Origin of the sequence: Streptomyces sp. SS1-1, assembly GCF_008973465.1 — a bacterium.
Lineage (GTDB): Bacteria > Actinomycetota > Actinomycetes > Streptomycetales > Streptomycetaceae > Streptomyces.
This window is the reverse complement of record NZ_WBXN01000004.1, coordinates 4,132,204-4,187,879: the sequence shown is the minus strand read 5'-3', so window position 1 is coordinate 4,187,879 and position 55,676 is coordinate 4,132,204. Positions and strand designations below refer to the sequence as shown.

57 protein-coding genes (2 of these 57 only partly in view) are annotated in these 55,676 nt (G+C 71.8%); 16 read left to right on the top strand and 41 right to left on the bottom strand.

The features are described from left to right. Window positions 1-237, top strand: the final stretch of a protein-coding gene (locus F8R89_RS20630) for a transglycosylase SLT domain-containing protein (RefSeq protein ID WP_151785350.1). The gene continues 504 nt to the left of window position 1, outside the view; 237 of the gene's 741 nt are visible here — the last part of the coding sequence; the start codon falls outside the window, past its left edge; it ends in the stop codon at window positions 235-237. A 44-nt stretch (window positions 238-281) separates the two neighbouring features. Here F8R89_RS20630 and F8R89_RS20625 read toward each other — a convergent pair whose 3' ends face one another. Next, window positions 282-1,109, bottom strand: coding sequence for an HAD family hydrolase (locus F8R89_RS20625; RefSeq protein ID WP_151785349.1), 828 nt, complete (start codon window positions 1,107-1,109; stop codon window positions 282-284). 357 nt (window positions 1,110-1,466) lie between these two features. Here F8R89_RS20625 and fahA point away from each other — a divergent pair, with 357 nt between their 5' ends. Together fahA and F8R89_RS20615 are read left to right on the top strand one after the other, a co-directional pair. Continuing rightward, window positions 1,467-2,687 (top strand): fumarylacetoacetase, encoded by a 1,221-nt coding sequence (fahA, locus tag F8R89_RS20620; protein WP_151785348.1) that lies wholly within the window; start codon window positions 1,467-1,469, stop codon window positions 2,685-2,687. Between the two features lie 181 nt (window positions 2,688-2,868). Further along, window positions 2,869-3,807 (top strand): M56 family metallopeptidase, encoded by a 939-nt coding sequence (locus F8R89_RS20615; protein WP_151785347.1) that lies wholly within the window; start codon window positions 2,869-2,871, stop codon window positions 3,805-3,807. Between the two features lie 34 nt (window positions 3,808-3,841). Here the strand turns inward: F8R89_RS20615 and recQ are convergent, their stop codons facing one another. The 15 genes from recQ to F8R89_RS20540 all read right to left on the bottom strand — a co-directional run bounded on the left by recQ (window position 3,842) and on the right by F8R89_RS20540 (window position 22,111). Beyond that, window positions 3,842-5,863 (bottom strand): DNA helicase RecQ, encoded by a 2,022-nt coding sequence (recQ, locus tag F8R89_RS20610; RefSeq protein WP_151788220.1) that lies wholly within the window; start codon window positions 5,861-5,863, stop codon window positions 3,842-3,844. A 151-nt stretch (window positions 5,864-6,014) separates the two neighbouring features. Further along, window positions 6,015-7,664: an NADH-quinone oxidoreductase subunit NuoN gene (nuoN, locus tag F8R89_RS20605; RefSeq protein ID WP_151785346.1), complete on the bottom strand. Its 1,650-nt coding sequence runs from the start codon at window positions 7,662-7,664 to the stop codon at window positions 6,015-6,017. Continuing rightward, a complete protein-coding gene (locus F8R89_RS20600) occupies window positions 7,661-9,232 on the bottom strand; it encodes an NADH-quinone oxidoreductase subunit M (RefSeq protein WP_151785345.1) in 1,572 nt (523 codons plus the stop codon). The genes nuoN and F8R89_RS20600 overlap by 4 nt, the downstream gene beginning before the upstream one ends. Window positions 9,233-9,237: 5 nt before the next feature. Beyond that, window positions 9,238-11,202 (bottom strand): NADH-quinone oxidoreductase subunit L, encoded by a 1,965-nt coding sequence (gene nuoL, locus F8R89_RS20595; RefSeq protein WP_151785344.1) that lies wholly within the window; start codon window positions 11,200-11,202, stop codon window positions 9,238-9,240. Window positions 11,203-11,218: 16 nt separating this feature from the next. Beyond that, window positions 11,219-11,518, bottom strand: coding sequence for an NADH-quinone oxidoreductase subunit NuoK (nuoK, locus tag F8R89_RS20590; RefSeq protein ID WP_062664186.1), 300 nt, complete (start codon window positions 11,516-11,518; stop codon window positions 11,219-11,221). Further along, window positions 11,515-12,360: an NADH-quinone oxidoreductase subunit J gene (locus F8R89_RS20585; protein ID WP_151785343.1), complete on the bottom strand. Its 846-nt coding sequence runs from the start codon at window positions 12,358-12,360 to the stop codon at window positions 11,515-11,517. The genes nuoK and F8R89_RS20585 overlap by 4 nt, the downstream gene beginning before the upstream one ends. Then, the gene (nuoI, locus tag F8R89_RS20580; protein WP_151785342.1) at window positions 12,357-12,998 is read right to left on the bottom strand and encodes an NADH-quinone oxidoreductase subunit NuoI; all 642 of its coding nucleotides are present in this window, start codon (window positions 12,996-12,998) and stop codon (window positions 12,357-12,359) included. Before nuoI ends, F8R89_RS20585 begins: the two co-directional genes overlap by 4 nt. After that, window positions 12,991-14,358, bottom strand: a complete 1,368-nt coding sequence (gene nuoH, locus F8R89_RS20575; protein ID WP_151785341.1) for an NADH-quinone oxidoreductase subunit NuoH — start codon at window positions 14,356-14,358, stop codon at window positions 12,991-12,993. Before nuoH ends, nuoI begins: the two co-directional genes overlap by 8 nt. Beyond that, the gene (locus F8R89_RS20570) at window positions 14,355-16,883 is read right to left on the bottom strand and encodes an NADH-quinone oxidoreductase subunit G (protein ID WP_151785340.1); all 2,529 of its coding nucleotides are present in this window, start codon (window positions 16,881-16,883) and stop codon (window positions 14,355-14,357) included. Before F8R89_RS20570 ends, nuoH begins: the two co-directional genes overlap by 4 nt. Beyond that, window positions 16,880-18,229, bottom strand: a complete 1,350-nt coding sequence (nuoF, locus tag F8R89_RS20565; RefSeq protein ID WP_151785339.1) for an NADH-quinone oxidoreductase subunit NuoF — start codon at window positions 18,227-18,229, stop codon at window positions 16,880-16,882. The genes F8R89_RS20570 and nuoF overlap by 4 nt, the downstream gene beginning before the upstream one ends. Beyond that, entirely contained in the window at window positions 18,229-19,101 is an 873-nt protein-coding gene (nuoE, locus tag F8R89_RS20560; protein WP_151785338.1) for an NADH-quinone oxidoreductase subunit NuoE, read from the bottom strand. The genes nuoF and nuoE overlap by 1 nt, the downstream gene beginning before the upstream one ends. Beyond that, complete coding sequence (locus F8R89_RS20555) at window positions 19,098-20,429, bottom strand: NADH-quinone oxidoreductase subunit D (protein ID WP_151785337.1); 1,332 nt, start codon at window positions 20,427-20,429, stop codon at window positions 19,098-19,100. The genes nuoE and F8R89_RS20555 overlap by 4 nt, the downstream gene beginning before the upstream one ends. After that, on the bottom strand, window positions 20,426-21,187 hold the full coding sequence (locus F8R89_RS20550) for an NADH-quinone oxidoreductase subunit C (RefSeq protein WP_151785336.1): 762 nt from the start codon (window positions 21,185-21,187) through the stop codon (window positions 20,426-20,428). The genes F8R89_RS20555 and F8R89_RS20550 overlap by 4 nt, the downstream gene beginning before the upstream one ends. Further along, window positions 21,184-21,738, bottom strand: coding sequence for a NuoB/complex I 20 kDa subunit family protein (locus F8R89_RS20545; protein ID WP_030494814.1), 555 nt, complete (start codon window positions 21,736-21,738; stop codon window positions 21,184-21,186). The genes F8R89_RS20550 and F8R89_RS20545 overlap by 4 nt, the downstream gene beginning before the upstream one ends. 13 nt (window positions 21,739-21,751) lie before the next feature. Then, window positions 21,752-22,111 carry an NADH-quinone oxidoreductase subunit A gene (locus tag F8R89_RS20540; protein WP_030950624.1) on the bottom strand — a complete coding sequence of 120 codons (360 nt, stop codon included), beginning with the start codon at window positions 22,109-22,111 and terminating at the stop codon, window positions 21,752-21,754. Between the two features lie 713 nt (window positions 22,112-22,824). Between F8R89_RS20540 and F8R89_RS20535 the strand changes: the two genes are divergently transcribed. Continuing rightward, window positions 22,825-23,646: a C40 family peptidase gene (locus F8R89_RS20535; protein ID WP_151785335.1), complete on the top strand. Its 822-nt coding sequence runs from the start codon at window positions 22,825-22,827 to the stop codon at window positions 23,644-23,646. Window positions 23,647-23,730: 84 nt separating this feature from the next. Here F8R89_RS20535 and F8R89_RS20530 read toward each other — a convergent pair whose 3' ends face one another. After that, a complete protein-coding gene (locus F8R89_RS20530) occupies window positions 23,731-25,065 on the bottom strand; it encodes a geranylgeranyl reductase family protein (protein WP_151785334.1) in 1,335 nt (444 codons plus the stop codon). 20 nt (window positions 25,066-25,085) lie between these two features. On the opposite strand from F8R89_RS20530, the gene F8R89_RS20525 reads away from it, so the two are divergent. Both F8R89_RS20525 and F8R89_RS20520 read left to right on the top strand, forming a co-directional pair. Continuing rightward, on the top strand, window positions 25,086-25,640 hold the full coding sequence (locus F8R89_RS20525; protein WP_192806178.1) for a GNAT family N-acetyltransferase: 555 nt from the start codon (window positions 25,086-25,088) through the stop codon (window positions 25,638-25,640). A gap of 83 nt (window positions 25,641-25,723) precedes the next feature. Further along, window positions 25,724-26,062 (top strand): PASTA domain-containing protein, encoded by a 339-nt coding sequence (locus tag F8R89_RS20520; protein WP_225994447.1) that lies wholly within the window; start codon window positions 25,724-25,726, stop codon window positions 26,060-26,062. On the opposite strand, the gene F8R89_RS20515 is transcribed toward F8R89_RS20520, so the two are convergent. The 6 genes from F8R89_RS20515 to F8R89_RS20490 form a co-directional block, all read right to left on the bottom strand. After that, the gene (locus F8R89_RS20515; RefSeq protein ID WP_151785333.1) at window positions 26,049-26,744 is read right to left on the bottom strand and encodes a demethylmenaquinone methyltransferase; all 696 of its coding nucleotides are present in this window, start codon (window positions 26,742-26,744) and stop codon (window positions 26,049-26,051) included. The two genes, F8R89_RS20520 and F8R89_RS20515, sit on opposite strands and share 14 nt — an antisense overlap. An 83-nt stretch (window positions 26,745-26,827) precedes the next feature. Continuing rightward, the gene (locus F8R89_RS20510; RefSeq protein ID WP_151785332.1) at window positions 26,828-27,427 is read right to left on the bottom strand and encodes an imidazolonepropionase-like domain-containing protein; all 600 of its coding nucleotides are present in this window, start codon (window positions 27,425-27,427) and stop codon (window positions 26,828-26,830) included. Between the two features lie 7 nt (window positions 27,428-27,434). Continuing rightward, window positions 27,435-28,634 (bottom strand): cyclic dehypoxanthinyl futalosine synthase, encoded by a 1,200-nt coding sequence (mqnC, locus tag F8R89_RS20505; protein WP_151785331.1) that lies wholly within the window; start codon window positions 28,632-28,634, stop codon window positions 27,435-27,437. Window positions 28,635-28,704: 70 nt separating this feature from the next. After that, window positions 28,705-29,442, bottom strand: coding sequence for a prepilin peptidase (locus F8R89_RS20500; protein WP_192806177.1), 738 nt, complete (start codon window positions 29,440-29,442; stop codon window positions 28,705-28,707). After that, window positions 29,442-31,046, bottom strand: a complete 1,605-nt coding sequence (locus F8R89_RS20495) for a serine/threonine-protein kinase (RefSeq protein WP_151785330.1) — start codon at window positions 31,044-31,046, stop codon at window positions 29,442-29,444. The genes F8R89_RS20500 and F8R89_RS20495 overlap by 1 nt, the downstream gene beginning before the upstream one ends. Window positions 31,047-31,295: 249 nt before the next feature. Next, window positions 31,296-32,144 (bottom strand): menaquinone biosynthetic enzyme MqnA/MqnD family protein, encoded by an 849-nt coding sequence (locus F8R89_RS20490; RefSeq protein ID WP_151785329.1) that lies wholly within the window; start codon window positions 32,142-32,144, stop codon window positions 31,296-31,298. A gap of 310 nt (window positions 32,145-32,454) precedes the next feature. Here F8R89_RS20490 and F8R89_RS20485 point away from each other — a divergent pair, with 310 nt between their 5' ends. Further along, window positions 32,455-32,658, top strand: coding sequence for a cold-shock protein (locus tag F8R89_RS20485; RefSeq protein ID WP_003992177.1), 204 nt, complete (start codon window positions 32,455-32,457; stop codon window positions 32,656-32,658). 106 nt (window positions 32,659-32,764) lie between these two features. Here F8R89_RS20485 and F8R89_RS20480 read toward each other — a convergent pair whose 3' ends face one another. Next, the gene (locus F8R89_RS20480; RefSeq protein WP_151785328.1) at window positions 32,765-33,313 is read right to left on the bottom strand and encodes a helix-turn-helix domain-containing protein; all 549 of its coding nucleotides are present in this window, start codon (window positions 33,311-33,313) and stop codon (window positions 32,765-32,767) included. A gap of 81 nt (window positions 33,314-33,394) precedes the next feature. On the opposite strand from F8R89_RS20480, the gene F8R89_RS20475 reads away from it, so the two are divergent. From F8R89_RS20475 to F8R89_RS20460, 4 genes are read left to right on the top strand one after another with little or no spacing between them, the layout of a single operon-like run. After that, window positions 33,395-34,078, top strand: a complete 684-nt coding sequence (locus F8R89_RS20475) for an AzlC family ABC transporter permease (protein ID WP_151785327.1) — start codon at window positions 33,395-33,397, stop codon at window positions 34,076-34,078. Beyond that, window positions 34,075-34,398 (top strand): AzlD domain-containing protein, encoded by a 324-nt coding sequence (locus F8R89_RS20470; RefSeq protein ID WP_151785326.1) that lies wholly within the window; start codon window positions 34,075-34,077, stop codon window positions 34,396-34,398. Before F8R89_RS20475 ends, F8R89_RS20470 begins: the two co-directional genes overlap by 4 nt. Before the next feature lie 26 nt (window positions 34,399-34,424). Beyond that, complete coding sequence (locus F8R89_RS20465) at window positions 34,425-34,664, top strand: hypothetical protein (RefSeq protein ID WP_151785325.1); 240 nt, start codon at window positions 34,425-34,427, stop codon at window positions 34,662-34,664. A 39-nt stretch (window positions 34,665-34,703) separates the two neighbouring features. After that, a complete protein-coding gene (locus F8R89_RS20460; protein ID WP_151785324.1) occupies window positions 34,704-35,354 on the top strand; it encodes a class I SAM-dependent methyltransferase in 651 nt (216 codons plus the stop codon). A gap of 19 nt (window positions 35,355-35,373) precedes the next feature. Here the strand turns inward: F8R89_RS20460 and F8R89_RS20455 are convergent, their stop codons facing one another. The 3 genes from F8R89_RS20455 to F8R89_RS20445 form a co-directional block, all read right to left on the bottom strand. After that, window positions 35,374-36,513: a sugar ABC transporter substrate-binding protein gene (locus F8R89_RS20455; protein ID WP_151785323.1), complete on the bottom strand. Its 1,140-nt coding sequence runs from the start codon at window positions 36,511-36,513 to the stop codon at window positions 35,374-35,376. 98 nt (window positions 36,514-36,611) lie between these two features. Beyond that, window positions 36,612-38,540, bottom strand: a complete 1,929-nt coding sequence (locus F8R89_RS20450) for an AMP-dependent synthetase/ligase (protein ID WP_151785322.1) — start codon at window positions 38,538-38,540, stop codon at window positions 36,612-36,614. Window positions 38,541-38,749: 209 nt separating this feature from the next. Next, complete coding sequence (locus F8R89_RS20445) at window positions 38,750-40,036, bottom strand: acetyl-CoA C-acetyltransferase (RefSeq protein ID WP_151785321.1); 1,287 nt, start codon at window positions 40,034-40,036, stop codon at window positions 38,750-38,752. 84 nt (window positions 40,037-40,120) lie between these two features. Between F8R89_RS20445 and F8R89_RS20440 the strand changes: the two genes are divergently transcribed. Continuing rightward, entirely contained in the window at window positions 40,121-41,419 is a 1,299-nt protein-coding gene (locus tag F8R89_RS20440) for a 3-oxoacyl-ACP reductase (protein ID WP_151785320.1), read from the top strand. Next, on the top strand, window positions 41,419-42,258 hold the full coding sequence (locus F8R89_RS20435; protein WP_151785319.1) for a MaoC family dehydratase: 840 nt from the start codon (window positions 41,419-41,421) through the stop codon (window positions 42,256-42,258). Before F8R89_RS20440 ends, F8R89_RS20435 begins: the two co-directional genes overlap by 1 nt. Here the strand turns inward: F8R89_RS20435 and F8R89_RS20430 are convergent. From F8R89_RS20430 to F8R89_RS20390, 9 genes are all read right to left on the bottom strand, one after another. Then, window positions 42,240-42,902: a TetR/AcrR family transcriptional regulator gene (locus tag F8R89_RS20430; RefSeq protein WP_151785318.1), complete on the bottom strand. Its 663-nt coding sequence runs from the start codon at window positions 42,900-42,902 to the stop codon at window positions 42,240-42,242. The two genes, F8R89_RS20435 and F8R89_RS20430, sit on opposite strands and share 19 nt — an antisense overlap. Window positions 42,903-42,961: 59 nt before the next feature. Further along, the gene (locus F8R89_RS20425) at window positions 42,962-44,305 is read right to left on the bottom strand and encodes an SPFH domain-containing protein (RefSeq protein WP_151785317.1); all 1,344 of its coding nucleotides are present in this window, start codon (window positions 44,303-44,305) and stop codon (window positions 42,962-42,964) included. Further along, window positions 44,302-45,945: an SPFH domain-containing protein gene (locus F8R89_RS20420; protein ID WP_151785316.1), complete on the bottom strand. Its 1,644-nt coding sequence runs from the start codon at window positions 45,943-45,945 to the stop codon at window positions 44,302-44,304. Before F8R89_RS20420 ends, F8R89_RS20425 begins: the two co-directional genes overlap by 4 nt. A gap of 171 nt (window positions 45,946-46,116) precedes the next feature. Then, a complete protein-coding gene (locus F8R89_RS20415) occupies window positions 46,117-46,407 on the bottom strand; it encodes a DUF4229 domain-containing protein (RefSeq protein WP_151785315.1) in 291 nt (96 codons plus the stop codon). A gap of 90 nt (window positions 46,408-46,497) precedes the next feature. Further along, the gene (locus tag F8R89_RS20410; protein WP_151785314.1) at window positions 46,498-47,022 is read right to left on the bottom strand and encodes a GNAT family N-acetyltransferase; all 525 of its coding nucleotides are present in this window, start codon (window positions 47,020-47,022) and stop codon (window positions 46,498-46,500) included. Between the two features lie 16 nt (window positions 47,023-47,038). After that, entirely contained in the window at window positions 47,039-47,686 is a 648-nt protein-coding gene (locus tag F8R89_RS20405) for a UdgX family uracil-DNA binding protein (RefSeq protein WP_151785313.1), read from the bottom strand. Between the two features lie 32 nt (window positions 47,687-47,718). Beyond that, window positions 47,719-48,882, bottom strand: a complete 1,164-nt coding sequence (gene mqnE, locus F8R89_RS20400) for an aminofutalosine synthase MqnE (RefSeq protein ID WP_086872510.1) — start codon at window positions 48,880-48,882, stop codon at window positions 47,719-47,721. A gap of 46 nt (window positions 48,883-48,928) precedes the next feature. After that, window positions 48,929-49,384 carry an Lrp/AsnC family transcriptional regulator gene (locus F8R89_RS20395; RefSeq protein ID WP_151785312.1) on the bottom strand — a complete coding sequence of 152 codons (456 nt, stop codon included), beginning with the start codon at window positions 49,382-49,384 and terminating at the stop codon, window positions 48,929-48,931. A 73-nt stretch (window positions 49,385-49,457) separates the two neighbouring features. Further along, window positions 49,458-50,141, bottom strand: coding sequence for a UbiX family flavin prenyltransferase (locus F8R89_RS20390; RefSeq protein WP_151785311.1), 684 nt, complete (start codon window positions 50,139-50,141; stop codon window positions 49,458-49,460). Window positions 50,142-50,232: 91 nt separating this feature from the next. Here F8R89_RS20390 and F8R89_RS20385 point away from each other — a divergent pair, with 91 nt between their 5' ends. Next, window positions 50,233-50,847, top strand: coding sequence for a rhomboid family intramembrane serine protease (locus F8R89_RS20385; RefSeq protein WP_151785310.1), 615 nt, complete (start codon window positions 50,233-50,235; stop codon window positions 50,845-50,847). Between the two features lie 10 nt (window positions 50,848-50,857). Here F8R89_RS20385 and mqnP read toward each other — a convergent pair whose 3' ends face one another. Further along, a complete protein-coding gene (gene mqnP, locus F8R89_RS20380) occupies window positions 50,858-51,760 on the bottom strand; it encodes a menaquinone biosynthesis prenyltransferase MqnP (protein WP_151785309.1) in 903 nt (300 codons plus the stop codon). Next, a complete protein-coding gene (locus F8R89_RS20375) occupies window positions 51,757-53,208 on the bottom strand; it encodes a menaquinone biosynthesis decarboxylase (protein WP_151785308.1) in 1,452 nt (483 codons plus the stop codon). Before F8R89_RS20375 ends, mqnP begins: the two co-directional genes overlap by 4 nt. Before the next feature lie 87 nt (window positions 53,209-53,295). On the opposite strand from F8R89_RS20375, the gene F8R89_RS20370 reads away from it, so the two are divergent. After that, on the top strand, window positions 53,296-53,625 hold the full coding sequence (locus tag F8R89_RS20370) for a PLD nuclease N-terminal domain-containing protein (protein ID WP_108708149.1): 330 nt from the start codon (window positions 53,296-53,298) through the stop codon (window positions 53,623-53,625). Window positions 53,626-53,643: 18 nt separating this feature from the next. On the opposite strand, the gene F8R89_RS20365 is transcribed toward F8R89_RS20370, so the two are convergent. Together F8R89_RS20365 and F8R89_RS20360 are read right to left on the bottom strand one after the other, a co-directional pair. Beyond that, window positions 53,644-54,162 (bottom strand): hypothetical protein, encoded by a 519-nt coding sequence (locus F8R89_RS20365; protein WP_151785307.1) that lies wholly within the window; start codon window positions 54,160-54,162, stop codon window positions 53,644-53,646. Between the two features lie 79 nt (window positions 54,163-54,241). Beyond that, complete coding sequence (locus F8R89_RS20360; RefSeq protein WP_151785306.1) at window positions 54,242-54,787, bottom strand: hypothetical protein; 546 nt, start codon at window positions 54,785-54,787, stop codon at window positions 54,242-54,244. Window positions 54,788-54,902: 115 nt separating this feature from the next. Here F8R89_RS20360 and F8R89_RS20355 point away from each other — a divergent pair, with 115 nt between their 5' ends. Next, a complete protein-coding gene (locus tag F8R89_RS20355; RefSeq protein ID WP_151785305.1) occupies window positions 54,903-55,352 on the top strand; it encodes a nucleoside deaminase in 450 nt (149 codons plus the stop codon). A gap of 36 nt (window positions 55,353-55,388) precedes the next feature. Here the strand turns inward: F8R89_RS20355 and F8R89_RS20350 are convergent, their stop codons facing one another. Next, on the bottom strand, window positions 55,389-55,676 hold the 3' portion of the coding sequence (locus tag F8R89_RS20350; RefSeq protein WP_151785304.1) for an SRPBCC family protein. The gene runs 111 nt beyond the window's last position; 288 of the gene's 399 nt are visible here — the last part of the coding sequence; its start codon lies beyond the right edge, outside the window; it ends in the stop codon at window positions 55,389-55,391.

Here is a 55,676-nt window from a genome sequence, read left to right as displayed (position 1 = left end):
CGCAACGTCATGCGCGAGTCGTCGGGCAACCCGGCCGCCATCAACAACTGGGACTCCAACGCCGTGGCGGGCACCCCGTCCAAGGGCCTCCTCCAGGTCATCGACCCGACCTTCGCGACGTACCACGTGCCGGGCACCGCGTACGACCCGTTCGACCCGGTCGCGAACATCACGGCCGCCTGCAACTACGCGGCCGCGCGCTACGGCTCGATCGACAACGTGAACGGCCCCTACTGAGCCCTCCGAGCACCCTCGGCCCTCTGGGCCTTCCGAGTCCCCTACTAGGGGAACTCGGCCAGGCTGCGGGCGAACAGTCTCTCGAGGACGACGGCGATGCCGTCGTCCTCGTTGGACAAGGTGACCTCGTCCGCGACCGCCTTGAGTTCGGGGTGCGCGTTGGCCATCGCCACCCCGTGCGCGGCCCAGTCGAACATGGGGATGTCGTTGGGCATGTCCCCGAACGCGATGGTCTCGTGCGGGCCCAGGCCGAGATGCTCGGCGGCGAGCGCGAGGCCCGTCGCCTTCGTGATGCCGCATGGCTGGAGTTCGACGGTCCCCGGCCCCGACATGGTGACCGTCGCCAGCGAACCCACCACCGCGCGGGCCGTCGCCGCCAACTCGTCGTCCGACAGCGTCGGATGGCGCAGCAGCACCTTGCTGATCGGCTCGCACCACAGGTCGTCGCGGTGCCGCACCCGCACGGCCGGCAGGGTCGGGTGGGGCATCAGATAGCCCGGTTCGATGAGCGTGAGCCCGTCGACCCCGTCCTGGTCGACCGCCGCGTACACCTGCCCCACCTCGGCCTCGATCTTGCCGAGGGCGGTCTCCGCCAGGTCCCGCTCCAGGGTGATGGACCACAGCAGCCGGTCCCGCCCGGCGTCGTACAACTGCGCGCCCTGCCCGCACACCGCCAGCCCCCGGCTGCCCATGACGTCCAGGAGGGGCCGCACCCGGGGTGCCGGCCGTCCCGTCACCACGAGGTGCTGGGCACCGGCCACCGCCGCCTGCGCGAGTGCCGCGAGGGACCGGTCGGAGAGCGTGTCGTCACCTCGGAGGAGGGTCCCGTCCAGGTCAGTGGCGATGAGTGAATATGCGATCGGTGCGGCCATGATCAGAGAATACGGACAGGAAGCCCCCTCGACTCGACCTGAACCGGACGGCTGCTCTGTTCACATGAGTTGACACCCGTTCCGGTCCCACTTGTGTCCGAGCCCGCACAACTCGCGCCCGTTTATGGCGGTTTCGCCCTTGGGGGATCCTCGGAGGCTGTACGGACGCCGAGTTGGCACCGTCCGACCGGTGACGGGGACGCGGTGAACGGGCGGCAGGGGGACGGCCCACCGCGGCGACCTGGGGGAAGCCGATCGCCTGCCCGGAGGATTCACCCTGCCCAAGACCACCACCTCACCCGTAACGTGGGCCCGACCACATGGCTTACGGAGCGTATGAGAGTGAGGCAGTACCCCATGCCCCCCTTCGATCTCCCCGAGGGCGACCCCTTCGGCGCGCACAACCTTCCGTACGGCGTCTTCTCCCTCCCGGGCCCGGACTCCGCGCGCCGGGTGGGCGTCCGGCTCGGCGACCACGTCCTCGACGCGGGCAGGGCCGCCCAGGCGCTCGACTCGCCGTACGCCCCGCTGCTCGCCCAGGAGTCGCTGAACCCGCTGCTCGCCGCGGGCCGCACCACCTGGTCCGACGTACGGCGGGCGCTGACCGCCTGGGTGACGGTGCCGGCGCACCAGGAGGCCATCGCGGACCTGTTCCACCCGCTCTCCTCCGTGACGCTGCACCTCCCGTTCGACGTCGCGGACTACGTCGACTTCTACGCCTCCGAGAACCACGCGCGGAACGTCGGCCGGATCTTCCGCCCGGACGCCGAGGACTCCCTCACCCCCAACTGGAAGCACCTGCCGATCGGCTACCACGGCCGCTCCGGCACGGTCGTCGTCTCCGGCACGGACGTCGTACGGCCCTCGGGCCAGCGCAAGGCGCCGACCGACCCGGCCCCCGTCTTCGGCCCGTCCGTCCGCCTGGACATCGAGGCCGAGGTCGGCTTCGTCGTCGGCAAGCCGTCCGCGATGGGCGCGCCGGTCCCGCTGGCCGACTTCCGGGAGCACGTCTTCGGCCTGTGCCTGCTCAACGACTGGTCGGCGCGTGACATCCAGGCGTGGGAGTACGTCCCCCTCGGCCCGTTCCTCGGCAAGTCCTTCGCCACGTCGGTGTCGGCCTGGATCACCCCGCTGGACGCCCTGGACGAGGCCAGGACGGCGCCGCCCGAGCGCACCCACCCGCTGCTGCCGTACCTCGACGACTCCGGCGACGGGACCGAACCCGGCGGCTACGACCTGCGCATCTCCGTGGCGATCAACGGCCACGTGGTCTCCGAGCCGCCCTTCTCCACCATGTACTGGACGGCCGCCCAGCAGCTCGCCCATATGACGGTGAACGGCGCCTCCCTGCGCACCGGCGACCTCTACGGCTCCGGCACCGTCAGCGGCCCGACCGAGCGGGAGCGCGGCTCCCTCCTGGAGCTGACCTGGAACGGCCGCGACCCGCTCGAACTCCCCGACGGCAAGCGCACGTTCCTGGAGGACGGCGACGTCGTCACCCTGTCGGCGTGGGCTCCCGGCCCAGGCGGGGTGCGGGTGGGCCTGGGCGAGGTCACCGGACGGATCGTGGCCGGCTGAGGCGCGACCGCCGGATGGGCGGAGCACGCCCGCGGATCCGTCGGCTCTTTCCCGCTGACTCCCGCGGGCCGCACCGTCATACTGGCTGGCGGTGGGAAGCACGCCCCTCGGGGTGCCCGCGGCCCACCGCCCCGCACCGACGTCCGCGCACTGTCCCTGACCAGGATCCGGAGCCCCTGGCATGACCGTCTGCCTGCTCCTGCTGAGCATCGTCGGCCTGACGGCCGCCATCCCCGTCCCGCGCGTCCTGACCCGGGCCGCCTGGCCGGAACGGGACCCCGTGGTCGCGCTGTGGGTGTGGCAGTGCCTCGTCGCCACCGTGCTGCTGTGCTGCCTGACGGCGCTCGCGCTGGGCACCGCCGCCGTCTTCGGCACCGCCCGCGCCCAGCTGTTCGCCCCGGCGCCGCCGTCCGTGACGGAGGCGTACGACCTCTCAGCCGCCCCGGCCTGGGCCGCGCTCCTCACCCTGCTGCTGGCCTGCGGGGCGGCATGGACGACCGCGATGCTCGGGCGGGAACTGGTCGAGGCGCGCAGGCGGCGCGGCCGTGCGCGGGCCCAGCTGCGCGAGCGCGCCCCCGATCTGCCGGCCGGCCTCGGCTCCACGCGCGGCCCGCTGCTGGTCCTTGAGGACGAGTACCCGGACGCCTGGTGGATGCCGGGCAGCCCGCCGCAGCTGATCGTGACGACCGGTGCCCTGCACCGCCTCACCGACCACCAGCTCGACGCCGTCCTCACCCATGAGCGGGGCCACGCCCGCGCCCACCACGACTGGCTGCTGCACCTGTCCACCGCGCTCGCCACCGGCTTCCCCCGTGTCCCGCTGTTCGCGCACTTCTGCGACCAGACCCACCGCCTGGTCGAACTGGCCGCCGACGACACGGCCTCCCGCCGCTGCGGCCATCTGACGACGGCCCTGGCCCTGATCGAGCTCAACCAGCACCGGGGCGTGCTGTCCTGCGCCTCCACCCACCGGCTGCTGGGCGAACGCGTCGACCGTCTCCTCCAGCCGCCCCCGCGCCTGGGCCGCCGCGACCGCGCCCTCACCACGACCCTGGCGGCCCTGGTCCCGCTGGTCCCCCTGCTGATCACCTTCGCGCCGGGACTCCTGACGCTGTCCTAGGACGCGCCCAGGGACGCGCCCAGGGCGTCGGCCCTCACTCCCAGCCGTCGGGCTCCGGCTCCTCCATGGGCCAGTCGTCGGCGGCGTCCGGGGCCGATGCCGAGGCGGACTGCGGGGCGGGTTGCGAGGCGTTCTGCGGGGCGGCCCCGGGTGCCGGTGCGGTGAGGCCCGCCAGGACCTCGACCACCCCTTCCCCGTACGTCGCCCGCTTCTTCTCGCCTACGCCGCTGATCCCGCCCAGCTCGGCCACCGACGTGGGCCACACCGTGGCGATCTCGCGGAGCGTGGCGTCGTGGAAGATGACGTAGGCCGGGACGCCCTGCTCCCGGGCCTGCTCGGCCCGCCAGGCGCGCAGGGCCTCGAAGGCCGGGACCAGTTCCTCCGGGAGCTCGGCGACGGCGGCCTTCGCCTTGCGCTCGCCGCGGCCGGATCCCGACGCGGACCGCGAGGACGCCGGCCGCTTCGGCTCCTTGCGCAGCGGCACCTCCCGCTCCCTCCGCAGCACCGAGCCGCTGTCCTCGGTCAGCACCAGCGTGCCGTACTCGCCCTCGACGGCGAGCAGGCCCTGCGCCAGCAACTGCCGGATGACGCCCCGCCACTCGCCCTCGGTCAGCTCCTCGCCGATGCCGAACACGGAGAGCTGGTCGTGGTCGAACTGGATCACCTTGGCGGTGCGCCGCCCCAGCAGGATGTCGACGATCTGCAGCGCGCCGAACTTCTGCCCCCGCTCCCGCTGCAGCCGGACGACCGTCGACAGCACCTTCTGCGCGGCAACGGTGCCGTCCCAGGTTTCGGGCGGCGTCAGGCAGGTGTCGCAGTTGCCGCAGGCGCCCGCCTCGGGGTCCTGGCCGAAGTAGGCGAGCAGCTGGGCACGCCGGCACTGGACGGTCTCGCACAGCGCCAGCATCGAGTCCAGGTGCGCTCCCGCACGGCGACGGAACGCCTCGTCGCCCTCGCCGAGCTGGATCATCTTGCGCTGCTGGATGACGTCGTTGAGGCCGTAGGCCATCCAGGCCGTGGAGGGCAGGCCGTCCCGCCCGGCCCGGCCGGTCTCCTGGTAGTAGCCCTCGACGGACTTGGGCAGGTCGAGGTGGGCGACGAACCGCACGTCCGGCTTGTCGATGCCCATGCCGAAGGCGATCGTCGCCACCACGACCAGGCCCTCCTCGCGCAGGAACCGGGACTGGTGCGCCGCGCGGGTGCCCGCGTCGAGACCCGCGTGGTACGGGATCGCCTCGATGCCGTTGCGGGAGAGGAACTCGGCGGTCGCCTCGACCGACTTGCGGGACAGGCAGTACACGATGCCCGCGTCGCCCGCGTGCTCCTCGCGCAGGAAGCTCAGCAGCTGCTTCTTCGGGTCGGCCTTCGGCACGATCCGGTACTGGATGTTGGGCCGGTCGAAGCTGGCCACGAAGTGCCGGGCGTCCGGCATGCCGAGCCGCTGGGTGATCTCCTGGTGGGTGGCGTGGGTGGCCGTCGCCGTCAGCGCGATCCGTGGCACGTCCGGCCAGCGCTCGCCCAGCAGGGACAGGGAGAGGTAGTCGGGGCGGAAGTCGTGGCCCCACTGGGACACGCAGTGCGCCTCGTCGATGGCGAACACCGAGATCTTGCCGCGGGACAGCAGCTCCAGCGTCGCGTCGAGCCGCAGCCGCTCGGGGGCGAGGTAGAGCAGGTCGAGCTCGCCGGCGACGTACTGCGCCTCCATCACGCGGCGCTCGTCGAAGTCCTGCGTGGAGTTGATGAACCCGGCGCGCACGCCGAGCGCCCGCAGGGCGTCCACCTGGTCCTGCATGAGGGCGATCAGCGGGGAGACGACCACGCCCGTGCCCGGTCTGACCAGGGACGGGATCTGGTAGCAGAGCGACTTGCCGCCGCCGGTCGGCATGAGCACGACCGCGTCGCCGCCGGCCACGACATGCTCGATGACGGCTTCCTGCTCGCCCCGGAAGGCCTCGTATCCGAAGACGCGGTGGAGCGCCGCCAGCGCCTCGCTGTCGCCTGTCCGGTCCGCCTCGGTCACCGCTGGCATCTCGCTGATCACGCCCGTCGCACCCATCGCCGTGTCCCCCGCCCGTCGTCCCTCGACCACTGCCTCCACGATAGGGGTCCGCACCGACAGCCCCCCGAGTTATCCACAGGCTCACCCCCTCGGCACGGGAACGGCCCGGCTCCCCCGAAGGGGGCCGGGCCGTCCACGCGGGGCTCGGTCAGCGCACGAAGACGCCCGCCTGGCTCGCCAGGTCCAGGAAGTACTGGGGCGCCACGCCCAGCACCAGGGTCACGGCCACGCCGACGCCGATCGCCGTCATCGTCAGCGGGGACGGCACCGCGACCGTCGGTCCCTCGGGTGTCGGCTCGCTGAAGAACATCAGCACGATGACGCGGATGTAGAAGAACGCGGCGATCGCGGACGAGATCACACCGATCACGACCAGCGGGGCCGCCCCGCCCTCGGCCGCCGCCTTGAACACGGCGAACTTACCCGCGAAGCCGGAGGTCAGCGGGATGCCCGCGAAGGCCAGCAGGAACACCGCGAAGACCGCCGCGACCAGCGGCGAGCGGCGGCCCAGACCGGCCCACTTCGACAGGTGCGTCGCCTCGCCGCCGGCGTCGCGCACCAGCGTCACCACGGCGAACGCGCCGATCGTCACGAACGAGTACGCGCCCAGGTAGAAGAGGACGGACGACACCCCGTCCGGCGTGGTCGCGATGACACCGGCGAGGATGAACCCGGCGTGCGCGATCGACGAGTACGCCAGCAGCCGCTTGATGTCGGTCTGGGTGATCGCGATGATCGCGCCGCCCAGCATGGTGACGATCGCCACGGCCCACATGACCGGCCGCCAGTCCCAGCGCAGGCCGGGCAGCACGACGTACAGGAGGCGCAGCAGGGCGCCGAACGCGGCCACCTTCGTCGCCGCGGCCATGAAGCCGGTCACCGGCGTCGGGGCGCCCTGGTAGACGTCCGGCGTCCACATGTGGAACGGGACCGCGCCCACCTTGAACAGCAGCCCCATGACGATGAGCGCCGAGCCGATGAGCAGCAGCGCGTCGTTGCCCGTGGTGTCCGCCAGCGCCGGGGTGACGTCGGTGGCGGTGCCGTCGACGACCCGCGCGATCGTGCCGTAGGACACGGAGCCCGCGTAGCCGTACAGCAGGGCGATGCCGAACAGGGTGAACGCGGACGCGAAGGCTCCCAGCAGGAAGTACTTGACCGCGGCCTCCTGCGACATGAGCCGCTTGCGGCGGGCCAGCGCGCACATCAGGTACAGCGGGAGGGAGAAGACCTCCAGCGCGATGAACAGGGTCAGCAGGTCGTTGGCCGACGGGAAGATCAGCATGCCCGCGACGGCGAAAAGCAGCAGGGGGAACACCTCGGTGGTGGTGAACCCCGCCTTCACGGCGGCCTTCTCGCTCTCGCTGCCCGGCACGGCCGCGGCCTGGGCGGCGAAGGAGTCGACGCGGTTGCCGTGCGCCGCCGGGTCGAGCCGGCGCTCGGCGAAGGTGAACAGGCCCACGAGGGCCGTCAGCAGGATCGTGCCCTGCAGGAACAGGGCCGGTCCGTCGACGGCGATCGCGCCCATGGCGGCGATGCCCGACTTGGTCGTGGCGTACCCGCCGGCGGCCAGTGCCACGACCGCCGCGAAGGAGGCGACGAGCGCCACGACGGCGGTGAACACCTGCGCGTAGTACCGGGACCTGCGCGGGACGACGGCCTCGATCAGTACCCCGACGAGCGCCGCGCCGACGACGATCAGGGTGGGCGAGAGCTGTCCGTACTCGATCTTCGGCGTGTCGATCTTCGAGATCGGGTCGGCCGCGGTTGTCCACAGGCTGTGGACGGCTGATGCGCTCACTTGGCCGCCTCCACCTCGGGCTGGGGGTCCTTCTTCTGTACGTCGGACAAGGTCTGCTTGACCGCCGGGTTCACGATGTCCGTGACGGGCTTCGGGTAGACGCCCAGGAAGACCAGCAGGACGACCAGCGGGGCGACGACCGCGATCTCCCGCACCCGCAGGTCCGGCATCGCGGAGACCTCCGGCTTCACCGGGCCCGTCATCGTCCGCTGGTAGAGGACGAGTGTGTAGAGCGCCGCGAGCACGATGCCGAAGGTGGCGATGATGCCGATCACCGGATAGCGCGTGAACGTGCCGACGAGGACCAGGAACTCGCTGACGAACGGCGCGAGACCCGGCAGTGACAGGGTCGCGAGGCCGCCGATCAGGAAGGTGCCGGCGAGCACCGGGGCGACCTTCTGCACCCCGCCGTAGTCGGCGATGAGCCGCGAGCCGCGCCGCGAGATCAGGAATCCGGCGACCAGCATCAGCGCGGCCGTCGAGATGCCGTGGTTGACCATGTAGAGCGTCGCCCCGGACTGGCCCTGGCTGGTCATCGCGAAGATGCCCATGATGATGAAGCCGAAGTGCGAGATCGACGCGTACGCGATCAGGCGCTTGATGTCCCGCTGGCCGACCGCGAGCAGCGCCCCGTAGACGATGCTGATCAGCGCCAGCACCAGGATCGCGGGCGTGGCCCACTTGCTGGCCTCCGGGAAGAGCTGGAGGCAGAAGCGGAGCATCGCGAAGGTGCCCACCTTGTCGACGACCGCCGTGATGAGGACGGCGACCGGGGCGGTGGCCTCCTGCATCGCGTTCGGCAGCCAGGTGTGCAGCGGCCACAGCGGCGCCTTCACCGCGAAGGCGAAGAAGAAGCCGAGGAACAGCCAGCGTTCGGTGTTCGTCGCCATGTCCAGCGAGCCGTTGGCGCGGGCCTCGGCGATCTCCTGGAGGCTGAAGTTCCCGGCGACGACGTACAGGCCGATCACCGCGGCCAGCATGATCAGTCCGCCGACCAGGTTGTAGAGGAGGAACTTCACCGCGGCGTAGGACCGCTGCGTCGACGCCACCTTCTCCCCGTGCTCGTGAGCACGGTCCCCGAAGCCGCCGATGAGGAAGTACATCGGGATGAGCATGGCTTCGAAGAAGATGTAGAAGAGGAAGACGTCGGTGGCCTCGAAGGAGAGGATCACCATCGCCTCGACGGCCAGGATCAGGGCGAAGAAGCCCTGCGTCGGCCGCCACCTCCGGCTGCCCGTCTCCAGCGGGTCGGCGTCGTGCCAGCCCGCGAGGACGATGAACGGGATCAGCAGCGCCGTCAGCGCGACGAGCGCCACCCCGATGCCGTCCACGCCGAGTTCGTAGCGGACCCCGAAGTCGGCGATCCAGGAGTGCGATTCGGTGAGCTGGTAGCGGTCGCCGTCCGGGTCGAAGCGGACCAGGACGGCGATCGCGAGGGCGAGTGTGCCGAGGGAGAAGAACAGCGCCAGCCATTTGGCGGCGGTGCGCCGGGCGGCCGGCACGGCGGCGGTGGCGATCGCCCCGATCGCCGGGAGCGCCGCCGTGGCTGTCAGCAGGGGAAAGGACATCGGTATCAGACCGCCCTCATCAGCAGGGTCGCGGCGACGAGGATCGCCGCACCGCCGAACATCGAGACCGCGTACGAGCGCGCGAAGCCGTTCTGGAGCCTGCGCATCCGTCCGGACAGGCCGCCGACCGAGGCCGCCGTGCCGTTGACGACACCGTCGACCAGGGTGTGGTCGACGTAGACCAGGGAGCGGGTGAGGTGCTCGCCGCCGCGGACCAGGACGACGTGGTTGAAGTCGTCCTGGTACAGGTCGCGCCGGGCGGCCCGGGTGAGCAGCGACCCGCGCGGGGCGACCGCCGGGACCGGGCGCCTGCCGTACTGGGCCCAGGCGAGGGCGACGCCGATGACCATGCACGCGACGGTCGCGCCGGTGACGGTGCCCGCGCTGATCGGCGGATTGCCGTGCGCGTGGCCGGTGATGGGCTCGAGCCAGTGCACGAAACCGCTCTGCCAGTTGAACACGAAGCCGGCTCCCACCGACCCGATCGCCAGCACGATCATGGGGATCGTCATGACCTTGGGCGACTCGTGCGGGTGCGGTTCCGCGTGCTCGCCGTGGGTCTCGGCGGCGGGCTCGGCGCTGGGCTCGGCCGGCGAGGCGGTCTTCGTGTGCCGCCAGCGCTCCTCGCCGAAGAACGTCATCAGCATCACGCGCGTCATGTAGTACGCGGTGATGGCCGCGCCGAGCAGGGCGCAGCCGCCGAGGATCCAGCCCTCGGTGCCGCCCTTGGCGAACGCCGCCTCGATGATCTTGTCCTTGGAGAAGAAGCCGGACAGGCCCGGGAAGCCGATGATGGCGAGGTAGCCGAGGCCGAAGGTGATGAACGTGACCGGCATGTACTTGCGCAGGCCGCCGTACTTGCGCATGTCGACCTCGTCGTTCATGCCGTGCATGACGGAGCCGGCGCCGAGGAACAGCCCGGCCTTGAAGAAGCCGTGCGTCACCAGGTGCATGATCGCGAAGACGTAGCCGATGGGGCCGAGGCCCGCGGCGAGGACCATGTAGCCGATCTGCGACATGGTCGAGCCGGCCAGCGCCTTCTTGATGTCGTCCTTCGCGCAACCGACGATCGCACCGAAGAGGAGCGTGACGGCTCCGACGATCGTGACGACCAGCTGCGCGTCGGGCGCCGCGTCGAAGATGGCGCCGGAGCGGACGATCAGGTAGACGCCCGCGGTCACCATCGTCGCGGCGTGGATGAGGGCCGAGACCGGGGTCGGGCCCTCCATCGCGTCCCCGAGCCAGGACTGCAGCGGCACCTGGGCGGACTTGCCGCACGCGGCGAGCAGCAGCATCAGGCCGATCGCGGTGAGCTTGCCCTCGCTCGCGTTCCCGGCGAGACCGGCCTCGCCCTCGCCGCCGAGCAGCGGCCCGAAGGCGAAGGTGCCGAACCAGAGGAACATCAGCATGATCGCGATGGACAGGCCCATGTCGCCGACGCGGTTGACCAGGAAGGCCTTCTTCGCGGCGGTGGCGGCGCTGGGCTTGTGCTGCCAGAAGCCGATCAGCAGGTACGAGGCGAGACCGACGCCCTCCCAGCCGACGTACAGCAGCAGGTAGTTGTCGGCGAGGACGAGCAGCAGCATCGCCGCGAGGAACAGGTTCAGATAGCCGAAGAAGCGGCGGCGGCGCTCGTCGTGCTCCATGTACCCGATCGAGTACACGTGGATCAGCGAGCCGACGCCGGTGATCAGCAGGACGAACGTCATCGACAACTGGTCGAGGCGGAACGCGACGTCCGCCTGGAAGCCCTCGACCTGGATCCAGCTGAACAGATGGCTCGTCAGGGTCCGTTCCTCGGCGCCCCTGCCGAGCAGATCGGCGAAGAGGACCACACCGAAGGCGAAGGAGACGAACGACAGGAGCGTGCCGATCCAGTGGCCGACGGCGTCCAGCCGCCGGCCACCGCACAGCAGGACGGCCGCTCCGAGCAAGGGCGCCGCGATCAGCAGCGCAATCAGGTTCTCCACGATTTCTTCCGACCCCTCAGAGCTTCATCAGGCTGGCGTCGTCGACCGAGGCCGAGTGGCGGGAACGGAACAGCGACACGATGATCGCGAGCCCGACGACGACCTCCGCGGCGGCCACGACCATCGTGAAGAAGGCGATGATCTGGCCGTCCAGATTGCCGTGCATCCGCGAGAACGCCACCAGCGTGAGGTTGCAGGCGTTGAGCATCAGCTCGACGCACATGAAGAGGACGATCGCGTTGCGCCTGATCAGCACGCCGGTGGCGCCGATCGTGAACAACAGGGCCGCGAGGTAGACGTAGTTGACCGGGTTCACTTGGACGCCTCCTCCGGACGCTTGAAGGTGGACGGCTCGATCGCGGTCCGCTCCAGGCGCTCCGCCGCACGCTGCTCCAGGGCCCGCAGGTCATTGAGCGCCTCGGTGGACACGTCCCGGATCTGGCCGCGCTCACGCAGCGTCTTGCTGACGGTGAGGTCGGACGGGGTCCCGTCGGGCAGCAGACCGGCGATGTCCACGGCGTTGTGCCGGGCGTAGACGCCGGGGGCCGGGAGCGGCGGGACGTGCTTGCCGGCGCGCACGCGCTCCTCGGCCAGCTCCCGCTGGGTCTTGGCGCGCTCGGTGCGCTCGCGGTGCGTGAGCACCATGGCGCCGACCGCGGCGGTGATCAGCAGGGCGCCCGTGATCTCGAACGCGAAGACGTACTTCGTGAAGATGAGGGTGGCCAGGCCCTCCACGTTGCCGTTCGCGTTGGCCTGCGTGAGGCCGTCGAACTGGCTCAGCGAGGCGTTCCCGATGCCGGCGAACAGCAGGATGCCGAAGCCGAGGCCGCAGAGAAGGGCCAGCCAGCGCTGGCCCTTGATGGTCTCCTTCAGGGAGTCCGCGGCCGTCACGCCGACCAGCATCACCACGAAGAGGAACAGCATCATGATCGCGCCGGTGTAGACGACGATCTGTACGACGCCCAGGAAGTAGGCGCCGTTGGCCAGGTAGAACACCGCGAGGACGATCATCGTGCCGGCGAGGCAGAGCGCGCTGTGCACGGCCCGCTTGAGGAAGACGGTGCACAGGGCGCCGAGCACGGCGACGGTGCCGAGGATCCAGAACTGCACGGCCTCGCCGGTGGAGGTGGAGTAGGCGGCGGCGATCTGCGCGCTCATCGGCCGACCACCTTCCCCGACGCCGGCTCGTCCTCGCCGAAGGTCGAGGCGCCCTCCTGCGGGACCTCTCCCTTGGAGACCGCGACCTGCCGGGTCGTGCCCGGCGCGGCCTCCGTCACCAGACCCCGGTAGTAGTCCTGCTCGTCGGTGCCGGGGTAGATGGCGTGGGGCGAGTCGACCATGCCCTCCTCCAGACCGGCGAGCAGCTGCTCCTTGGTGTAGATGAGGTTGGCGCGGCTGGAGTCCGCCAGCTCGAACTCGTTGGTCATCGTGAGCGCGCGCGTGGGGCACGCCTCGATGCACAGGCCGCACAGGATGCAGCGGGCGTAGTTGATCTGGTAGACGCGGCCGTACCGCTCACCGGGCGAGTAGCGCTCCTCGTCGGTGTTGTCGGCGCCCTCCACGTAGATGGCGTCGGCGGGGCAGGCCCAGGCGCACAGCTCGCAGCCGACGCACTTCTCCAGGCCGTCCGGATGGCGGTTGAGCTGGTGCCGTCCGTGGAAACGCGGAGCGGTGGTCTTCTCCTGCTCCGGGTACTGCTCGGTCAGCCGCTTCTTGAACATGGCCTTGAAGGTCACGCCGAAGCCGGCCACGGGATTCTGGAAACCCGGCTTGGTCTCCTTGGGCTCCTCAGCCATCGGACGCCTCCTTTCCATCCAGAGATCCGTCACTGTGAGTATCGGACCCGCCACTGACAATCAGCTCCCGCTCCCGGCGCGGCCGGCGCCTCGGGACGGGCGGCAGCTCCTGTCCGGGCAGCGGCGGTACGGGGAAGCCACCGGCCATCGGGTCGAACCCGGCGGGCTCCTCGGCGGGTTGCGCCGCGCCCTTCGCCTTCTCGCGGAAGAGGTCCGCGATGACGGAGAGCAGCAGCAGCGCGATGACTCCGCCGCCGATGTACAGGGCGATGTCCGCGAAGTCGTAGTTCTCGTTGCGCAGGGTCCGCACGGTCGCGACCAGCATCAGCCAGACGACGGAGACCGGGATGAGGACCTTCCAGCCGAGCTTCATCAGCTGGTCGTAGCGGACGCGGGGCAGCGTGCCGCGCAGCCAGATGAAGAAGAACAGCAGCAGCTGCACCTTGATGACGAACCAGAGCATCGGCCACCAGCCGTGGTTCGCGCCCTCCCAGAAGGAGCTGATCGGGTACGGCGCGCGCCAGCCGCCCAGGAAGAGCGTCACGGACACCGCCGAGACCGTCACCATGTTCACGTACTCGGCGAGCATGAACATCGCGAACTTGATGGACGAGTACTCGGTGTTGAAGCCGCCGACCAGGTCGCCCTCGGACTCCGGCATGTCGAAGGGGGCGCGGTTGGTCTCGCCGACCATCGTCACGATGTAGATCAGGAACGACACCGGCAGCAGGACGATGTACCAGCGGTCGTGCTGCGCCTCGACGATCGCCGAGGTGGACATCGACCCGGAGTAGAGGAACACCGAGGCGAACGCGGCGCCCATGGCGATCTCGTAGGAGATCATCTGCGCGCAGGAGCGCAGACCGCCGAGCAGCGGGTACGTCGAGCCGGAGCTCCAGCCCGCGAGCACGATGCCGTAGATGCCGACCGAGGCGACCGCGAGGATGTAGAGCATCGCGATCGGCAGGTCGGTGAGCTGCATCGTGGTGCGCTGGCCGAAGATCGAGATCTCGTTGCCGGCCGGGCCGAAGGGGATCACCGCGATCGCCATGAAGGCCGGGATGGCCGCGACGATCGGCGCGAGGACGTACACCACCTTGTCGGCGCGCTTGACGATGACGTCTTCCTTGAGCATCAGCTTGATGCCGTCGGCGAGCGACTGGAGCATGCCCCAGGGGCCGTGCCGGTTGGGGCCGATGCGCAGCTGCATCCAGGCGACGACCTTGCGCTCCCACACGATGGAGAACAGCACGGTCACCATCAGGAAGGCGAAGCAGAACACCGCCTTGACGACGACCAGCCACCAGGGGTCGCGGCCGAACATCGAGAGGTCCTCAGCGGCGAGGGAGTACGCGCTCATGCCTCCACCTCCTCGGGGGCCTCGGACGCGAGGGTCGCCGGGCCGATGCGGACGAGTGAGCCGGGCAGCGCCCCGGTGTCGGAGGCGACGCCCGCGCCCACGGAGTTCAGCGGCAGCCACACCACCCGGTCGGGCATCTCCGTGACCAGCAGCGGCAGTTCGACGACTCCGGCGGGCCCGGTGACGGCGAGCACGTCGCCGTCCTTCACGCCCGCCTCGGCGGCCGTGGCGGCCGACACGCGCGCGTGGGCGGCGTGCCGGGTGCCGGCGAGCGCCTCGTCGCCCTGCTGGAGCAGACCCTGGTCGAGCAGGAGCCGGTGCCCGGCGAGGACGGCCTCACCGGCCGCCGGACGCGGCAGCTGGGCGGCGATCTCCAGCGGCTGGTCGGCCCGCGGGCCGTCCCAGGCGCCGAGCCGGTCGATCTCCGCGCGCGTGGTGCGCAGATCGGGCAGCCCCAGGTGCACGTCCATGGCGTCGGCCAGCATCTGCAGGACGCGGGCGTCGGTCGGGGCCGGGCGGCGGGTCATCTGGTCGGGCTTCAGCGCGGCCTCGAAGAAGCGCACCCGGCCCTCCCAGTTGAGGAAGGTGCCGGCCTTCTCGGCGACGGCGGCGACCGGAAGCACCACGTCGGCGAGCCTCGTCACCTCGCTGGGCCGCAGCTCCAGCGACACCACGAAACCGACCTCCGCGAGCGCCTCACGCGCGCGTGCCGGGTCCGGCAGGTCGGCGACCTCGACACCCGCGACCAGCAGGGCCTGGAGCTCGCCGCGCGCGGCGGCCTCCACGATCTGGCCGGTGTCGCGGCCGTAGCGCGACGGGAGTTCGGCGACGCCCCACAGGGCGGCGACCTCGTCCCGCGCGCGCGGGTCGGTCGCGGGACGCCCGCCGGGCAGCAGCGACGGCAGCGCGCCCGCCTCGACGGCGGCCCGCTCACCGGCCCGGCGCGGGATCCACACCAGCTGGGCGCCGGTGGCGGCCGCGGCCCGTACGGCGGCGGTGAGCCCGCCCGGGACGGCGGCCAGCCGCTCGCCGACGGCGATCACGGCTCCCTCGGTGCGCAGCGCCCCGGCCGCCTCGGCGCCCGGACCCTCGAGCCCGGTGCCGGCGGCCAGCGCGTCCAGCCACTTGGTCTCGGTGCCGGGAGCGGCGGGCAGCAGGGTGCCGCCGGCCTTCTCCAGGCCCCGGGTCGTGTGCGTGGCCAGGGAGAAGACCCGCTGGCCGTGCTTGCGCCACGCCTTGCGCAGCCGCAGGAAGACGCCGGGTGCCTCCTCCTCGGCCTCGAACCCGGCCAGCAGGACGGCGGGCGCCTTCTCCAGGGAGGTGTAGGTGACTCCGCTGCCGTCGAGGTCGCGTCCGCGGCCGGCGATCTGCGCGGCGAGGAAGTCGGCCTCCTCGCCGCTGTGCGCCCGCGCGCGGAAGTCGATGTCGTTGGTGTCGAGGGCCACGCGCGCGAACTTGCTGTACGCGTAGGCGTCCTCGACGGTGAGCCGGCCGCCGGTCAGCACACCGGTCCGGCCGCGCGAGGCGAGCAGACCCTGGGCGGCGATCTGGAGCGCCTCCGGCCAGGACGCCGGTTCCAGGTCGCCCTCGGCGTTGCGGACCAGCGGGGTGTCCAGCCGGTCGCGCTGCTGGGCGTAGCGGAAGCCGAAGCGCCCCTTGTCGCAGATCCACTCCTCGTTGACCTCGGGGTCGTTCGCCGCGAGGCGCCGCATGACCTTGCCGCGCCGGTGGTCGGTGCGGGTGGCGCAGCCGCCCGAGCAGTGCTCGCACACCGACGGCGAGGAGACCAGGTCGAACGGCCGGGAGCGGAATCGGTACGCCGCCGAGGTGAGCGCGCCGACCGGGCAGATCTGGATGGTGTTGCCGGAGAAGTACGACTCGAACGGGTCGCCCTCGCCGGTGCCGACCTGCTGGAGGGCGCCGCGCTCGACCAGCTCGATCATGGGGTCGCCCGCGACCTGGTTGGAGAACCGGGTGCAGCGGGCGCACAGCACGCACCGCTCACGGTCGAGCAGCACCTGCGTGGAGATCGGGACGGGCTTCTCGTACGTGCGCTTGCGGCCCTCGAAGCGGGACTCGGCGGCGCCGTGCGACATGGCCTGGTTCTGCAGCGGGCACTCGCCGCCCTTGTCGCAGACGGGGCAGTCCAGCGGGTGGTTGATGAGCAGGAGCTCCATCACACCCTTCTGCGCCTTCTCCGCGACCGGCGAGGTGAGGTGCGTCTTGACGACCATGCCGTCGGTGCACGTGATCGTGCAGGACGCCATCGGCTTGCGCTGGCCCTCGACCTCGACGATGCACTGGCGGCAGGCGCCGGCCGGGTCGAGGAGCGGGTGGTCGCAGAAGCGCGGGATCTCGATGCCGAGCTCCTCGGCGGCCCGGATGACCAGGGTGCCCTTGGGCACGCTGATCTCGGCGCCGTCGATCGTCAGCGTCACGAGGTCCTCCGGCGGGACCGCCGCCTCTCCCCCTCCGGAGGAGCGCTGGCCCGCGGCGGAGCCGCTGTCGGATTGCTGTACGGTCATGCGTTCACCTCCGTGCGGTGGTCGGCCCAGGCCGTCGACCTGGCCGGGTCGAAGGGGCAGCCACGGCCCGTGATGTGCTCCTCGTACTCCTCGCGGAAGTACTTCAGCGAGGAGAAGATCGGCGAGGCGGCGCCGTCGCCGAGGGCGCAGAAGGACTTGCCGTTGATGTTGTCGGCGATGTCGTTCAGCTTGTCGAGGTCGCTCATCACGCCCTTGCCGGCCTCGATGTCGCGCAGCAACTGCACGAGCCAGTACGTGCCTTCGCGGCAGGGCGTGCACTTGCCGCAGGACTCGTGGGCGTAGAACTCGGTCCAGCGGGTGACGGCGCGGACCACGCAGGTCGTCTCGTCGAAGCACTGGAGCGCCTTGGTGCCGAGCATGGAGCCGGCGGCGCCCACCCCTTCGTAGTCGAGGGGCACGTCGAGGTGCTCGTCGGTGAACATCGGCGTGGACGAGCCGCCCGGCGTCCAGAACTTCAGCCGGTGCCCGGGCCGCATGCCGCCGCTCATGTCGAGCAGCTGGCGCAGGGTGATGCCGAGCGGGGCCTCGTACTGGCCGGGGCTGGCGACGTGGCCGCTGAGCGAGTACAGCGTGAAGCCCGGGGACTTCTCGCTGCCCATCGAGCGGAACCACTCCTTGCCCCGGTGCAGGATGGCGGGAACCGACGCGATCGACTCGACGTTGTTCACCACAGTGGGGCAGGCGTAGAGACCTGCCACGGCCGGGAAGGGGGGACGCAGCCGCGGTTGGCCACGGCGGCCTTCGAGCGAGTCGAGCAGCGCGGTCTCCTCACCGCAGATGTACGCGCCGGCGCCGGCGTGCACGGTGAGTTCGAGGTCGAGTCCGCTGCCCAGGATGTCCTTGCCGAGGTAGCCCGCCGCGTAGGCCTCGCGCACGGCCTCGTGCAACCGCCGCAGGACGGGGACGACTTCACCCCGGAGATAGATGAAGGCGTGCGACGACCGGATGGCGTAGCACGCGATCACGATGCCCTCGATGAGGCTGTGCGGGTTCGCGAAGAGGAGCGGGATGTCCTTGCAGGTCCCCGGCTCCGACTCGTCGGCGTTGACAACGAGATAGTGCGGCTTTCCGTCTCCCTGCGGGATGAACTGCCACTTCATCCCGGTGGGGAATCCCGCGCCGCCGCGCCCGCGCAGACCGGAGTCCTTGACGTAGGCGATCAGGTCGTCCGGCGACATGGCGAGCGCCTTGCGGAGCCCCTCGTACCCGTCGTGCCTGCGGTAGACGTCGAGCGTCCAGGACCGGTCCTCGTCCCAGAAGGCCGACAGCACGGGTGCGAGCAGCTTCTCGGGACTGTTCTCCTTCAGCTCCGGTGCCAATGTCATCACTCCCCCTCCTCGGCGACAGGCCCTGCCGGGTGGGCCGGGTCGGACGCGGACGAATCCTGCGGCGCGTCGTGCGAGCTGAGGTGTTCAGCCGGCGACGGGTGGTGCGCGGCCCTGTCCTGCTGCTCGTCGTGCGGTCCGCCGTCGCGCGGGTGGACCACGCGCGCGGGCGCGGTCTCCCCCTTGGCGAGGCGCAGGCCCACCAGTGACGCCGGTCCGGCGCTGCCGCCCTCCTCGACGGCACCGGGCCGCTCGTCGGGGAAGCCGGCGAGGATCCGGGCGGTCTCCTTGAAGGTGCACAGGCGGGCCCCGCGCGTGGGCTCCACGTCACGGCCGGCGCGCAGGTCGTCGACGAGCCGCTTGGCGCTGTCGGGCGTCTGGTTGTCGAAGAACTCCCAGTTGACCATCACGACCGGGGCGTAGTCGCAGGCCGCGTTGCACTCGATGTGCTCCAGGGTGACCTTGCCGTCGCCGGTGGTCTCGCCGTTGCCGACGCCGAGGTGCTCCTGGAGTTCCTCGAAGATGGCGTCGCCGCCCATGACCGCGCACAGCGTGTTGGTGCACACGCCGACCTGGTAGTCGCCGGAGGGCTTGCGGCGGTACATGGTGTAGAAGGTCGCGACCGCGGTGACCTCGGCCGTGGTCAGGCCGAGCATGTCCGCGCAGAACCGCATCCCGGTGCGCGTGACGTGCCCCTCCTCCGACTGCACGAGGTGCAGCATCGGCAGGAGGGCGGACCGGGAGTCCGGGTAGCGGGCGACGATCGCCCGCGCGTCGGTCTCCAGCCGGGCCCGGACGTCGTCCGGGTAGGCCGGCGCGGGCAGTTCGGGCATGCCCAGGCTGACGCCCCGCTCGGAAGATGAGGTGGTCACCGGTCGACGCCTCCCATCACGGGGTCGATGGACGCTACGGCGACGATGACGTCGGCGACCTGGCCGCCCTCGCACATCGCCGCCATGGCCTGCAGGTTGGTGAAGGACGGGTCGCGGAAGTGGACCCGGAAGGGGCGGGTGCCTCCGTCGGAGACGGCGTGCACCCCGAGTTCGCCCTTGGGCGACTCGACGGCCGCGTAGGCCTGTCCCGGCGGGACGCGGAAGCCCTCGGTGACCAGCTTGAAGTGGTGGATCAGGGCCTCCATGGAGGTGCCCATGATCTTCTTGATGTGGTCGAGGGAGTTGCCGAGCCCGTCGGGGCCCAGGGCGAGCTGGGCGGGCCAGGCGATCTTCTTGTCGCCGACCATGACCGGGCCCGGCTCGAGCCGGTCCAGGCACTGCTCGACGATCCGGAGCGACTGGCGCATCTCCTCCAGGCGGATCAGGAAGCGCCCGTAGGAGTCGCAGGTGTCGGCGGTGGGGACCTCGAAGTCGTAGGTCTCGTAGCCGCTGTACGGCTGCGTCTTGCGCAGGTCGTGCGGGAGGCCGGTGGAGCGCAGGATCGGGCCGGTGGCGCCGAGGGCCATGCAGCCGGCCAGGTCGAGGTAGCCGACGTCCTGCATACGGGCCTTGAAGATGGGGTTCCCGGTGGCGAGCTTGTCGTACTCCGGAAGGTTCTTCTTCATCTTCTTCACGAACTCGCGGATGTGGTCCACCGCGCCGGGCGGCAGGTCCTGCGCGAGTCCGCCGGGGCGGATGTACGCGTGGTTCATCCGCAGGCCCGTGATGAGCTCGTAGATGTCGAGAATCATTTCACGATCACGGAATCCGTAGATCATGATCGTGGTGGCGCCGAGCTCCATGCCGCCGGTGGCGATGCACACCAGGTGGGAGGAGAGCCGGTTCAGCTCCATCAGGAGCACCCGGATGATCTTGGCGCGCTCGGTGATCTGGTCCTCGATGCCGAGGAGCTTCTCGACGGCGAGACAGTAGGCGGTCTCGTTGAAGAAGGACGTCAGGTAGTCCATGCGCGTCACGAACGTGGTGCCCTGCGTCCAGGTCCGGTACTCGAGGTTCTTCTCGATGCCGGTGTGGAGGTAGCCGATGCCGCAGCGGGCCTCGGTGACCGTCTCGCCCTCGATCTCCAGGATCAGGCGCAGCACTCCGTGGGTGGACGGGTGCTGGGGGCCCATGTTGACGACGATGCGCTCGTCGTCGGCCTTGGCCGCGGACTCGACGACCTCGTCCCAGTCGCCACCGGTGACGGTGTAGACCGTGCCCTCTGTGGTTTCGCGGGCCGAGGCGGCGGATGCTGACTGTGTGCTCACGAGTACGACCTCCGCTGGTCCGGAGCCGGGATCTGGGCGCCCTTGTACTCGACGGCGATGCCGCCGAGGGGGTAGTCCTTGCGCTGCGGGTGGCCCTGCCAGTCGTCCGGCATCATGATCCGCGTCAGGGCGGGGTGACCGTCGAAGACGATGCCGTAGAAGTCGTACGTCTCGCGCTCGTGCCAGTCGTTCGTCGGGTACACGGAGACGAGCGACGGGACGTGCGGGTCGCTGTCGGGGACGCTGACCTCGAGGCGGATCAGCCGGTTGTGGGTGATCGAGCGCAGGTGGTAGACGGCGTGCAGCTCGCGGCCCTTGTCGTGCGGGTAGTGGACGCCGCTGACGCCGGTGCACAGCTCGAAGCGCAGGGCCGGGTCGTCGCGCAGGGTGCGGGCGACGCGCAACAGGTGCTCGCGCTCGATGTGGAAGGTGATCTCGTCGCGGTCGACGACCGTCTTCTCGATGGCGTTGCCGGGCAGCAGGCCCTGCTCCTCCAGCGCGCCCTCGAGTTCGTCGGCGACCTCGTCGAACCAGCCGCCGTAGGGGCGGCTCGCCGGTCCCGGGAGGCGGACCGAGCGGACCAGGCCGCCGTAACCGGAGGTGTCCCCGCCGTTGTTGGCGCCGAACATGCCGCGCTGGACGCGGATCTCCTCGCCGCCCTGGCCGCGCTGGCCGGGGAGGTTGGAGGCGGACAGGTCCTTCTCGGGGTTCGCCCCGTTCGACCCGTTCGCCCCGTTGGTGCCGTTGGCGTCGCTCACCGCAGCAGCCCCTTCATCTCGATCGTGGGCAGGGCCTTGAGCGCCGCTTCCTCCGCCTCACGGGCCGCTTCCTCGGCGTTGACCCCGAGCTTGGAGCCCTGGATCTTCTGGTGCAGCTTGAGGATGGCGTCCATCAACATCTCGGGCCGTGGCGGGCAGCCCGGGAGATAGATGTCGACCGGGACGATGTGGTCGACGCCCTGGACGATCGCGTAGTTGTTGAACATGCCGCCCGAGGAGGCGCAGACCCCCATGGAGATCACCCACTTGGGGTTCGGCATCTGGTCGTAGACCTGCCGGAGCACCGGTGCCATCTTCTGGCTGACCCGGCCGGCGACGATCATCAGGTCGGCCTGGCGCGGTGATCCGCGGAAGACCTCCATGCCGAAGCGCGCCAGGTCGTAGCGGCCGGCGCCGGTCGTCATCATCTCGATGGCGCAGCACGCGAGGCCGAAGGTGGCCGGGAAGACGGACGCCTTGCGCACCCAGCCCGCGGCCTGTTCGACGGTGGTCAGCAGGAATCCGCTCGGCAGCTTTTCTTCGAGTCCCATGTCTAAAGGCCCCTCAGTCCCATTCCAGGCCGCCGCGCCGCCATACGTACGCGTACGCGACGAAGACGGTGAGCACGAAGAGCAGCATCTCCACGAGCCCGAAGATCCCCAGGGAGTCGAAGGTGACGGCCCAGGGGTAGAGGAAGACGATCTCGATATCGAAGATGATGAAGAGCATCGCCGTCAGGTAGTACTTGATGGGGAAGCGCCCGCCGCCGGCCGGCGTGGGGGTCGGCTCGATTCCGCACTCATAAGCCTCGAGCTTGGCCCGGTTGTACCGCTTCGGACCGATCAGCGTGGCCATGACCACGGAGAAGATCGCAAAGCCTGCCCCGAGGGCTCCCAGTACGAGGATGGGCGCATACGCGTTCACCGCTCCTCGCTCCTCTCAGTCGGCACTGACTGCTGGCGGTTGCACTGGGCTCACGGCCGCCCCACCAGTCCCACGAACACCGCTCGTTCCGGCGAAGATCGAGAACATGTGAAGCAGGTCACAAGCCCAACTGCCTCGCATCTTATGCCTGCCGGTCTGTGATCTGCGACACGGGGTATTGCACAAGCTTTGTGATCTCCACCACCTGACGAACGATCATGAACACGGATGAGCGGTGATCTTCGCACGTGAAGCGTCCGAGTGATCACCAGAGGTGACATTTTCGCTCGTCGGCGCAGCTCAGAGGGGTCGTCTCCATATCAAGAGGCTTCCCGTGCATGCAAATTGGAGTTGGACCGGAAGACTTGATAGAGGACCGCGTTCACACATCAGAGGGAGCGAAGGGGACCGATGTGGACGCGTGCACGCGTTCACGAACTCCGGTGGCGCGATCCGGGCACCGGACGCACACGAGGCCGTGACCGTTGCGTGACCTCTGCCACACCCGTCAGGGGTCCGTGAGAACCGGGCTTGGCCACCGGTCCCAACCAGTGGTAGGCGCGGGGCAATTCGGACTTAATGATGAAAGACCGTGATCACGGGCAGGACGAGGGCCGTCCGCTATGTCCGTTACGGCGTCAATAAAGGGCGCTCCGCCGGGAATTTGGGGCGTCCGTTGAACAACTGTGGCGCAGCCCACGTTTCTTGAAGGTATGGAGGAGCCCCTGATACCGGTTGTACCCATGTCCCACACCGCTCACATACGCAGCCACCGGAAGCCCCGCCGCACCGCGTCGACCACGATCGCGATGCGCGCCGGTGTTGCCGGTGGCGTCCTCAGCATGGCAGCGGCTGGTGCTGCGGCCACGGCGAACGCCGCCGAGCCGGTCACGCAGACCATCGAACTGCCCACCCTCTCGGGGGACCTGGCGGACCAGCTCGCCCAGTCCGCGGACGCCACGCAGCTGGCGGCGGCGAACTACGAGCTCGAGGCCGAGCGTGACGCGGCCGCCGCCGCCGCGGCCGAGCAGGCCAAGAAGGACCTCGCTCAGGCCAAGAAGAAGGCCGAGGCGAAGAAGAAGGCCGAGGAGGCCCGTAAGGCCGCCGCAGAGGCCGCGGCGTCGCGCAGCACGGAGCGGGCCACCCTGTCCGCCTCCGCGAGCGTCTCCGCCCCGGCGAGCGGCAGCGTCGCGACGGTCATCTCGTTCCTCAAGGCCCAGGTCGGCGACGCGTACGTCATGGGTGCCACCGGCCCCAACGCGTGGGACTGCTCCAGCCTGGTGCAGGCCGCCTTCAAGCAGGTCGGCGTCGACCTGCCGCGGGTCTCCCAGGACCAGTCGATGGCCGGCACCGACATCCCGCTGTCGCAGATCCAGGTCGGCGACATCCTCTACTGGGGCGGCAAGGGTTCCGCCTACCATGTGGGCGTCTACATCGGTAACGGCCAGTACCTGGACGCGGCCAACCCCTCCAAGGGCGTCGTCATCCAGGACCTGTCGGGTTACCCGGCGTCGGGCGCGGTCCGCGTGCTCTGAGCCGTACGGATCGACGTAAGGGCCGCAGCCGCTCGGGGGCAGCGGCCCTTACGCGTGCCCGGGGTCTCCCCCGGGCGGGGCCGGTCAGGCCTTCGGGGCCACCTTGCTCAGGCCGTTGATGATGCGGTCCATCGCGTCGCCGCCGGTCGGGTCGGTGAGGTTCGCCAGGAGCTTCAGCGTGAACTTCATCAGCATCGGGTGGGTCAGGCCGCGCTGGGTGGCGATCTTCATGACCTTCGGGTTGCCGATGAGCTTCACGAAGGCGCGGCCCAGCGTGTAGTAGCCGCCGTAGGTGTCCTTGAGGACCCGCGGGTAGCGCTGGAGGGCCATCTCCCGGCCCGCGGGGGTCGAGCGGGCGTGCGCCTGGACGATGACCTCGGCGGCGATCTGCCCGGACTCCATGGCGTAGGCGATGCCCTCGCCGTTGAAGGGGTTCACCAGGCCGCCGGCGTCGCCGACGAGCAGCAGGCCCTTGGTGTAGTGCGGCTGGCGGTTGAAGGCCATGGGCAGGGCGGCGCCGCGGATCGGGCCGGTCATGTTCTCCGGGGTGTAGCCCCAGTCCTCCGGCATCGAGGCGCACCACGCCTTCAGGACCTCGCGCCAGTCCAGTTCCTTGAAGGACTCGGAGGTGTTGAGCACGCCGAGTCCGACGTTGGACGTGCCGTCGCCCATGCCGAAGATCCAGCCGTAGCCCGGCAGCAGACGGTCCTCGGGGCCCCGGCGGTCCCACAGCTCCAGCCAGGACTCCAGGTAGTCGTCGTCGTGGCGGGGGCTCTCGAAGTACGTCCGCACGGCGACGCCCATCGGGCGGTCCTCGCGGCGGTGCAGGCCCATCGCGAGGGACAGCCGGGAGGAGTTGCCGTCGGCGGCGACGACGAGCGGGGCCCGGAAGGTCACCTCGCGCTTCTCCTCGCCGAGCTTGGCGTGCACGCCGATGACCCGGCCCGTGCGGTCGTCGAGGACCGGGGCGCCGACGTTGCAGCGCTCGTAGAGGCGGGCGCCGGCCTTCTGGGCCTGGCGGGCGAGCTGCTCGTCGAAGTCGTCGCGCTTGCGGACGAGTCCGTAGTCGGGGAAGGAGGCGAGATCCGGCCAGTCCAGCTGGAGGCGCACGCCGCCGCCGATGATCCGCAGGCCCTTGTTGCGCAGCCAGCCGGCCTCCTCGGAGATGTCGATGCCCATGGCGACGAGCTGCTTGGTGGCGCGCGGGGTCAGGCCGTCGCCGCAGACCTTCTCCCGCGGGAACTCGGTCTTCTCCAGGAGCAGTACGTCGAGTCCGGCCTTGGCGAGGTGGTATGCGGTGGTGGAGCCGGCAGGGCCCGCTCCGACGACGATGACATCGGCGGTGTTTTCGGAGAGGGGCTCGGTCACGGCGGGAACTCCCCAAGGTTCGGAATCTGCGTGCCGACGGGCACTGGACATGGGCAGTCTATGCAGCAGAATTGATCACCCGGCTGAAGGGCTGCCCTGTGAACCGAGCTCTGCCCGTAGTACGGCTGCGTGTGCCCACCGACGAGGACGCGGTGGCCTGGCACCGGGCCTTCGCCCACCCCGACGTCATGGAGTTCCACGGCGGCCGGGCCGCCGAACTCTCCGTCTACGAGGAGCTCACCGCCCGCCAGCGCCGGCACGACGCCGAGCGCGGCTTCTGCCTGTGGACGATGCTCGACGAGGACGACCGCGTCATCGGCTTCACCGGCGCCCAGCCCTGGGAACGGGAGTGGGGCCCCACCGGGGAGATCGAGATCGGCTGGCGGCTGGCCCGGGAGCACTGGGGCAAGGGGTATGTCACGGCGGCCGCGCGGGAGACGCTGGAGCGGGTGCGGGCCGCCGGGGTGCCGGGGGTCGTCGCGATGGTCGACGCCCGCAACGAGCGGTCGATAGCGGTGACACGGCGCCTCGGCATGCGGCTCGCGGAGGTCTTCGCCACGCCGGACGACCGGCGGGGGCACTGCTACCGGCTCAGCCTGAACTCCCCTGCCGGGCACGGAGAGTAAGCGACTGTCACAGAAAGACACCTGACGCTTCCGGACGGCACCCCCGGCGGTCTACCCTTCAAGTACCGCTGGGGGTGACATCCGTGCACACAACACCCACGACACCCGAGGTGCCGGTCCCGCGACTCGTCGGCCTGATGGCCATGGACGCCCGCGAGGCGGCCACGTCCCACGGCCTGTCCCTGACCGCACCCGACCGGCCGGACTTCGCGCGCGTCGTCGTCGACTACGTCGTCCGCCAGTATCCGCAGCCCGGCACCCCGGTGCCGCGGGACTCGACGGTCGCCGTCTGGTTCGACTTCGGTGAGGGAGAGGGCGGCGGAGGCGTGCGCGAGCCGCGCATACCGCGCCCTCCGTCGGGCGGCAGGCCCCGCGCGCTCGACGAGCCCGGCGACCCCTACCCCGTGGTCAGCTCTGCTTGAACCCGCGGTGCAGGGCGACGACCCCGCCCGTCAGGTTCCGCCAGGCCACCTTGGACCAGCCCGCCTTGCCCAGCCGCTCGGCGAGGGCCGGCTGGTCGGGCCAGGCGCGGATGGACTCGGCGAGGTAGACGTACGCGTCCGGGTTCGAGGAGACCGCGCGGGCGACCGGCGGCAGCGCGCGCATCAGGTACTCGGTGTAGACGGTGCGGAAGGGCGCCCACGTCGGGTGCGAGAACTCGCAGATGACGACGCGGCCGCCGGGCCGGGTCACCCGGTACATCTCGCGCAGCGCGCTGTCGAAGTCCTGCACGTTGCGCAGCCCGAAGGAGATCGTCACGGCGTCGAACGTGTCGTCCTTGAACGGCAGTCGTGTCGCGTCGCCCGCCGTGTAGGGCAGCCAGGCGTTGTTCCGCTTGCCGACCCGGAGCATGCCCTGCGAGAAGTCGCAGGGGACGACGTAGGCGCCGGTGCGGGCGAAGGGCAGGGACGACGTGCCGGTGCCGGCCGCCAGGTCCAGGACCTTCTGCGCGGGGCGCGCGTCGACCGCCTTCGCGACCTCCTTGCGCCAGCGCCGGTCCTGCCCGAGGGAGAGCACGTCGTTGGTCAGGTCGTACCGTTCCGCGACGCCGTCGAACATCGAGGCGACTTCATGCGGCTGCTTGTCCAGGGATGCGCGCGTCACGGGCCCATTCTTGCAGCCGCTCCCCGCCCCGCCCCCAGCGGCTTCCCGGTCCGCCCGCGGCGGCTGCCCGGACGGCCGCGCGGTCAGCGCCGGCGGTGCACCAGGCGGCCGGCCACGACGGTGGCCACGCAGGTGGACGCGCCCTGCCGGACGAGGGCCGCGCGGTCGGGCACGTCGAACACCGCGAACCGCGCGGGCTTCCCGGCGGCGAGGGCGGGCAGCAGGACGAGCGGCACCGGGGAGAGCGCCGGGGGGCCGGGCAGTGCGGCGGGGCGTCCCGCCAGGGCGAGACCGGCCCTGCGGACGGCGTCCAGGGCCGCACGGCCGCGCAGTTCACCGGCGACGGCGACGGTGCCGTGCGCCAGCAGGCGCTGGACTCCGCGCCGGGCGCTGGCCCCCCGCACGGGCGGTCCCGCGCCGAGGAGGTCCCGCGCGCGCTCGCCGAAGATCGGCTCGGTGCCGAGCCGGTCCGCCTCGCGCGGGTCGGGGTGGTAGGCCTGCTCCAGCAGTTCCGGGCCGTACGGGTTGAGCAGCCCGGGGGTCAGGATGCCGGGCCACCTCCGCAGCCGGGCGTCCGGGTGGGCGGCGGCCAGTTCCTCGTACGGGCCGACGGCGGCGAGGTGCGCGCCGTCGACCAGGACGGCGTTCTCCGGCGAGGCGTCGGCGACGTGAAGGGTCAGCACGGGCGGGTCAGTTGGAGGCGAGGATCTTCAGCTCGGGGTGGGCCGTGCCGCCCTCGATCGCCGTCGAGGAGATGTGGGACATGACGCGGCTGTCGACGGGGTCGTTCGCCGGGTCGTCGTGCACGACGAGGTGCTCGTACGTCGTCGCGCGCTGGGCCGGGACCCGTCCCGCGGAGCGGATCATGTCGATCATCTCCTGGAGGTTGGAGCGGTGCTTCGCACCGGCCGCCGAGACGACGTTCTCCTCCAGCATGACCGAGCCGAGGTCGTCGGCGCCGTAGTGCAGCGTCAGCTGCCCCGCGTCCTGGCCGGTGGTCAGCCAGGAGCCCTGGATGTGGGCGATGTTGTCCATGAACAGCCGGGAGATCGCGATCATCCGCAGGTACTCGAAGATCGTGGCCTGCGTGCGGCCCTTCAGGTGGTTGTTCATGGGCTGGTACAGGTACGGGATGAAGGCCCGGAAGCCGCCCGTGCGGTCCTGCACGTCACGGATCATGCGCAGGTGCTCGATCCGTTCGGCGTTGGTCTCGCCGGTGCCCATCAGCATGGTGGAGGTGGACTCCACGCCCAGGTTGTGGGCGGTCTCCATGATCTCCAGCCAGCGCTCGCCGGACTCCTTCAGCGGCGCGATGGCCTTGCGGGGCCGCTCCGGGAGCAGCTCGGCGCCCGCGCCCGCGAAGGAGTCGAGGCCGGCCGCGTGGATGCGCTGGATGGCCTCCTCCACGCTCACCTTGGAGATCCGGGCCATGTGCTCGACCTCGCTCGCCCCCAGGCTGTGGATGACGAGCTGCGGGAACTCCTTCTTGATGGCCGCGAAGTGCTTCTCGTAGTACTCGACGCCGTAGTCCGGGTGGTGGCCGCCCTGGAACATGATCTGGGTGCCGCCGAGTTCGACGGTCTCGGCGCAGCGGCGCAGGATGTCGTCGAGGTCGCGGGTCCAGCCCTTGGCGGTGTCCTTAGGCGGGGCGTAGAAGGCGCAGAACTTGCACGCCGTGACGCACACGTTCGTGTAGTTGATGTTCCGCTCGATGATGTACGTCGCGATGTGCTCGGTACCCGCGTAGCGGCGGCGGCGCACGGCGTCGGCGGCGGAGCCGAGCGCGTGCAGCGGGGCGTCGCGGTAGAGGTCGAGCGCTTCCTCTGGGGTGATCCGCCCGCCCGCTGCGGCACGGTCGAGGACGGACTGAAGGTCGGCCTTCTCGGTCACCGGGGGCGTCCCTTTCGTCAAGGTCGGGCGGACTGATCCAGCGTACGCCAGGGCCCTGACAGCGCCGACGTCAGGCCGCGTACGCCCCGATCAGCACCCCCGCCAGCGCCCCGCCGAGCAGGAACGGGCCGAAGGGGATCGCCGAGGTGCGGCCGGCCCGGCGCAGGGCGACCAGGCCCCAGCCGTACAGCGCTCCGGACAGGAACCCGGCGAACGTGCCGAGCATGACGGTCGGCCAGCCGTACCAGCCGAGGACCGCGCCCGCGCCGAGCGCCAGTTTCACGTCGCCGAAGCCCATGCCGTCGGGGTTGAGCAGATGCAGGCCGTAGTAGAAGGCGCCGAGCGCGAGGGAGGCGGCCACGGCGGTCGGCCAGTGCCCGGCGTGCTCGGGGAGGGCGGCGGCCAGGCCGAGGAGGGCGAGCGCGCCGCCCGCGAGGGGGAGGGTGAGCGGGTCGGGGAGGCGGCGCACCCGCAGGTCGACGAGCGTGAGCAGGACGCCGGCGGGCGCCAGCAGCAGCCAGGCGCCCAGCTCGGGCCGGGTGCCGGTGGCGGCGGCGAGGGCGGCGCAGACGGCGGCGGTGACGAGGACGGGGACGGTGGCGCCGGGGCCGTACGGGGCGCGGGGTCCGCAACTCCGGCAGCCGGCCGGGCCGAGCCATCCCGGCACCGGGTGGCCGTCCGGGCAGTGCGCCCGCCACGGCTCCTCGTCGGGCGCGGAGAAGCGGTAGGCGGCGCGGGGCAGCAGGGCCCCGGCGAGCGCTCCCCACAGCGCGGCGACGGCGACGACGACCGGGGTGCCCACCTCCATCAGCCGCTCCCCTCCCCGGTCTTCGACAGGCGGGCCTCGGGCTCGCCCTCCGCCGAGCTCTCCGAGCGGTACACGAGGTCGTCGCCGGCCGGGGTGATGCGTACGGTGTGCGGTTCGGGGTTGCAGCCGGCGTGGTTGCCCTTCGCGCCCACGGACGTGACGACGAGCTGCTTCGCCGTCACCTCCTTCAGGGTGAGGACGTCGTCGCAGACCCCGCCGAGCAGGTCGGTCTGGCGCAGTGTGCCCAACTCCTCGCCGACCCCGGCCCTGTGCACGGTGAGCCGGAAGGTGCCGGCGGGCAGCGAGCCGCCCACGGCCGTCGCCTTCCCCTCCCAGGTGCCGAGGTACCGGGCGGGGACGGAGCCCTCCGTCCTGTCCGGCGCCGGGGACGAGGCGGCGTCGGAGCCCGCGCTCGTGTCCGGGTCGTCCGTGCCCCGGCCCGGCATCCCGTCGAGGAGGACGACGGCGCCGAGCGTGACGGCGGCGAGGGCGCCGGCGACGGCAAGGGTCACCGTGCAGCTCACCCGGCGCCCGCGCGCGGCGACGGTCACCCCCGGCCTGCCGGACGGGGACGTCTCGGCTGAGTCACCGGGCGGGGGCACCGCGTCCCGGGGCGCGGGCACGGAGGCGGGCATCACCGGGGCCGGCCCGAACTCGCCGACGGTGACGGGCCGGCTGAACTCCACGGGCCCGGACGGGGCGTCGTCCCCGGCCTCCAGGTTCAGCAGCCGTACGGCGCCCCGGCTGACCTGCTCGACCAGCGGGCCGGGCAGCCAGCCGCCCGCCACCAGCCGGGCCGCGCCCTCGGGCGCCAGCCGCGCGGCCAGCTCACCGGGGGTGGGCCGCGCCCCGGGCTCCTTGGCGAGGCACTGGGCGACCAGCTCGCGCAACGGGTCGTCCAGGGCGTCGAGTTCGGGTTCCTCGTGGACCACCTTGTAGAGCAGGGCCGCCGAGGTGTCCCCGGAGAACGGCGGCTCGCCGGCCGCCGCGTAGGCGAGCACGGCGCCCAGCGAGAAGACGTCGGCCGCGCCCGTGACGCCCTTGCCCAGGATCTGCTCGGGCGCCATGTAGCCGGGCGAGCCGATGGAGACGCCGCTGGAGGTGAGGGAGGCGGTGCCGTCCAGCGCCCGCGCGATGCCGAAGTCGATCAGCAGGGGGCCGTCCAGGGTGAGCAGGACGTTCGACGGTTTCACGTCCCGGTGCACCAGGCCCAGCTCGTGCACGGCGGCCAGCGCCTCCGCGAGTCCGGCGCCCAGGGCCCGTACGGACGGCGCGGGCAGGGCGCCCGCGTCGGCGACGGCGCCGGACAGCGACGGACCGGCCGCGTACCCGGTGGCCACCCAGGGCACCGGGGCCTCCGGGTCGGCGTCCAGCACGGGCGCCGTCCACGCGCCGCCCACCCGCCGGGCCGCCTCGACCTCGCGCCGGAAGCGGGTGCGGAACTCCTCGTCGAGCGCGAGATGCGGGTGCACGATCTTGACGGCGACCGTGCGGCCCCCGGAACTGCGGCCCAGGTAGACCCGGCCCATCCCGCCGGACCCCAGCCGGCCGAGGAGCCGGTACGGCCCCACGGTCGTGGGCTCGTCCATGCCGAGTGGCTGCATCGGCGTCCACCTCTCCCCCGTACGGCCCAGCGCCCCCGCGGACTTCGCAGCAGATTAGTGCGGATCGGGTCCGTGTCACCCGGCGCGGACCGGAACCGCCGCCACCCATGGATCAGTCCGATGGGCGCGCGCCCGATGGGTGAACGCGGGAGCCCGGAAACGCCCTCCGCGGCCCTCCGGGCGTGCGGAGGACCGCGGACAAGCGGTCACCGTGACGCATTCCCGGTGCCGGCGTCGGCGGCCGGGTGTTCACGGATGGAGCAGATCGACCTTCACGTCCGCGGGAAATCCCGTGGTCGGTCCGACGCGGCGCGCGAACTCCGCGACCGCCTCCAGCTGCGGGCCGCCGAAGCGGAAGTCGAGGGTCGTGAAATACCGCTCCAGGACCTTCTCGTCGAAGGCCTCCCAGCGGGCCGCCTGTTCCGCGACCTTGCCGACCTCCTCCAGGGAGAGGTTGCGCGAGGCGAGGAAGGCCTCGTGGACCTTGCGGGTGATGTCCGGTTCCCGCTCCAGATAGTCGCGGCGCGCCGCCCACACGGCGAAGACGAAGGGCAGGCCGGTCCACTCCTTCCAGAGCGCGCCCAGGTCGTGCACCTGGAGCCCGTAGCGGGGGCCGTCGAGCAGGTTGGCCCGCAGCGCGGCGTCGCCGATGAGGACCGCCGCCTCCGCCTCCTGCATCATCACGCTGAGGTCGGGCGGGCAGGTGTAGTAGGCGGGACGCACGCCGTACCGCTCGGCGAGCAGCAGCTGGGCGAGCCGGACCGAGGTGCGGGAGGTCGAGCCGAGGGCGACGCGGGCGCCGTCCAGCTGGTCGAGGGGCACCTGCGAGACGATCACGCACGACATGACCGGTCCGTCGCAGCCGACGGCGATGTCGGGGAAGGCGACCAGGTCGTCGGCGTTGCGAAGGAACTCGACGAGCGTGATCGGGCCGATGTCGAGATCGCCGCGCACGAGCTGCTCGCTGAGCTTCTCCGGGGTGTCCTTCGTCAGCTCGAAGTCGAGGAGCGTGCCGGTTCTCGCGAGCCCCCAGTACAGGGGCAGGCAGTTGAGGAACTGGATGTGGCCCACGCGGGGCCGGGTGCGAGAATTGTCCACATCGCGAGACTAGACCCCATGGGATACCGTTCAGCCTTCAGGGTCGTGACATACAGGTCATCGGCTTAGGTCAACCACTGACACGGATCTTCAAACGTCCGAGTGAAGTGATCTTGACCTCTATTGCTTTCGGCTGCCTGCGTGCTAGGCTCGCCGCAAGTTGCAGTTTGGTTTCCCTTGCAGTACAGAGCCTGCGGAGCATGTAACCGCGGGCTCTCGTCGTTTTCAGACGTATGCAGTTGTGCGGCACTTTGTTTTCACACTTGCAGGGTTCTGGAGCAGGGCAACCCTTTGGGCCCAAGGAGGGCTTATGGCTACCGGAACCGTGAAGTGGTTCAACGCCGAAAAGGGCTTTGGCTTCATCGCCCAGGAAGGCGGCGGCCCCGACGTCTTCGTTCACTACTCCGCGATCAACGCGAGCGGCTTCCGCTCGCTGGAGGAGAACCAGCAGGTCTCCTTCGACGTGACCCAGGGCCCGAAGGGCCCGCAGGCGGAGAACGTCACCCCCGTCTGATTCGGTCCTCGGAGCCTGGTGCTTTGATCCGGAACTGAGTGCAGTACCCAAGGAGCCCCGCGCCGCAAGGCGGCGGGGCTCCTGCCTTTTCTTCTTCCGGGCGTCCCTACACGTGCTGCATGACGAGGACGAAGAACGTCCCCGGCTCCAGCGCCTCGTACGCGTGCGGCACGTCCCCCCGGTACGTCATGTAGTCCCCGGGGCCCAGCTCGGCCTCCTCGCCGCGCGGTCCCGCCTTCACCCGGCCCGCCCCGACGATCAGATGCTCCACGGTGCCCGGGATGTGCGGCTCGGACTCACGGGCCGCGCCCGGCTCCGCGCGCAGGTGGTAGATGTCCCGCCGCGCGCCCGGCGGACTCGCGGAGAGCAGGGTGGCCACGTAGTCGGCGCGCTCGGACGCCACCGCGGGCCCCTCCCCCGCCCGGATCACCTGGACCGCGGGGGCCGGCGGCTCCACGAGCGAGCTGAACGGCACCCCGAGCGCCACGCCCAGCGCCCACAGCGTCTCGACGCTCGGGTTCCCTCCGCCGCTCTCCAGCTGGGAGAGCGTGGACTTCGCGATGCCCGCCCGTTTGGCCAGCTCGGACAGGGACAGTCCGGCGCGGGCGCGCTCGCGGCGCAGAGAGGCGGCGATCCACGTCAGGGGCTCACCCATCGGCTCACTTCCAGTCGTTCGCTCTGCCGGTCCACCTGTTCGCCTTGACGAACGGGGACCCGTCTGTTCATTCTGGGAAACATGCGTTCGCTGCTCCGAACACCGATGATGGCACCCCTGGTGCGCGACAGCGCCCTCGTGTGGCTGGCGAGCGGGGTCGTCGGGGTCTCCTTCGGCGCGATCGCGGTGGCCGGCGGGCTGCCGCTCTGGGTGCCGGTGGCCATGTCGCTCGTCGTGTACGCCGGCTCGGCGCAGTTCAGCGCCGTCGGGCTGCTGCTCGCCGGGGGCGGGCCGCTCGCCGCGGTGGCCACCGGGCTGATCCTCAACACCCGTACCGCCGCCTTCAGCCTCGCCGTGGCGGACGTCCTCGGACCGGGCCGGTTCGCCCGGCTGGCCGGGGCGCATCTGGTCACCGACGAGACGGTGGCGTTCACGCTGGCCCAGCCGGATCCGGCCCGCCGCCGGGCCGCGTTCTGGGTGAACGGCCTCGGCCTGTTCGCCGCCTGGAACACCGGCGTCCTGGCCGGCGCCCTCGCCGGCACCGCCGTCGGCGACACGGCGACGTACGGACTCGACGCCGCGTTCCCCGCGGTGCTGGTGGCGCTGGTGCTGCCGGCGCTGCGCACGGACCGCTCCGTCCGCCGGGCCGCGCTGCTCGGCGCCGCGCTCGCCCTGGCCGTCACCCCGGCCGTCCCGGCGGGCGTGCCGGTGCTGCTGGCGCTCGCGGGTCTGGTGGTCCACGGCCGGAAGGGGAGTGCGGCATGACGTCCACGACGGCGACGGTCGCCGTGATCTCGGTGCTCGCCGTCGGGACGTACGCCTTCCGGCTGGTGGGCCCGGCACTGCACGGCCGGGTCACGCTGCCCGCGCGGATGCGGGAGCTGCTGGCGGCCGGGGCGGTGGTGCTGCTCGTGGCGCTGCTGGCCACGGGGGCGCTGACGGAGGGCGGCGGGTTCGCCGGCTGGGCGCGCCCGGCGGGCGTGCTGGTGGGCGGTGTCCTGGCGTGGCGGGGTGCGCCGTTCCCGGTCGTGGTGCTGGCGGCGGCGGGGGCGGCCGCGCTGCTGCGTGCGGCGGGACTGGCGTGAGCCGGGCCGCGTGGGAGGATCGCCGGATGACGAGCGGTGAGAACGGCGGCGGCCCGGAGCGGGACACGGGCCTGGCGACCGGTGTGTCCGTCGGCATCTCCCTGGGTCTGGCACTCGGCGTCGTGCTGGGCACGACGGTGTTCGACAACCTGGCGCTCGGGCTCGGCCTGGGCATGGGAGTGGGCGTGGCGGCGGGCGCGGCCCTGGGCGGCGCGCGCGGCGCCGGCCGGACCGGTGCGGACGGCAAGGGGCGGGAGCCCGAATAGAGCGCCCCGCCGGGCCGGTTGGCGCTAAGGTCGCGGCCCATGACCGACGCCGACCTCCTGACCGCCACCCGTGCCTTCTACGACGCCATCGCCGAGGACTACGCCGAGCTCTTCGAGGACGAGATGGCGCAGCGGCCCCTGGAGCGGGCCGTGCTGCGCGTGTTCGCCGACCTGGTGGACGGCGGCGGGCCGGTGGCCGACCTGGGCTGCGGGCCCGGCCGGACGACGGCCCGCCTCGCCGCGCTGGGCCTGGACGTGTTCGGCGTCGACCTGTCGGAGTCGATGCTCGCGATCGCCCGCCGGGAGAACCCCGGGCTGCGGTTCGAGCGGGGCTCGATGCTGGAGCTGGACCTGCCGGACGGGGCGCTGTCCGGTGCCGTGTCCTTCTACTCCTCCATCCACCTCCCGGAGGACCGGCTGCCGGCGCTCTTCGCCGAGTTCCACCGGGTGCTGGCGCCGGGGGCTCCCCTGCTGGTCGCCTTCCAGGCCGGGGACGAACACCGGCACCACGACCGGCCGTTCGGGCACCCGGTCGCGCTGACCTTCCTGCGCCGCCGCCCGGACGACATGGCCGCGCTGCTGACGCGGGCCGGTTTCGCCCCGCACTCCCGCACGGTCCGCGAGCCTGACCCCGCCCTCGGCGAGACGGTCCCGCAGGCCTTCCTGCTCGCCCGCAAGCACACCGCCTGAGAGGACGGGGCCCGTCCCGTCAGCCGAGGCCGATCGCGGCGCAGTCGGCCGCGTACTCGGGGGTGCAGATCTGGTCGACGGTGTAGACGCCGTCCCGTACGACCGTGGCCTCGATGTTCTTGCGGGTGACCGCGACCACCGTGAGCAGCGCCGCCGGGATGTCCTCGCGGGTGGGGCTGTCGACCACGTCCTGGGCCAGGGCGTCGAAGGCGACGCCACGGCCCTGCACCTTGTAGACGGCCATGCGGGCGGCGGTGGTCGCCTCCAGCTCGAACGGCTTGTACACCGTCATGTACTGCTCCCCGGCGACGATCCGCTGGATGGCGTCCAGGTTGGCGTCCTGCCCGGTCACCGGCGGCACCTGGCCGACCCCGGCCTCCTTGAGCGCGTCGATGGCGGCGCCCGCCATGCCGTCGTTGGCGGAGTAGACGGCGGCGATGCCGTTCACGCCGACGGCCGCGATGGCCTTGCGCATGTTGGCCTTGGCCACCTCGGGCGACCACTTGCGGGTGTCGTACTCCTTGACGATGTTCACGTCGCCCTTGAGCTCGGTGACCGCGCCCCGCTTGAAGCGGGCCGTGTTCGGGTCGGCGGGGTCGCCGTGCATCATGACGACCTTGCTGGTGAGGGCCTTGGAGCCGAGGCGCTGGACGAGGGCGCGGGCCTGCACCTCGCCGACGAGTTCGTTGTCGTGGGAGACGTAGGCGTCGACGGGGCCCTCGGCGAGGCGGTCGTAGGCGATGACCGGGATGCCGGCCTCCTTGGCGCGGCGCACGTCGGGCCCGATGGCCTTGGCGTCGACGGCGTCTACGAGGATCACGTCCACCCGGTCCTCGATCAGCTTCCGGAACTGGCGGCTCTGCTTCTCGGTGCTGGACGCGGCGTTGGCGTAGACGACCTTGCCCTTGCCGTGGGTGAGGGAAGCGACCTCCTTCTTGATCAGCGGGTGGTCGAACCGTTCGAACCGCGCGGTGGCCCTGTCGGGCAGGAGCAGTCCGACGGTGACGTCGTCGCCCTTGCTCGGCTCCTCGGAGCCGTCGGCGCCCGCGATGCCGTCGACGACACCGCAGGCGGCGAGGGACAGCGCCGCGGCGGCCGCGGCGGCGGCCGTACGGGCCCGGCGCAGGGCGGGGTGGTGGTGGGGGGTGCGAGCGTTCACTGCTGCCTTCCGAGCGGGGGGTGTGGGGGTCCGGATGGCCGGGGCCACCGCGGAGGGGGCGGGCGAGCGGTGGTGCGGGGCGGGCGGTGGTGCGGGGGTCAGCCCGCGTACAGGGCCTCCACGTCGGCCGCGAAGTCGCGCATGACCGCGTCCCGGCGGAGCTTCATCGACGGGGTGAGGTGCCCGTCCAGCTCGGTGAAGTCCACCGGCAGGACGGCGAAGCGGCGGATCGACTCGGGCCGGGACACCAGCTTGTTCGCCTCGTCCACGGCCCGCTGCAGGATGTGCCGCAGCTCCGGGTCGTCCAGGAGGAGTTCGGCGGGGACCGGGTGCCGGCCGTTCATCCGGCGCCAGTGGGTGACGCCGTCCATGTCGAGGGTGATCAGCGCGGCGACGTAGGGGCGGCGGTCGCCGACGACCAGGCACTGCGAGATCAGCGGGTGCGCGCGCAGCCAGTTCTCCAGGGGGGCCGGGGCGACGCTCTTGCCGCCCGCCGTGATGAGCAGTTCCTTCTTGCGGCCGGTGATCGTCAGATAGCCCTCGTCGTCGAGGGCGCCGATGTCGCCGGTGGCCAGCCAGCCGTCGGTGGCCGCCGGGACCACGCCGCCCGCCGCCGGGTCCCAGTAGCCGCGCAGCACGTGGTCGCCGGAGAGCAGGACCTCGCCGTCCGCCGCGATCCGCACCCGGGTGCCGGGCAGCGGCCAGCCGACCGTGCCGAGGCGGGGCTTGAGGGGCGGTGTCACGGTGGCCGCGCCGGTCGTCTCGGTGAGCCCGTAGCCCTCGTAGACCTCGATGCCGGCGCCCGCGTAGAACGCGGCGAGCCGGCGGCCCAGCGGGGAGCCGCCGCAGATCGCGTACTTCACCCGGCCGCCCATCGCGTTGCGCAGGCGCCGGTAGACGAGTGGGTCGTACATCGCGCGGCCCGCCTTCAGCGCGGTCCCCGGGCCCGGGCCGGTGCCGGACTGGCGGGCCTCCAGCGCCTCGCCGTAGCGCTCGGCGACCCCCGCGGCCCGGTCGAAGGTGGAGGCCCGGCCGCCCGACTCGGCCTTGGCGCGGGCGGAGTTGTAGATCTTCTCCAGCATGTACGGGATGGTCAGCAGGCAGGTCGGCCGGAACGCGGCGAGGTCCGGCAGCAGGTCCTCGGCCTTCAGGCTCGGCGCGTGGCCCAGCCGCACCCGGGCGCGCACACAGGCCACCTCGACCATCCGCCCGAACACGTGGGACAGGGGCAGGAAGAGCAGCACCGACGCCTCTTCGCTGGTCCGCGCCTTGAAGATCGGGTAGAGCAGTTCGACGGCGTTGTCGACCTCGGCGAAGAAGTTCCCGTGGGTCAGCGCGCAGCCCTTGGGCCGGCCGGTGGTGCCCGAGGTGTAGATGAGGGTGGCCAGGGTGTCGGGCACGAGCATGCCGCGCCGGACGGCCACCTCCCCGTCGGGCAGTTCCTCCCCGGCCTCCGCCAGCCGGTCCACGTGCCCCTTGTCCATCACCCACAGGCTGCGCAGGTCGGGGACGCGGTCCAGTTCGGGGCCGAGGGCGTTCGCCTGGGCGACGGTCTCGGTGATCAGGGCGACGGCGCCGGAGTCCTGGAGGATCCAGCGGGTCTGGAAGGCGGAGGAGGTGGGGTAGATGGGGACCACCACCAGTCCGGCGGCCCAGGCGGCGAAGTCGAGAAGCGTCCACTCGTAGCGGGTGCGGGCCATGACGGCGATGCGGTCGCCGGGCAGGAGGCCCTCGGCTATCAGCCCCTTCGCGACGGCCTGCACCTGTCCGGCGAACTCCGCCGCCGTCACGTCCGTCCACTTCCCGTCGGCGTCCCGGCGGCTGAGGACCACCGCGTCCGGTGCCGCGTCGGCGTTGTCGAAGGGCAGGTCGGCCAGCGAGCCGTGGGTGACGGGCGGGGCGAACGGCGGTACGTACGCCTCCCGTACGGCGCCGTTCAGCCGCCGGGTCTCCGGGCGCACCAGGACCGGGCCCGGTGCGTCGTCGAAGGCGGCCGAAGGGGCGAAGGAGGGAAGCGGGGTGGACACGGGGCGGCTCCTGCGGGCGTGCAGCGGGAAAACGCTTGCTGCATGAGGTACGTGCCTCGCGCACCGTGGTGTTCACCTGCCGAGGCCTGCGGAAACGGGTTACCGCTGGTTAGGCCGCGATCGTACGGCGCGGGCGTGGGGACGTTGTGCGGGTTCGGCGGCGGTCCGGGGACGGGTATGTGCAACCTCGCGGGTTATGTGAGGGGTCCTCAGCTTCGCTCCAGGACCGCCGTCACGCCCTGCCCGCCCGCGGCGCACACCGAGATCAGCCCCCGGCCCGGACCGCCGCGCTCGGCGAGCAGCGCGGCCAGCGTGGCCACGATCCGCGCGCCGGTGGCCGCGAAGGGGTGACCGGTGGCCAGGGACGAGCCGGCGACGTTCAGCCGGGCGCGGTCCACCGGGTCCAGGCCCCGCTTCTCCCACGCCGCGAGCGTGGCCAGGACCTGGGAGGCGAACGCCTCGTGCACCTCGACGAGGTCGAAGTCACCGAGGCCGAGTCCGGCCCGCTCCAGCATGCGCGGGACGGCGTACGCCGGTGCCATGAGCAGTCCGTCCTCGCCGTCCGCCACGTCGCCGTGCGGGAAGTCCACGGCGGCCGTCTCGTAGGCGGTGAGGTACGCCAGCGGCTCCAGGCCCCGGGCGGCGGCCCACTCCTCGCTCGCGAGCAGCACGACGGCGGCCCCGTCGGTCAGCGGTGTCGAGTTGCCCGCCGTCATCGTGGGGCCGGGCGCGTCCAGGCCGAACACCGGCTTCAGCGCGGCGAGTTTCTCCGGCGTGGAGCCGGGGCGCAGGTTCTGGTCGCGGTCGAGCCCCCGGAAGGGCACGACCAGGTCCTGGAAGAAGCCGCGCTCGTAGGCGGCGGCCAGCCGCTGGTGGCTCGTCGCCGCCAGCTCGTCCTGGGCCTCGCGGGTGATGCCCCAGGCGCGGGCGGTGACGGCGGCGTGCTCGCCCATGGACAGGCCGGTACGGGGCTCGGCGTTGCGCGGGATGTCGGGGACGAGGTGGGCGGGCCGCACCTGGGCCAGCGCCTTGAGCCGGCCACCGAGGGACCGGGCCCGGCGGGCCTCCAGGAGGATGCGGCGCAGCCGGTCGTTGACGCCGAGGGGCGCGTCGCTCGCCGTGTCGGCGCCGCCCGCGACGGCGGCCTCGGTCTGCCCGAGCGCGATCTTGTTGGCGGCGGCGACGACGGCCTGGAGGCCGGTGCCGCACGCCTGCTGGATGTCGTAGGCGGGGGTGCGCGGGTCGAGCCGTGAGCCGAGGACGGTCTCGCGGGCGAGGTTGAAGTCGCGGCTGTGCTTGAGGACGGCCCCGGCGACGAACTCGCCGACCGCCCCCGGCGCTTCGAGGCCGTACCGCTCGACCAGGCCGTCCAGTGCGGCGGTGAGCATGTCCTGGTTGGAGGCGGTGGCGTAGGGGCCGTCGGAGCGGGCGAAGGGGATGCGCGTGCCGCCGATGATCGCGACGCGCCGGACCGCCGGGGCCAACAGGGCGCTCATGTGCCTCACTCCTCACGTCCACGGTGACTTACCTCCGGTAACCTTACTCCTGAGTCAGTTCCGGAGCGCACCTGGGAGTCCCGCATGGCCGACCGCTATCTGAGCTTCACGGGGACCGCCCCCGGCCGGTTCCTCACCCGCCGTCTGGGGCTTCCCCAGCCCGCCCCGCTGCGCCGCTGGTCGCCCGAGCGGCCCGAACTCGACGGCGAACGGCTCCTCCTGACGGCCGGGAAGTCCGAACTGGACCTCGCGGCGGCGGACCTCGGCCTCACCACCGCGCCCGCCGAGCACCCCGCCGCCGTCGTGCTCGACGCCACGGGGGTCCGGGACGTCGAGACGCTGGCCGAGGTGCACGCGGCCCTGCACCCCATGGTGCGGTCGGTCGCGGCGAGCGGGCGGATCGTCGTCCTGGGCGCGCCCCTCGACCCCGCCGACCACCACCAGGCCGCCGCCCAGCAGGCCCTGGAGGGCTTCACCCGCTCCCTCGGCAAGGAGATCGGCCGGGGCAGGACGGTCAACCTGGTCCGGCTCACCGACGCCCGCGCCGCCGCGTCCACCCTCGGTTTCCTCCTCTCCCCCAAGTCGGCCTACGTCAGCGGCCAGGTCGTCGAGGTCGGCCCGCAGGAGGTCACCCCGCCCGAGGACCCCGGCAGCCCCCTCTCCGGACGCACCGCCCTGGTCACCGGCGCCGCCCGCGGCATCGGCGAGGCGGTCGCCGAGACCCTGGCCAGGGACGGCGCCCGGGTCGTCGTCCTCGACGTGCCGCAGGCCGAGCAGGACGCCCGGCGGGTGGCCGACCGGCTCGGCGGCACCGCTCTCGCCCTGGACATCACCGCGCCCGACGCCGGGGAGCGGATCGCGGCGGCGCTGCCGGACGGGCTGGACGTCCTCGTCCACAACGCGGGCATCACCCGCGACCGGCGCCTGGTCAACATGCCCGCCGAACGCTGGAACGCCGTACTCGATGTCAACCTCGCGAGCGTGCTGCGCACCACGGACGCGCTGCTCGCGGCCGGCGCCCTGCGGACCGGCGGGCGGATCGTGGCGACCGCGTCGATCGCCGGGCTCGCCGGGAACGCCGGGCAGACCAACTACGGCGCGAGCAAGGCCGGTGTCGCGGGGCTCGTGCGCGCCCTCGCGCCGCGCGCGCTCGACGCGCACGGGGTGACCGTGAACGCGGTCGCTCCCGGCTTCATCGAGACGAAGATGACGGCCGCGGTCCCCCTGTTCATCCGGGAGGCGGGCCGGCGCATGAACTCCCTCGCGCAGGGCGGCCTGCCGTCCGACGTCGCCGAGACGACCGCCTGGCTCGCGCACCCCGCGTCGGGCGCCGTCAACGGCCAGGTCGTGCGGGTGTGCGGCCAGAGCCTGCTGGGGGCGTGATGACGACCGTCCTGACCGGCGCGCCCCGGCTGCCCGCCCTGCTCGCCCGGGGCGCGGTGCTCTCCCCGTTCAAACGGCCCCGCCCCGGCGCGGAGTTCCCCCGGACCCGGCTCGTGCTGCCCGGCGTCCGCGTCGACCCGGCACGCCTCGCGGCGTACGAGCGGGTGTGCGGCTTCCCGGCGGAGGGCGGCACGCTGCCCGTCACCTACCCGCATCTGCTCGGCTTCCCGCTGGCCATGCGGCTGATGAGCGCGCGGGAGTTCCCGCTGCCCCTGCTCGGACTCGTCCACACGTCCATCGAGGTCACCCGGCACACCGCGCTGCCCGCGTCCGGCACGTACGAGGTCGGCGTGCGCGTCGACCGGCTGGTGCCGCACCGCCGGGGCACCGAGGCGGTCGTGGTCACCGAGGTCCGGACCGGCGACCGCCTCGTGTGGGAGTCCGCCAGCCACTACCTGGCCCGCCACCGCACGGACGGCACGGCACCCTCGGCGCCGGCCGGGGACCCGGAGCCGCTGCCCGAGGTCGCCGAATGGACGGTCCCCTCGGACACCGGACGGCGCTACGGCGCGGCCTCCGGGGACCGCAACCCCATCCATCTGCACCCGCTCACCGCCCGGCTGTTCGGCTTCCCGCGCGCCATCGCGCACGGCATGTGGACGGTCGCCCGCTGTCTGGCCGAGCACGGCACACCGGACGCGGTCCGGGTGCGGGCCGGCTTCCGGGCGCCGGTGCTGCTGCCGGCGACCGTGACGTACGGCGCCGGGGACGGGCGGTTCGAACTGCGCGGCGGGAACCGCCTCCACCTGACCGGGGAGGTCTATCCGCTCAGCTCCTGAGCGGCGTCGGGCGGCGTCCAGCGCCGGCCCTCCCTGAGGTCGCCCAGGCCGGCCCACGCGAAGTTCATCAGCGTGGCCGCCGCCTGACGCGCGCTCACGCCCGGAGTCGTGTTGGCCCAGTCGGCCAGCGACTCGGCGGCCCCGACCAGGGCCTCGGCGACCCCGGCGACCTCGCTCTCCGGGAAATCGGGGTCGCGGTGCGCCTCGCGGGCCGCGACCAGGATCAGCTGCGTGACGAACGCGACGATGTCCGCGCGCATCGCGGCGACCTCGGAGGCGAACGGCTCGCCGTGGGTGCGGGCCTGGAGGTGCAGCACGGACCAGGCGTCCGGGTAGTGCGAGGTGTGGGTGAAGAACGCCCGCAGTCCGTCCCAGAGCTGCCGGTCGGCGGGCAGGTCCGGCCGGACGCCGGACCGGATGGCCGCCACGAGCGCGGCGGACTCCCGCCGGATGCAAGCGGTGAAGAGGTCTTCCTTGGAGTTCAGGTAGAGGTACACCAACGGCTTCGAGACACCCGCCAGTTCGGCGACCTCGTCCATCGACGCGGCCATGTACCCGCGCCGGCCGAAGGTCCGCACGGCGGCGTCCAGCATCTGCTGCTCACGGACGGCCCGCGGCATCCGTTTGGTCTTCACGGCACCCATGGCGCTCAGCGTACGGGCCGGGAGGGAGATCCCGCCCGGCCCGTCGCCAACCCGCCGTCCTACGCGCCGTCTCCGTCCCGCTCCTCGGCGAGCCGGGCCACCCGGTCCGCCCAGGGCTGGGCCTCGACGGCCGGCAGCGCCGTCAGCCGCGGCAGCAGCTGCGCGGTGAGCAGCGTGGACAGGGCCGAGGTGTCGGCGCTGGAGCCGTCGGTGCGCACGACCACCGGCTGCGGGGCCCGCCCGGCGAGCTTGGCGCCCACCTCCAGGCGGCGCCGCGCCAGTTCGTACTGGAGCACGGCCCGGTTGTCCCGGTACGCCTTGGCGAGGGCGCGCTGGGCGCGTGCCTCGTTCTCGGCGGCGATCAGGCCGCTGCGGCCCCGCGTCTCGATCTCGAACCGCACCCGCTGGGCGTTGGTCTCCTGCTCCTCCAGCAGCTGGGCGACCTCCTCGCGGGCCCGGTTCAGCGCGGCCTTCACCTCGACGATCCGGGCGTCGCGCACCTTCTTGGCGCGCTCGATGTCCATGCCGAGCTGGTCGATGCGGCGCTTGCGGACCAGGCCCCACTCCTGCTCGTAGGCCGTGCGCTCCTTGGCGACCCGCTCCCGGGTGGCCAGGTGCTGCTGGTACTGCGTCGGCAGCTGCACGTCCGGGATGTTGGAGCCGGTGATGCGCACGCCGTAGCCGGACAGCTGCCGGTTGAGCAGCTCCTGCATGTCGGCCACGTCCGAGCCGCGCAGGTCGTACGCCCGCTCGGTGCGCATCTTGCGGGCGCGCTGGCGGATGGCGTCCTGCACGGCGCTGGAGAGCACCAGGTCGAAGTTGCCGGCGCCGATCGTGCGGACGAACAGCACGGCGTCGGTGATGCGGAACTTCAGGAAGAACTCGATCGAGCGCAGCGGCACGTTCTCCTGCGTCGGGCAGGCCATCACCGGGGCCGAGTACGGGATCTCGGTGGCGGTGTCCACGACGAAGTCGACCCGGGACCACGGGTGCCACAGGTAGTGCCGGCCGGCGTCGAGGGTGCGGACCACGGCGCCGTAGCGGGTCAGGACGCCGTTGGTGCCCTGCTCGATCTCGACGATGGAGGAACGCCACCACCACAGGGCGCCGATCAGCACCAGCACGGCGCCACCGGCGTAGGACAGTCCGGCCAGGGTGCCGTAGGCGAAGTCCCCGGCGGACGACTCGGCGTCGGCGGCGTGCAGGGACAGGGTCACGCCCATGAGCAGGGCGTAGACGCCGAGCCACAGCGGCAGCATCCACCACACCCGGCGGCGGTGCCGCGGGATGATGACGGGGATCAGGGTGTCGGCCTCGCCGCCGCGCAGCAGCCGGGCGATGTCGGTCCAGGGGGCGACGGCCTCGGAGATGACCGACCGGCGGTGGGTTCGGGCGGTGCTCACTGGGCGGCCTCCTCGGAGAGCTCGATGTCGTCGGTCGCCGCGCCCGGCCCGGGTACGTCGGGCACTTCGGGCACGGTGGGCCGGTCGGCGGCGAGCAGCGCGCCGATCTCCTCCTCGCGGGCGGCGATCCGCTCGGACACCTCGCCGAGCCGGGCCCGGACGGCGGCCATGTCGGCGTCGCTGAACAGCTCCGTGCCGCGTTCGCCGACCAGTTCGCGGGCCAGCTCCAGGAAGTCGATGCCGGCGCCGTCGGAGGTGCCGCCGATGCGGACCAGGCGGGGCAGGTGGTCGGCGACCTCCTCCAGGGTGTCCAGCACCTGCTGCTGGTAGCGGTACTCCAGGATCTCCGGCGCCTCCGCGGCGGTCACCGCGCGGATGTCGAGGGCCTGCGCCTCCAGGAGGGCCGCGTTGGCCTTCGCCTCCGACTCGGCCTGGACGTAGCGCTGGCGGGCCAGGGCCTCGGCGCGGTTGGTCTCGCGTTCCACGGCCGTGTCCATCTGCGCCTGGTACTGGGCGATGTCGGCCTGGATCGCGGACAGCGTCTCCTGGCTGGAGGCGAGCTCCCGGCTCAGGTCGCCCTCGTCCTGCTCCTTGCGCAGCTGGAGCGCGTACTCGTGCGTGTACGCCTCCTTGGCCATGCGGACCATCTCGGGTGCCGCGAGGTCCATGCGGTAGCGCTGGTCGGACGGCTCGGCGTGGGTGATGTTGGCGTTGGTCAGCTCGACGGCCGGACGGAACTGCTGGTTGAGCTGCTCCAGGAGCCGGCCGGTGTCCTCGCCGACCATGTCGTAGATGCCGGCGGCCTCCTGCTCGTAGATGAGGCTGCGGATCGTCTCGCTGACGGCGTTGCTCAGCTTCTCCTCGAAGCCGCGCACCGCGCCGAGCGTGTACACGAACTCGGTGGGGTCGCTGATCCGGAACTGGATGAACAGGTCGATCGACGCCTTCACCCCGCCCCGGGTCGGGGCCTCGCGCACCGGCGCGTTGAACGGGTACTCACGGGTGGTGTTGACGATGTACGACACCCGCTTCCAGGGGCTCAGCAGCACGACCCGGCCCGGTCCGACGACCTTCTCCAGCTTGCCGAACCGGGTGATCAGCGCCTGGGAGCCGTCGGGCACCATGACCATGCCCTGCCGCCACCACACGAAGGCGACCGCGGCGAGCGAGACGACCCAGTAGTGCACGCCGAACAGGGGGTTGGTCAGCACGTCGGCCCCGGCGGCGCCCACGACCGAGGCGCCCACGGCACCCAGGACGAGCAGGCTCAGCACCGGCAGCATGGAGAGGAACGAACGGCCCTTCGGCAGCACCATCGGGCAGATGGCGTGCACCACCTCGCCGCCCTGGCGCTCCTGTTCGCTGCGGCCGAGGGCCTCGCCGGCCTCGTCCAGCGGCACCGTCTTCTGCCGCATGACCGTCGCGGTCGAACCGCCCTGCTCGCGGGCCGCGGGGAAGTCCTCCGGGTCGATGTTCCAGCCCTGGGCCTCGTACTCGCCGCCGCCGCCACCGTCCTGCCGGGCTCCCCGGCCGCCTGCCTGCCTGCGCAGTTCCTCCTGCGCGGCCCTGCGTGGATCGGTGCCCGAGGCGACCGCCTCGGCCACCCGTCGTGCGCCCGCTTTCGCGCGCCCTCGTGCCACAGTTCCCCCTTCGCGTTGCGTGTACCGGGCACGTGTCGCCGCCCGGCGTGAGACCGGTGTGATCCCTGGTGTGATTCAAGCCATCCCACACCATGGGTCCGGACCAGCGTAAGAGGGGGGACCAGGGTCCTACCGGACGGTCATGCCGCGCTCGGGGCCACGCGCGCGGGCTCAGCCCTGTGCGCGGGCGGCGTCGTCGACCTCGTCCTCCTGGCTGCGGTTCGCCTCCAGGTTGGACTTCATCCGGTCGACGCGCCGCACGATCCCGGCCGAGGCGCGGTCGCGTTCCTTGCGCAGGACGACGAAGCTGATCGGGGCCGAGAGCAGCAGGGCGAGCAGGATCATCCAGACGCCGTTGGAGGCGCCGAAGCCGCGCGGGACGATGCCGCTGTAGACGAGGCCCCAGACGACCACGAAGCAGCCCACGAAGACCCCGAGGCGCATCAGTGTGTAGCGGAGCATCTCAATCCACTCTTCCGGTCTACGGCTACGGACATTCCCAATCGCACCGTCCAGTGAAGCATGTCCGGGTCCCGATCTTGCAGGGGGCCCTCAGCCGAGCGGCAGCAGCATGATGATGTCGTCGCGGTCGTCGCCGGGCGCGACGCGGATCGCGCCGGGGACGCGGCCGACCTCCTTGTAGCCGCAGGAGGCGTAGAACCGCTCCAGGCCGAGGCCGCCCCGGCAGGTGAGCCGGATCGCCTCGATGCCGTCGAGACCGCGGGCGGCGTCCTCGGCGGCGGCGAGCAGGTCGCGGCCGTAGCCCTTGCCCTGGTGGCGGGGGTGCACCATCACCGTGTAGAGCCACAGCCAGTGCTTCATCAGCCGGTGCGTGTTGTGGGTGAGGAAGGCGGCCGCGGCGATCCGTCCGTCCTCGTCGTGCCCGACGAGCAGCCGGGTACGGCCCTCCGCCATCGCGACCAGGTGCTTGACCAGCTCCGGCCGTACCACCTCGGTCGTCACCGGCGGTACGAACCCGACGGAGCCGCCCGCGTTGGAGACGTCGGTCCACAGGTCGAGGATGCCGTCGCGCAGGTCGGGGGTGACGGCGGGATCCAGGGTGAAAGTAAGGGACACCCCAGCATCGTAACCATTACTCCAGTATGCGCGCCGCCACTTTCAGATCGGACAGGAACCCGTCGTAGGCCGACTCGCGATCGTCCGCGCGCAGCACGGCCGAGGGGTGGACGGTGGGCACCAGCCGCTCCCTGCGCCCGTGGATCTCCTCCTCCAGCACCGTCCCGCGCACCCGCGTGACCCGGAACGAGGAGCCGAGCAGCGCCTTTCCGGCGGTGGCGCCGAGGACCACGATCAGCTCCGGCTCCACGACGGCCAGTTCGGCGGCGAGCCACGGCCCGCACGCCGTCATCTCCCGCAGTGCCGGCGCCTTGTGGATACGGCGCTTGCGGGGCTCGGCCCGCGTGAACTTGAAGTGCTTCACGGCGTTGGTGACGTACGCCCGGTCCGGGTCGATCCCGGCCTCGGCGAGCGCCCGGTCGAGCAGCTTCCCGGCGGGCCCCACGAAGGGCTTGCCCTGCCGGTCCTCCTGGTCCCCGGGCTGCTCACCGACGAGCATCACGCGCGCGTGGGCGTCACCCGCGCCGAACACCGTCTGCGTGGCGTCCCGGTGCAGGGGGCAGCCCCGGCACTCCGCGGCGGCCCGCCGAAGGGCGGGCAGCCCACCCCGCTCGGGAACGAAGGGCTCGGCGGTGAAGCCCTCCTCGGGTGCCTTCGCAGCCATACGGCCACGAGTACCCCCTCAGGGGCGACCGATCAGAGCCGCATCGGCTGCGGGGACTCCCGGCGCAGCGGGTCCGGGCCGTCGTACTCGCGGATGATCTCGTAGCGCGTGTTGCGCTCCACCGGGCGGAAGCCGGCGTCCCGGATCAGGTCCAGCAGATCGTCGCGGGTCAGCTTGTTCGGCGTGCCGAAGTTGTCCGCGTCGTGGGTGATCTTGTACTCGACGACCGAGCCGTCCATGTCGTCGGCCCCGTGCTGGAGGGCCAGCTGGGCGGTCTGCACGCCGTGCATCACCCAGAAGACCTTCACGTGCGGGACGTTGTCGAACAGCAGCCGGGAGACCGCGAAGGTCTTCAGCGCCTCGGCGCCGGTCGCCATCTGCGTGCGGGCCTGGAGGCGGTTGCGGACCTTGCCGTCCTTCACGTCCACGAAGTCGTGCTGGTAGCGCAGCGGGATGAAGACCTGGAACCCGCCGGTCTCGTCCTGGAGTTCACGGAGCCTCAGGACGTGGTCGACGCGGTGGCGGGGCTCCTCGATGTGCCCGTACAGCATGGTGCACGGGGTCTTCAGACCCTTCTCGTGCGCCAGGCGGTGGATACGGGACCAGTCCTCCCAGTGGGTCCGGTGGTCCACGATGTGCTGCCGGACCTCCCAGTCGAAGATCTCCGCGCCGCCGCCGGTCAGGGACTCCAGACCGGCGTCGATCAGCTCGTCGAGGATCTCGGAGGCGGACAGCCCGGAGATCGTCTCGAAGTGGTGGATCTCCGTCGCCGTGAACGCCTTCAGCGACACGTCCGGCAGCGCCGCCTTCAGCTCCCGCAGCGAGCGCGGGTAGTAGCGCCACGGCAGGTTCGGGTGCAGGCCGTTGACGATGTGCAGCTCGGTGAGGTTCTCGCCCTCCATCGCCTTGGCGAGCTTGACCGCCTCCTCGATGCGCATCGTGTACGCGTCCTTCTCCCCCGGCTTGCGCTGGAAGGAGCAGTACGCGCACGAGGCCGTGCAGACGTTCGTCATGTTGAGGTGCCGGTTGACGTTGAAATGCACGACGTCGCCGTTCTTGCGGGTGCGCACCTCGTGCGCGAGGCCGCCCAGCCACGCCAGGTCGTCCGACTCGTACAGCGCGATGCCGTCCTCGCGGGACAGCCGCTCACCGGAGCGGACCTTCTCCTCCAGCTCGCGCTTGAGCCCGACGTCCATGCCAACACCTTTCCACGAAGCTCGCCCCCACGTTACGCCTGCGCCCTCAGACCTCTTCGGGCAGCTCTCCGACCCGGTTCTCCCACTTGGTGGAGAGCACGATGGTGGTACGGGTCCGGGAGACGCCCTCCGTCGCGCTGAGCCGCCGGATGATCTTCTCCAGGCCGTCCACGTCGGTGGCCCGCACCTTGAGCATGTACGAGTCCTCGCCGGCGATGAACCAGCAGTCCTCGATCTCGGAGAGGTCCTTGAGCCGCCCCGCCACGTCCTCGTGGTCGGTGGCGTCCGTCAGCGAGATGCCGATGAGCGCGGTGACGCCGAGCCCCAGCGAGGAGGCGTCGACGGTGGCCCGGTAGCCGGTGATGACACCGGCCGCCTCCAGTCGGTTGATGCGGTCGGTGACGCTGGGCCCCGACAGTCCGACGAGGCGCCCCAGCTCCGCGTAGGAGGCCCGCCCGTTCTCCCTCAGGGCCTGGATGAGCTGCCTGTCCACCGCGTCCATGCGATTCGAAGCCTTCCGCTGAAGAGGTCTGACGTGATTGCTGCCGTGCTGCTGCCTGAGGTGCTGAGCCCGCTCAGGCGGGGCGGGCGCCACCGCCGAGTTCGCCCTTCCAGCGGCGGTAGAGACGGTGCTCCACCCCCGCCGCGTCGAGGACGCGTCCGGCCACGAAGTCCACCAGGTCCTGGATGTGCGTGGCCCCGGCGTAGAAGGCGGGCGAGGCGGGCACGACGACCGCGCCCGCGTCGTCGAGGGTGACGAGATGCCGCAGCGTCTGCCCGTTCAAGGGGGTCTCCCGGACGGCGACGACGAGCCGGCGGCTCTCCTTCAGGGTGACGCTCGCGGCCCGCTGGAGCAGGTCCTTGGAGAGCCCGAGCGCGACACCGGCCACACAGGCCGTCGAGGCGGGCACGACGAGCATGCCCTTCGCCGGGTACGACCCGGAGGACGGGCCCGCCGCCAGGTCCCCCGCCGGCCAGTACCGCACGTCGGTGAGGTCCGTCTCGAAGGCGCCGGGCTTGCCGTCGGCGCCACGCGCGAGCCATTCGCGCAGGTCGTCGCGCCAGTGGGCGTCCCGGAAGGAGATCCCGGTCTCGTCGAGCAGGGTGAGCCGCGAGGCCCGGCTGACCACCAGGTCGACGCTCTCCCCCGCGTCGAGGAGCGCCCGCAGCACCGCGGCGGCGTATGGGGTGCCGGAAGCGCCGGACACCCCTACGATCCAAGGCGTTCGGGCCGTCTCTCCTGGCTTGGCTGGGTTCACGACACCGAGCCTATCCGGCGGCACGGGGTGGGAACCGACCAAGGGGGCCCAGGCGTTCCTGTTCGGGGACGAGTCGGACGGTGGGGTCGCCATGACGGGTGTGCGGGACGCGGTGCGCGCGGGGTCGCGCGGGGAGCGTGTGCTGACGGCGGCCAAGCTGATGCTGGGCTGGGTGGCGCTCCTGTGGCTGCTGGAGTTCGTCGACGTACTGAGCGGACACGCGCTGGACGGCTTCGGGATCGTCCCGCGGACCCCGTCCGAGCTGGTCGACGTCGTCCCGGCGGCGTTCGTGCACTTCGGCTTCGCCCATGTCGCGGCGAACACCGCGCCGCTGCTGGTCCTGGGCTTCCTCGCCGCGCTCGGCGGCATCCGCCGGTTCGTCGCGGTGTGCGCGCTGGTCGTCGTCGCCGACGGGCTGGGCGTATGGCTGATATCGCCGTCCGGCACCAATACGGCGGGCGCCTCCGGCCTGATCTTCGGCCTCTTCGGCTTCCTGCTGGTCACCGGCTTCGTGGAGCGCCGCCCGCTCGGCGTGCTCGTCGGCGTGCTGGTGGCCGCCGTGTGGGGCGGCTCCATGCTGGCGGGCCTGGCCCCGACCCAGTCCGGTGTGAGCTGGCAGGGGCATCTGGTGGGGCTGGTGGCCGGTGTGACGGCGGCGTTCGTGCTGCGCCGCCGGGACACCGGCCCCCGTGAGCTGCCGGTCTGATCCCGCCGGGTCAGACGGTCAGCCCGCGCACCAGCAGGTCCAGCAGCGCGCACACGAACAGGGCGATCCCGATGAACCCGTTGACGCTGAAGAACGCCCGGTTCAGCCGGGACAGATCGTGCGGGCGCACGATCGAGTGCTCGTAGACGAAGGCACCGGCCACGATCAGCGCGCCCAGCCAGAAGAAGGCGCCGGCACCGGTCGCGACGCCGTACCAGACGAACAGGGCCGTGGTGACGGTGTGGCAGGCGCGGGCACCCCAGATCGCCGCCGGGATGCCGAAGCGGGCCGGCACGGACCGGACGCCGATCTCGCGGTCCGTCTCCACGTCCTGGCAGGCGTAGATGAGGTCGAAGCCGCCGATCCAGACGCCGACGGCGAGCCCCAGGATCACCGCGTCCCACGACCAGGAGCCGGTGATGGCCAGCCAGCCGCCGACCGGTCCCATCGCCTGGGCGAGCCCGAGGATGGCCTGCGGGAAGTTCGTGAACCGCTTGCCGTAGGGGTAGACCACCATCGGCACGACCGCGATCGGGGCGAGCGCCAGGCACAGCGGGTTCAGCAGCGCCGCCGAGCCCAGGAACACGACGAGGGCGATCAGGGCGCCGGTCCAGGCGTGCCGCACCGACATCGCGCCGGTGACCAGCTCGCGGTGGGCGGTGCGCGGATTGCGGGCGTCGATCTCGCGGTCGATGATCCGGTTCACGGCCATCGCGAAGGTGCGCAGCCCGACCATGCAGATCGTCACCAGGAGCAGCCGCCCCCAGTGGATGTTCCGGTCCCACTCGAACATCGCGGTCAGCGCGGCGATGTAGGCGAAGGGCAGCGCGAACACCGAGTGCTCGATCATGACCAGGCGCAGGAACGCCTTGGTGCGTCCGGGCTGCGGGATCGCGGCGGAGGCGCTGCTCACAGGCCGTACTCCTTCCAGCGGCGGTCGACCTTCGCCGCCGTCTCCGGGTCGGACTCCACCATGTCGGGCCAGCCGCCGTCGCGGGTGTAGCCCTCCTCGGGCCACTTCCGCGTGGCGTCGATGCCCGCCTTGCCGCCCCAGAACTGCTGGTAGGAGGCGTGGTCGAGATGGTCGACGGGACCCTCGACGACGGTGAGGTCCCGGGCGTAGTCGGTGTTGCCCAGGGCCCGCCAGGCGACCTCGTGCAGATCGTGGACGTCGCAGTCGGAGTCGACGACGACGATCAGCTTGGTCAGGGACATCATGTGGGCGCCCCAGACGGCGTGCATGACCTTCTGGGCGTGCTTGGGGTACTTCTTGTCGATCGAGACGATCGCGCAGTTGTGGAAGCCGCCGGCCTCGGGCAGGTGGTAGTCCACGATGTCCGGCACGATGATCTTCAGCAGGGGCAGGAAGAAGCGTTCCGTCGCGCGGCCGAGCGGCCCGTCCTCGGTGGGCGGGCGGCCCACCACGATGGACTGCAGCAGCGGCCGCTTGCGCATCGTCACACAGTCGATGGTGAGCGCCGGGAACGGCTCCTGCGGGGTGTAGAAGCCGGTGTGGTCGCCGAACGGCCCCTCGGGCAGCATCTCGCCGGGCTCCAGCCAGCCCTCCAGGACGACCTCGGCCTGCGCGGGCACCTGCAACGGCACCGTCTTGCAGTCGACCATCTCGATCCGCTTGCCCGCGACGAACCCCGCGAACAGGTACTCGTCGATGTCGCCGGGCAGCGGGGCGGTGGAGGCGTACGTCACGGCGGGCGGGCAGCCGAAGGCGATCGCGACGGGCAGGCGCTCGCCCCTGCGGGCGGCCACCTGGTAGTGGTTGCGGCTGTCCTTGTGGATCTGCCAGTGCATGCCGATGGTGCGCTTGTCGTGGCGCTGGAGCCGGTAGAGCCCGAGGTTGCGGATGCCGCTCTCCGGGTCCTTGGTGTGCGTCAGGCCCAGGTTGAAGAAGGAGCCGCCGTCCTTGGGCCAGGTGAACAGGGCGGGCAGCCGGTCCAGGTCGACGTCGTCGCCGGTGAGCACGACCTCCTGGACGGGGGCGTCCTTGACCTTCTTCGGCGGGACGTGCGCCATCGCGCCGAGCTTGCCGAACGCCTCGCGCACCCCGACGAACCCGTGCGGCAGTTCGGGCTTGAGCAGGCCGCCGATCTTGTCGGAGATGTCCGCGTACGACTTCAGGCCCAGGGCCTTGAGCAGCCGGCGGTCCGTGCCGAAGACGTTCATCGCGAGGGGCATCGAGGAGCCCTTCACGTTCTCGAAGAGGAGCGCGGGGCCGCCGGACTTCTGCACCCGGTCGACGATCTCCCCGACCTCCAGGTGCGGATCGACCTCCGCCTTCACGCGCTTGAGGTCGCCTTCCCGCTCCAGGGCCCTGAGCAGGGATCGAAGATCGTCGTAAGCCATGGGGTCAAGTATCCCCGAGCGGCTACCCTGGCCTGGAACCCGGGGGCCGTGCCCCCGGCCCGACGACCGTTCCACTGGAGAGGGCCCATGCTCCGGGTGCTGATGTTCCTCGTGCCACTGGCGCTGAGCGTGTACGCGTTCATCGACTGCATCAGCACGGAGGAAAAGGACATCCGCCACATGCCCAAGCCGCTGTGGGCGATCCTCGTGCTCGTCTTCCCGCTGGTCGGCTCGATCTCGTGGCTGATCGCGGGCAAGAGGCGCAGCCCGGCCGCCGACGGCTGGTCGGGCGTACGGGACCGCCGGCGGCAGCAGTGGGTGGCGCCCGACGACAACCCGGACTTCCTGAAGTCCCTGGGCGAGGACGGGAAGACACGCGACGAGGACGAGGACGGCACCAAGCGCGACGAGCCCTGACCGGGGGCGGGCCGCGCGCTACCCCCAGACGTGGGCGTCGCGCAGTTCCTGCAGACGGGCAGCCTCGCGTGCCGCGGTCGCCTGGTCGCCGAGGTCCAGGGCCATCGTGCCGCGGCCGTAGAGGTAGTACGCGTCCTCCCGGACCCGCGGGTCGAGGCCGCGCACGCGGCACAGCTGGCTGAGGTCGACGTCGAGGGACAGCCGCGTCCCCGACCTCCAGTTACGGGCCGCGGTCGTCAGACGGTCGCGCTGGACGTCCTTGTAGTGGTCGCGGATCTGCCGGTCGCTCTCGTCGGGACGCGGGACGCCCGGGTGGTACGGGTGGTCCTCCAGATCACCGGCCCACCGCTCCAGCGTCGCCACGGCGTCCTCGGCCTCCCACCGGTCGGCCGGCCCGTACGCGGCGAGGCGCGCCCCCAGGTCCCGCGCCGCCCGCGCCCGCCCGTCGTCGTCGCAGCACGCGGCCACGAAGGACGCCAGCACCCCGCCCCGCTGCCGCAGTTCGGCCACCCGCCAGGCCCGTCCCAACCGTCCCACCAGCACTCCTCACCCCGGCGTCCGTGCGACGGTCCGGGACCCGCAACCCAACACCGCCGGTGATCGTCCCGCCACCGAATTACCGTCGCACCTCGGCCGCGAAGGCGTCCAGCGCCGCGAAATCCGGCTCCCGCAGCCCGAGCCGGGCGTCGACGCGGTGCAGCAGCGCGGGGGCGTCGTGTCGGGCGGCGACGAAGTCCCGGTCGGCCGGACCGAGTTCGTCGTCGACCCACGCGAAGGGCCGCCCCCGCGCGTACGCGACCAACGGCCCGGTCTTCCAGAAAGTGCCGTCCGGCCGCCCGCCGTCGCCGTCCGTACCGGGCCACTCCACGACGGGCAGCTCGGGCAGCCCGAGGACCGGCCCGATGAAGGTGTTCGCCTCCGCGCCCCAGGTCGTCGCCCACACCAGCTCGTACCGCTCGGCCAGCTCGCGCAGCCGGCTCCCGTGGCCGGGGTGCAGCCACACCCGCAGGGGCCTCACCCGGGGTGCGGGGGTGTCACGGTGCCGGGCCAGCCAGCCCTCGGGCTTCATCCGGTGGGTCGTGTAGCCGTCCGGCCGCCGCTCGGGCTTGGCGGCGTACGGGTTCAGCGGGCCGTCGACGTCGAGGTAGAGCAGGGGGCGCACGGGCCGCTCCTCTCGCCGGGCACGGGCGTGCGGGCGAGCGTAGCCGGTGGCCGGGCGCGTGGCCCGGGGTTTTCATGCCGTTGCCGTCCGCGTCCGCGCACAGGACAGTGAGGGCATGGATCAGGCACAGGCGCGGCGGTGGCTCGGGACCGCGCTCGCGGAGGCGCGGGCGGGGCTGGAGGAGGGCGGCATCCCGATCGGCGCCGCGCTGTACGGGGCCGACGGGACGCTGCTCGGGCGGGGCAACAACCGGCGGGTGCAGGACGGCGACCCGTCGCTGCACGCGGAGACGGCCGCGTTCCGGGCGGCGGGGCGGCAGCGGTCGTACCGGGGCACGACCATGGTGACGACGCTGTCGCCGTGCTGGTACTGCTCGGGGCTGGTCCGGCAGTTCGGCATCTCGCGGGTCGTGATCGGCGAGGCGGTCACGTTCCGGGGCGGCCACGACTGGCTGGCCGAGCACGGCGTGGAGATCGTGCTCCTCGACGATCCGGAGTGCGTCGCGCTGATGCGTGACTTCGTCGCCCGCCGTCCCGACCTGTGGCACGAGGACATCGGCGAGTGAGACGCCGTGCGCGCGCCCGGCCGCACCCGGCTCCGCTCAGCCGCGCTCCACGCGCTCGATCAGCCGTTCGAAGCGGGACCGCCAGCGTTGTTCCGTCTCGGCCTCGCCCTGGAACTCGTGGGTGAAGCGCAGCGCGGCCCCGTCCTCGCCGTCCCGTTCCAGGTGGAACCGGATGCGGCCGCGGTCCCCCGTGTACTCGGCGACCCGGTCCACGTCCCAGGCGGTGATCCGCCCGCTGCCCAGCTCCCCCAGGTCGACCGTGCCGCCGAGCCGGGGTTCGAGCGCGTCGACCGGCGTGCACCAGGACGCGAGGCCGTCCTCGGT

Bases quoted from the DNA above. Each gene is read 5' to 3' on its own strand.
- F8R89_RS20625 (WP_151785349.1), bottom strand. From the start codon at position 1,109: ATGGCCGCACCGATCGCATATTCACTCATCGCCACTGACCTGGACGGG.
- fahA (WP_151785348.1), top strand. From the start codon at position 1,467: ATGCCCCCCTTCGATCTCCCCGAGGGCGACCCCTTCGGCGCGCACAAC.
- F8R89_RS20615 (WP_151785347.1), top strand. From the start codon at position 2,869: ATGACCGTCTGCCTGCTCCTGCTGAGCATCGTCGGCCTGACGGCCGCC.
- recQ (WP_151788220.1), bottom strand. From the start codon at position 5,863: ATGGGTGCGACGGGCGTGATCAGCGAGATGCCAGCGGTGACCGAGGCG.
- F8R89_RS20600 (WP_151785345.1), bottom strand. From the start codon at position 9,232: ATGTCCTTTCCCCTGCTGACAGCCACGGCGGCGCTCCCGGCGATCGGG.
- F8R89_RS20585 (WP_151785343.1), bottom strand. From the start codon at position 12,360: ATGAGCGCGCAGATCGCCGCCGCCTACTCCACCTCCACCGGCGAGGCC.
- nuoI (WP_151785342.1), bottom strand. From the start codon at position 12,998: ATGGCTGAGGAGCCCAAGGAGACCAAGCCGGGTTTCCAGAATCCCGTG.
- nuoH (WP_151785341.1), bottom strand. From the start codon at position 14,358: ATGAGCGCGTACTCCCTCGCCGCTGAGGACCTCTCGATGTTCGGCCGC.
- F8R89_RS20570 (WP_151785340.1), bottom strand. From the start codon at position 16,883: ATGACCGTACAGCAATCCGACAGCGGCTCCGCCGCGGGCCAGCGCTCC.
- nuoF (WP_151785339.1), bottom strand. From the start codon at position 18,229: ATGACATTGGCACCGGAGCTGAAGGAGAACAGTCCCGAGAAGCTGCTC.
- F8R89_RS20545 (WP_030494814.1), bottom strand. From the start codon at position 21,738: ATGGGACTCGAAGAAAAGCTGCCGAGCGGATTCCTGCTGACCACCGTC.
- F8R89_RS20535 (WP_151785335.1), top strand. From the start codon at position 22,825: ATGGAGGAGCCCCTGATACCGGTTGTACCCATGTCCCACACCGCTCAC.
- F8R89_RS20530 (WP_151785334.1), bottom strand. From the start codon at position 25,065: ATGTCCAGTGCCCGTCGGCACGCAGATTCCGAACCTTGGGGAGTTCCC.
- F8R89_RS20500 (WP_192806177.1), bottom strand. From the start codon at position 29,442: ATGGAGGTGGGCACCCCGGTCGTCGTCGCCGTCGCCGCGCTGTGGGGA.
- F8R89_RS20495 (WP_151785330.1), bottom strand. From the start codon at position 31,046: ATGCAGCCACTCGGCATGGACGAGCCCACGACCGTGGGGCCGTACCGG.
- F8R89_RS20485 (WP_003992177.1), top strand. From the start codon at position 32,455: ATGGCTACCGGAACCGTGAAGTGGTTCAACGCCGAAAAGGGCTTTGGC.
- F8R89_RS20480 (WP_151785328.1), bottom strand. From the start codon at position 33,313: ATGGGTGAGCCCCTGACGTGGATCGCCGCCTCTCTGCGCCGCGAGCGC.
- F8R89_RS20475 (WP_151785327.1), top strand. From the start codon at position 33,395: ATGCGTTCGCTGCTCCGAACACCGATGATGGCACCCCTGGTGCGCGAC.
- F8R89_RS20470 (WP_151785326.1), top strand. From the start codon at position 34,075: ATGACGTCCACGACGGCGACGGTCGCCGTGATCTCGGTGCTCGCCGTC.
- F8R89_RS20465 (WP_151785325.1), top strand. From the start codon at position 34,425: ATGACGAGCGGTGAGAACGGCGGCGGCCCGGAGCGGGACACGGGCCTG.
- F8R89_RS20460 (WP_151785324.1), top strand. From the start codon at position 34,704: ATGACCGACGCCGACCTCCTGACCGCCACCCGTGCCTTCTACGACGCC.
- F8R89_RS20445 (WP_151785321.1), bottom strand. From the start codon at position 40,036: ATGAGCGCCCTGTTGGCCCCGGCGGTCCGGCGCGTCGCGATCATCGGC.
- F8R89_RS20440 (WP_151785320.1), top strand. From the start codon at position 40,121: ATGGCCGACCGCTATCTGAGCTTCACGGGGACCGCCCCCGGCCGGTTC.
- F8R89_RS20435 (WP_151785319.1), top strand. From the start codon at position 41,419: ATGACGACCGTCCTGACCGGCGCGCCCCGGCTGCCCGCCCTGCTCGCC.
- F8R89_RS20430 (WP_151785318.1), bottom strand. From the start codon at position 42,902: ATGGGTGCCGTGAAGACCAAACGGATGCCGCGGGCCGTCCGTGAGCAG.
- F8R89_RS20415 (WP_151785315.1), bottom strand. From the start codon at position 46,407: ATGCTCCGCTACACACTGATGCGCCTCGGGGTCTTCGTGGGCTGCTTC.
- F8R89_RS20405 (WP_151785313.1), bottom strand. From the start codon at position 47,686: ATGGCTGCGAAGGCACCCGAGGAGGGCTTCACCGCCGAGCCCTTCGTT.
- mqnE (WP_086872510.1), bottom strand. From the start codon at position 48,882: ATGGACGTCGGGCTCAAGCGCGAGCTGGAGGAGAAGGTCCGCTCCGGT.
- F8R89_RS20395 (WP_151785312.1), bottom strand. From the start codon at position 49,384: ATGGACGCGGTGGACAGGCAGCTCATCCAGGCCCTGAGGGAGAACGGG.
- F8R89_RS20385 (WP_151785310.1), top strand. From the start codon at position 50,233: ATGACGGGTGTGCGGGACGCGGTGCGCGCGGGGTCGCGCGGGGAGCGT.
- F8R89_RS20375 (WP_151785308.1), bottom strand. From the start codon at position 53,208: ATGGCTTACGACGATCTTCGATCCCTGCTCAGGGCCCTGGAGCGGGAA.
- F8R89_RS20370 (WP_108708149.1), top strand. From the start codon at position 53,296: ATGCTCCGGGTGCTGATGTTCCTCGTGCCACTGGCGCTGAGCGTGTAC.
- F8R89_RS20355 (WP_151785305.1), top strand. From the start codon at position 54,903: ATGGATCAGGCACAGGCGCGGCGGTGGCTCGGGACCGCGCTCGCGGAG.